Annotated in this window: 46 protein-coding genes, 1 tRNA gene and 1 pseudogene (1 of these 48 cut by a window edge); 28 read left to right on the top strand and 20 right to left on the bottom strand. The window is 56.6% G+C overall.

Annotated elements, in window-relative coordinates:
- A tRNA-Phe gene (locus tag OHL20_RS04280) sits at positions 1 to 45 on the top strand; it begins 30 nt to the left of the window's first position.
- A 71-nt stretch (positions 46 to 116) separates the two neighbouring features.
- On the opposite strand, the gene OHL20_RS04285 is transcribed toward OHL20_RS04280, so the two are convergent.
- Both OHL20_RS04285 and OHL20_RS25140 read right to left on the bottom strand, forming a co-directional pair.
- Positions 117 to 1,238 (bottom strand): tyrosine-type recombinase/integrase, encoded by a 1,122-nt coding sequence (locus OHL20_RS04285; RefSeq protein WP_263381977.1) that lies wholly within the window; start codon positions 1,236 to 1,238, stop codon positions 117 to 119.
- Between the two features lie 13 nt (positions 1,239 to 1,251).
- Positions 1,252 to 1,521, bottom strand: a complete 270-nt coding sequence (locus tag OHL20_RS25140) for a helix-turn-helix domain-containing protein (protein ID WP_396271602.1) — start codon at positions 1,519 to 1,521, stop codon at positions 1,252 to 1,254.
- A gap of 341 nt (positions 1,522 to 1,862) precedes the next feature.
- Here OHL20_RS25140 and OHL20_RS04290 point away from each other — a divergent pair, with 341 nt between their 5' ends.
- From OHL20_RS04290 to mobF, 18 genes are all read left to right on the top strand, one after another.
- On the top strand, positions 1,863 to 2,813 hold the full coding sequence (locus OHL20_RS04290) for a LysR family transcriptional regulator (RefSeq protein WP_263381978.1): 951 nt from the start codon (positions 1,863 to 1,865) through the stop codon (positions 2,811 to 2,813).
- Between the two features lie 121 nt (positions 2,814 to 2,934).
- The gene (locus tag OHL20_RS04295; protein WP_114205617.1) at positions 2,935 to 3,279 is read left to right on the top strand and encodes a hypothetical protein; all 345 of its coding nucleotides are present in this window, start codon (positions 2,935 to 2,937) and stop codon (positions 3,277 to 3,279) included.
- 15 nt (positions 3,280 to 3,294) lie between these two features.
- Positions 3,295 to 3,558 carry a VirB3 family type IV secretion system protein gene (locus OHL20_RS04300; RefSeq protein ID WP_058188582.1) on the top strand — a complete coding sequence of 88 codons (264 nt, stop codon included), beginning with the start codon at positions 3,295 to 3,297 and terminating at the stop codon, positions 3,556 to 3,558.
- Complete coding sequence (locus OHL20_RS04305; protein ID WP_263381979.1) at positions 3,539 to 5,908, top strand: VirB4 family type IV secretion system protein; 2,370 nt, start codon at positions 3,539 to 3,541, stop codon at positions 5,906 to 5,908. Before OHL20_RS04300 ends, OHL20_RS04305 begins: the two co-directional genes overlap by 20 nt.
- A gap of 29 nt (positions 5,909 to 5,937) precedes the next feature.
- Positions 5,938 to 6,768: a TrbG/VirB9 family P-type conjugative transfer protein gene (locus OHL20_RS04310; protein WP_263381980.1), complete on the top strand. Its 831-nt coding sequence runs from the start codon at positions 5,938 to 5,940 to the stop codon at positions 6,766 to 6,768.
- Between the two features lie 2 nt (positions 6,769 to 6,770).
- Complete coding sequence (locus OHL20_RS04315; protein WP_263381981.1) at positions 6,771 to 8,108, top strand: TrbI/VirB10 family protein; 1,338 nt, start codon at positions 6,771 to 6,773, stop codon at positions 8,106 to 8,108.
- Between the two features lie 26 nt (positions 8,109 to 8,134).
- Positions 8,135 to 8,365: a hypothetical protein gene (locus tag OHL20_RS04320; RefSeq protein WP_263381982.1), complete on the top strand. Its 231-nt coding sequence runs from the start codon at positions 8,135 to 8,137 to the stop codon at positions 8,363 to 8,365.
- Positions 8,366 to 8,388: 23 nt separating this feature from the next.
- Entirely contained in the window at positions 8,389 to 9,174 is a 786-nt protein-coding gene (locus OHL20_RS04325; protein WP_263381983.1) for a hypothetical protein, read from the top strand.
- A 12-nt stretch (positions 9,175 to 9,186) separates the two neighbouring features.
- Positions 9,187 to 9,435, top strand: a complete 249-nt coding sequence (locus OHL20_RS04330; protein ID WP_263381984.1) for a hypothetical protein — start codon at positions 9,187 to 9,189, stop codon at positions 9,433 to 9,435.
- A gap of 17 nt (positions 9,436 to 9,452) precedes the next feature.
- Complete coding sequence (locus OHL20_RS04335; RefSeq protein WP_263381985.1) at positions 9,453 to 10,370, top strand: type IV secretion system protein; 918 nt, start codon at positions 9,453 to 9,455, stop codon at positions 10,368 to 10,370.
- A gap of 160 nt (positions 10,371 to 10,530) precedes the next feature.
- Positions 10,531 to 11,337, top strand: coding sequence for a VirB8/TrbF family protein (locus OHL20_RS04340; RefSeq protein WP_263381986.1), 807 nt, complete (start codon positions 10,531 to 10,533; stop codon positions 11,335 to 11,337).
- On the top strand, positions 11,334 to 12,302 hold the full coding sequence (locus OHL20_RS04345) for a CpaF family protein (protein ID WP_263381987.1): 969 nt from the start codon (positions 11,334 to 11,336) through the stop codon (positions 12,300 to 12,302). Before OHL20_RS04340 ends, OHL20_RS04345 begins: the two co-directional genes overlap by 4 nt.
- A 531-nt stretch (positions 12,303 to 12,833) precedes the next feature.
- Positions 12,834 to 13,208 carry a single-stranded DNA-binding protein gene (locus OHL20_RS04350; RefSeq protein WP_263381988.1) on the top strand — a complete coding sequence of 125 codons (375 nt, stop codon included), beginning with the start codon at positions 12,834 to 12,836 and terminating at the stop codon, positions 13,206 to 13,208.
- Positions 13,209 to 13,312: 104 nt separating this feature from the next.
- Positions 13,313 to 14,257, top strand: coding sequence for a RepB family DNA primase (locus tag OHL20_RS04355; RefSeq protein ID WP_263381989.1), 945 nt, complete (start codon positions 13,313 to 13,315; stop codon positions 14,255 to 14,257).
- Between the two features lie 25 nt (positions 14,258 to 14,282).
- Positions 14,283 to 14,609 carry a hypothetical protein gene (locus OHL20_RS04360; RefSeq protein ID WP_263381990.1) on the top strand — a complete coding sequence of 109 codons (327 nt, stop codon included), beginning with the start codon at positions 14,283 to 14,285 and terminating at the stop codon, positions 14,607 to 14,609.
- A 197-nt stretch (positions 14,610 to 14,806) separates the two neighbouring features.
- Positions 14,807 to 15,199 carry a hypothetical protein gene (locus OHL20_RS04365; RefSeq protein WP_263381991.1) on the top strand — a complete coding sequence of 131 codons (393 nt, stop codon included), beginning with the start codon at positions 14,807 to 14,809 and terminating at the stop codon, positions 15,197 to 15,199.
- The gene (locus OHL20_RS04370; RefSeq protein WP_263381992.1) at positions 15,196 to 16,668 is read left to right on the top strand and encodes a type IV secretion system DNA-binding domain-containing protein; all 1,473 of its coding nucleotides are present in this window, start codon (positions 15,196 to 15,198) and stop codon (positions 16,666 to 16,668) included. The genes OHL20_RS04365 and OHL20_RS04370 overlap by 4 nt, the downstream gene beginning before the upstream one ends.
- A 6-nt stretch (positions 16,669 to 16,674) precedes the next feature.
- Positions 16,675 to 20,229, top strand: a complete 3,555-nt coding sequence (gene mobF, locus OHL20_RS04375; RefSeq protein WP_263381993.1) for a MobF family relaxase — start codon at positions 16,675 to 16,677, stop codon at positions 20,227 to 20,229.
- A 204-nt stretch (positions 20,230 to 20,433) separates the two neighbouring features.
- Here the strand turns inward: mobF and OHL20_RS04380 are convergent, their stop codons facing one another.
- The 4 genes from OHL20_RS04380 to OHL20_RS04395 all read right to left on the bottom strand — a co-directional run bounded on the left by OHL20_RS04380 (position 20,434) and on the right by OHL20_RS04395 (position 25,141).
- Positions 20,434 to 21,885, bottom strand: coding sequence for a hypothetical protein (locus OHL20_RS04380; protein ID WP_263381994.1), 1,452 nt, complete (start codon positions 21,883 to 21,885; stop codon positions 20,434 to 20,436).
- Positions 21,882 to 23,525, bottom strand: a complete 1,644-nt coding sequence (locus OHL20_RS04385) for a VPA1262 family N-terminal domain-containing protein (RefSeq protein ID WP_263381995.1) — start codon at positions 23,523 to 23,525, stop codon at positions 21,882 to 21,884. The genes OHL20_RS04380 and OHL20_RS04385 overlap by 4 nt, the downstream gene beginning before the upstream one ends.
- Positions 23,526 to 23,621: 96 nt before the next feature.
- Positions 23,622 to 24,239 (bottom strand): RES family NAD+ phosphorylase, encoded by a 618-nt coding sequence (locus OHL20_RS04390; RefSeq protein WP_058188600.1) that lies wholly within the window; start codon positions 24,237 to 24,239, stop codon positions 23,622 to 23,624.
- A complete protein-coding gene (locus tag OHL20_RS04395) occupies positions 24,236 to 25,141 on the bottom strand; it encodes a hypothetical protein (RefSeq protein ID WP_263381996.1) in 906 nt (301 codons plus the stop codon). Before OHL20_RS04395 ends, OHL20_RS04390 begins: the two co-directional genes overlap by 4 nt.
- Positions 25,142 to 25,308: 167 nt before the next feature.
- On the opposite strand from OHL20_RS04395, the gene OHL20_RS04400 reads away from it, so the two are divergent.
- On the top strand, positions 25,309 to 26,223 hold the full coding sequence (locus OHL20_RS04400; protein WP_263381997.1) for a hypothetical protein: 915 nt from the start codon (positions 25,309 to 25,311) through the stop codon (positions 26,221 to 26,223).
- Positions 26,224 to 26,296: 73 nt separating this feature from the next.
- Here OHL20_RS04400 and OHL20_RS04405 read toward each other — a convergent pair whose 3' ends face one another.
- On the bottom strand, positions 26,297 to 27,700 hold the full coding sequence (locus OHL20_RS04405) for a DUF4062 domain-containing protein (protein WP_263381998.1): 1,404 nt from the start codon (positions 27,698 to 27,700) through the stop codon (positions 26,297 to 26,299).
- A gap of 272 nt (positions 27,701 to 27,972) precedes the next feature.
- Between OHL20_RS04405 and OHL20_RS04410 the strand changes: the two genes are divergently transcribed.
- The gene (locus OHL20_RS04410; protein WP_263381999.1) at positions 27,973 to 33,069 is read left to right on the top strand and encodes an NACHT domain-containing protein; all 5,097 of its coding nucleotides are present in this window, start codon (positions 27,973 to 27,975) and stop codon (positions 33,067 to 33,069) included.
- Positions 33,070 to 33,300: 231 nt separating this feature from the next.
- Here OHL20_RS04410 and OHL20_RS04415 read toward each other — a convergent pair whose 3' ends face one another.
- Positions 33,301 to 33,567 (bottom strand): DUF3108 domain-containing protein, encoded by a 267-nt coding sequence (locus tag OHL20_RS04415; RefSeq protein ID WP_263382000.1) that lies wholly within the window; start codon positions 33,565 to 33,567, stop codon positions 33,301 to 33,303.
- A gap of 493 nt (positions 33,568 to 34,060) precedes the next feature.
- On the opposite strand from OHL20_RS04415, the gene OHL20_RS04420 reads away from it, so the two are divergent.
- From OHL20_RS04420 to OHL20_RS04435, 4 genes are all read left to right on the top strand, one after another.
- The gene (locus tag OHL20_RS04420; RefSeq protein ID WP_263382001.1) at positions 34,061 to 34,885 is read left to right on the top strand and encodes a reverse transcriptase domain-containing protein; all 825 of its coding nucleotides are present in this window, start codon (positions 34,061 to 34,063) and stop codon (positions 34,883 to 34,885) included.
- A gap of 40 nt (positions 34,886 to 34,925) precedes the next feature.
- A complete protein-coding gene (locus OHL20_RS04425; RefSeq protein WP_263382002.1) occupies positions 34,926 to 35,189 on the top strand; it encodes a hypothetical protein in 264 nt (87 codons plus the stop codon).
- Between the two features lie 214 nt (positions 35,190 to 35,403).
- Positions 35,404 to 37,098 carry a recombinase family protein gene (locus OHL20_RS04430; protein WP_263382003.1) on the top strand — a complete coding sequence of 565 codons (1,695 nt, stop codon included), beginning with the start codon at positions 35,404 to 35,406 and terminating at the stop codon, positions 37,096 to 37,098.
- Positions 37,040 to 37,726 (top strand): reverse transcriptase domain-containing protein, encoded by a 687-nt coding sequence (locus tag OHL20_RS04435; protein ID WP_263382004.1) that lies wholly within the window; start codon positions 37,040 to 37,042, stop codon positions 37,724 to 37,726. The genes OHL20_RS04430 and OHL20_RS04435 overlap by 59 nt, the downstream gene beginning before the upstream one ends.
- A 695-nt stretch (positions 37,727 to 38,421) precedes the next feature.
- Here the strand turns inward: OHL20_RS04435 and OHL20_RS04440 are convergent.
- From OHL20_RS04440 to OHL20_RS04460, 5 genes are all read right to left on the bottom strand, one after another.
- On the bottom strand, positions 38,422 to 39,033 hold the full coding sequence (locus OHL20_RS04440) for a hypothetical protein (protein WP_263382005.1): 612 nt from the start codon (positions 39,031 to 39,033) through the stop codon (positions 38,422 to 38,424).
- A 66-nt stretch (positions 39,034 to 39,099) separates the two neighbouring features.
- Positions 39,100 to 39,966, bottom strand: coding sequence for an alpha/beta hydrolase (locus OHL20_RS04445; protein WP_263382006.1), 867 nt, complete (start codon positions 39,964 to 39,966; stop codon positions 39,100 to 39,102).
- 43 nt (positions 39,967 to 40,009) lie between these two features.
- A complete protein-coding gene (locus OHL20_RS04450) occupies positions 40,010 to 40,753 on the bottom strand; it encodes a hypothetical protein (RefSeq protein WP_263382007.1) in 744 nt (247 codons plus the stop codon).
- Between the two features lie 44 nt (positions 40,754 to 40,797).
- The gene (locus tag OHL20_RS04455) at positions 40,798 to 41,091 is read right to left on the bottom strand and encodes a hypothetical protein (protein ID WP_263382008.1); all 294 of its coding nucleotides are present in this window, start codon (positions 41,089 to 41,091) and stop codon (positions 40,798 to 40,800) included.
- 29 nt (positions 41,092 to 41,120) lie between these two features.
- Complete coding sequence (locus tag OHL20_RS04460; protein ID WP_263382009.1) at positions 41,121 to 42,017, bottom strand: NmrA family NAD(P)-binding protein; 897 nt, start codon at positions 42,015 to 42,017, stop codon at positions 41,121 to 41,123.
- A 168-nt stretch (positions 42,018 to 42,185) separates the two neighbouring features.
- Here OHL20_RS04460 and OHL20_RS04465 point away from each other — a divergent pair, with 168 nt between their 5' ends.
- Complete coding sequence (locus OHL20_RS04465) at positions 42,186 to 43,127, top strand: GlxA family transcriptional regulator (RefSeq protein WP_263382010.1); 942 nt, start codon at positions 42,186 to 42,188, stop codon at positions 43,125 to 43,127.
- 722 nt (positions 43,128 to 43,849) lie between these two features.
- Here the strand turns inward: OHL20_RS04465 and OHL20_RS04470 are convergent.
- From OHL20_RS04470 to OHL20_RS04480, 3 genes are read right to left on the bottom strand one after another with little or no spacing between them, the layout of a single operon-like run.
- Positions 43,850 to 44,302: a VOC family protein gene (locus OHL20_RS04470; protein WP_263382011.1), complete on the bottom strand. Its 453-nt coding sequence runs from the start codon at positions 44,300 to 44,302 to the stop codon at positions 43,850 to 43,852.
- 33 nt (positions 44,303 to 44,335) lie between these two features.
- Positions 44,336 to 45,355, bottom strand: a complete 1,020-nt coding sequence (locus OHL20_RS04475; RefSeq protein ID WP_263382012.1) for an alpha/beta hydrolase — start codon at positions 45,353 to 45,355, stop codon at positions 44,336 to 44,338.
- Between the two features lie 11 nt (positions 45,356 to 45,366).
- Complete coding sequence (locus tag OHL20_RS04480) at positions 45,367 to 46,314, bottom strand: alpha/beta fold hydrolase (RefSeq protein ID WP_263382013.1); 948 nt, start codon at positions 46,312 to 46,314, stop codon at positions 45,367 to 45,369.
- 104 nt (positions 46,315 to 46,418) lie between these two features.
- On the opposite strand from OHL20_RS04480, the gene OHL20_RS04485 reads away from it, so the two are divergent.
- Entirely contained in the window at positions 46,419 to 47,219 is an 801-nt protein-coding gene (locus OHL20_RS04485; RefSeq protein ID WP_263382014.1) for a MarR family transcriptional regulator, read from the top strand.
- A 405-nt stretch (positions 47,220 to 47,624) separates the two neighbouring features.
- On the opposite strand, the gene OHL20_RS04490 is transcribed toward OHL20_RS04485, so the two are convergent.
- The 3 genes and pseudogenes from OHL20_RS04490 to OHL20_RS04505 form a co-directional block, all read right to left on the bottom strand.
- On the bottom strand, positions 47,625 to 48,806 hold the full coding sequence (locus OHL20_RS04490) for an IS91 family transposase (RefSeq protein ID WP_263382015.1): 1,182 nt from the start codon (positions 48,804 to 48,806) through the stop codon (positions 47,625 to 47,627).
- Positions 48,803 to 49,761: pseudogene (locus OHL20_RS04500) on the bottom strand (site-specific integrase). The gene OHL20_RS04490 and the pseudogene OHL20_RS04500 overlap by 4 nt, the downstream one beginning before the upstream one ends.
- A gap of 251 nt (positions 49,762 to 50,012) precedes the next feature.
- Positions 50,013 to 51,119 (bottom strand): hypothetical protein, encoded by a 1,107-nt coding sequence (locus OHL20_RS04505; RefSeq protein WP_263382016.1) that lies wholly within the window; start codon positions 51,117 to 51,119, stop codon positions 50,013 to 50,015.
- Positions 51,120 to 51,962: 843 nt separating this feature from the next.
- On the opposite strand from OHL20_RS04505, the gene OHL20_RS04510 reads away from it, so the two are divergent.
- Positions 51,963 to 54,515, top strand: a complete 2,553-nt coding sequence (locus OHL20_RS04510) for an NACHT domain-containing protein (protein ID WP_263382017.1) — start codon at positions 51,963 to 51,965, stop codon at positions 54,513 to 54,515.
- Between the two features lie 25 nt (positions 54,516 to 54,540).
- Here the strand turns inward: OHL20_RS04510 and OHL20_RS04515 are convergent, their stop codons facing one another.
- Positions 54,541 to 57,411, bottom strand: coding sequence for a TrlF family AAA-like ATPase (locus OHL20_RS04515; protein WP_263382018.1), 2,871 nt, complete (start codon positions 57,409 to 57,411; stop codon positions 54,541 to 54,543).
- Between the last annotated feature and the right edge of the window lie 260 nt (positions 57,412 to 57,671).

A 57,671-nucleotide genomic window follows, 5' to 3' on the forward strand; every position in this document is an offset into this window, starting at 1 on the left:
CTGAAAAGGCCGGCGTCGGCGGTTCGATCCCGTCTCTGGCCACCACATTCTAAAGAACTTAGCGGCAACCAAAGAGTTCGTGTTTTAGCCCGACGTACAAATAGCGTACATCTCGGCTACGCGAACTTTCCTACCTGTACTGCTCCCTGCTCTTCCGGCTTCGACTCCATCATGCTCCAGAGCACCTTGGCCGTTGTCCCGGTCTTGGTGATATGAGCACGTCCAAGCTTCGCGTAACGCTCTGTCATCTTGATGTTCGAATGACCGAGAAGCTTGGCGAGTTCGTAGAGATCGCCACCGTTCATCATGTACCAGGACGCAAAGGTGTGGCGCAGATCGTGGAACCAGAAGTTTCGAATCTGGGCTCGTGTGAGTACATCCTCGAAGCTCCCTTCCAGTCTTTGCCTTCCACTCTTTTCACCCCGTGTTGGCGGGAAGATGCGATCTTCACCGATCACCGCAGGGTAACGCCGAATCTCTTCAGCTAGCTCTGACGTCATGGGCACGTAACGTTCCTTACCCTTTTTCAACTTTGCTCTCACTGCAATCAGCTCTTCGCGGTACAGCACGTCCGACCAGCGGAGCCGATGAACCTCGGAAGAGCGCATCCCGGTGGAGACAGCGATCAATACAATCAGCCGCATCCGTAGATTGGTCTGATTGAGGTCCTTGGTTCCTTTCCGAAACATCCTTTCGTCAAGGGCCACCTTTAGTCTCTCGAGTTCTTCCTTCGAGAGGAAGCGTTCCCGCGAATCGTCGGGACGCCTTACCTCAACCATGTCGGCTGGATTACGTTCAAGACCAGTCTCCTTGGACCAGATGGTCGAAGCCTTCTTCATCAGATGATGCATGACGTTGAAGTGGCGTACGGCAGTGTTCTCCGCCAAGCCCCGCTTGCTCGTGAGGTTTTCGTACCAGCGCTGGACGTCAACACCGTCCACCTCCCGCACGAACATCCGACCCAACTCAGCCCGAATGCCCTCCACGATGCTCTTCTCTCGATCCGCAGAAGCCTTCTTGCTTCCGTAATGCAGCCAGTACCGATCAATCAAATCCGACATGCTGTAATTGACCTCTTTCCTTACATCGAGGTGCCGGTTCTCATCGCGCAGCGAGAGCTTCTTACGCTCTACCTTCTTCGCGAGTTCGTCTGAGCCGTGAACCTTTGCGCTCTTATGGCGACCTCCTTCGCGCCAACGAACTTCATAAACTCCCTTTTCCTTCTTCAGAACAGACATATCTGCTTCTCCTTTAGTCAATGGTTTCGATTGTGTGTTGCTCGATGTAGCGTTCTAACGCCCGCATATCGAACCGCAACGCACGACCGACCTTGACGCAGGGGACCTCCCGTAACCGGGACTTTCTGTAGACCGTGTCTACTTCAAGGCCCAGGTATTGGGCTGCCTCCTTGACGTTCAGGAGCCGCCTTCCAATGACTCCATTTGACACCAACTCAGTCGTCTTTTGGTAGAGCATTGTGCCTCCGATCCGTTGCTTGAGACCGCACACGGATTTCTTCATCCACGCAAACGCTGGCGGTTGTCGAAGTTGCTGGGGTGGCGATCGAAGGACGGAACCAACTCAGAAGTATTTCCCATGCGGCACCTCGCGTTGTCGATCAGCTTCAAGCGTGAAGTCTCCGCGAACTTCAGTCCAATACTTCTTTTCGATTTCGCCACAGTTTTTGTCTATGTCTACGGCACAAGACGATATGCAGACGGTTACCTCGAGGAGTCCGGTCTCCGCGAAGAGCCCAATTGACATTTTTGATTTGTTGCCAAGAATAGGTTTTAGCGCAGGTTTTTCCACAGCCGATGCTTGGGCCTGTGGGATCGACGAAAGCCAGTGGAGTATCAAGGCCGATGTCAGATTCCCTCACATTTCGTCTCCTCCGATACATCAAGGCGGCCACTGAGACGCTTAATTTTACCCGCGCTGCTGAACAAGTCTTCGTCGCACAGTCATCACTCAGTTCTCAAATCGGAAAGTTCGAAGACACCGTTGATCTCTTGCTATTCGTCCGTTTGCAGAATGGTCTAAAGCTCACCTCGGCGGGCCGCATAGTTGCGACCTTTGCAGAGAACACGCTGAGAGAGTGGGACCAAACTCTGGCAATGGCCCTCGCTGTCCAGCGCAATGAGGTGCCACCGTTGCGCCTCGGCTTCTCCTCTTTCATCAATGCGAAGCTCCTCGAGAGATTTCGAGAGAACTATGAAGGGATGTTCCCCGGATGCGTCATTCACCTGTGGAGCGGCGATCCTCTGCTGTGCCTGCAACGACTCGATGCCAGGGCGCTCGACTGTGCGATTATTCCCCTGCCAGTGGATGCGACTCTCTACAACGTTCAGCAGATCGCTCAGTCTCCCTTAGTGGTTTGCATGCGGTCCGATGATGTACTCGCTGATCGTGCGCAACTCGACATTCATGAAGTAGCGGAACGCATCACAATATTCCGCGACCCAGAGCTGCATCCCTCGGCACATACACGACTGGTAGAAATGTTCAAGGAAGTAGGCATCCCGATTCATTTAGCCTGCGCCGCTCGCACTCCCTCAGAGATTCAATGGATGGTTAAAGAGCGCTACGGTCTTGCGCTGATCGACCAGCTAACGCCTCTTGATCCTGGCTTAATTACGCGACCAATTGCGGGTGTCAATTGGACGGCAGATACCGCCTTTGTTCATGCGAGCCACATGGATCATGTCGCGCTCCCATTCATCGAACGATTCTTTCAGCAGACCTGGTCAGCTTCGAGGAGAAGCAAGCGTCCGTCGAAGACGCGACATCCCGAGCAACTAGAGTTGCTCGGTTGAGCCCGTGACCGTAGCCATAGACAAAATGTGTGGCGAAATAGATAGGAACTGTTGGACGAGGAGATGAAGCGGCTTTAGGTTTCACTCATGGCGAAGCGAATACGCCATCAGGAGAATGCCAATGCCACTTCGTTCATGCTTCCGAACACACAATCTTCATCGAAAACTACTCCACGCAGCGCGTGTGATGGGGCCAACGCTTGTCGCGTTCGCCTTCGCAGGTGTTGCTCACGCCCAGGGAACGATGGACTTCTCAGGAGCGCAAACGCTCATGGGAACGTTTAAGACCTTCGCAATATATGCGGGCGCCGTTATCTGTTTCGGCGGTCTGATTTTCGCCGGAATCCGCATGATGAGCGGTCGGTTTCAGGATGCCATTCCAGGGCTCTTCGGCGCATTGTTCGGTGCCGGAGTTCTCGGTTGGGGAGCTGGCTGGATCGGATCCTTAACCGGGCAGTCGATGTAGGAGGTGACATCGACCATGACCAAGCGGGGAGAGCCGTTACCAATCAATCAAGCGCTGAATCGACCGAGAGCCAAGCTTGGTCTCGATCTTACAGCATGGATGGCGATCGTATTCGTCTGCGTAACGGTTTTCCTCGTTGGTTTTCGCTTGTTGGCGATGTTGGCCTTCCCGACGCTTGCGGTCGGCGCATGGCTCATCGTCCGTAAACACCCGAAGATGTTCCAACTGTGGGGCCTCAGCCTCAACCAGAAGAGCTACTATGACCCGCGTAAACACTGAGCAGCTCAAACATACTCCGTGGTTCGCCAAGGCAGGAGCGGCGTGCAGCATCGTTCCGATTGCGCGCTTTGTCGGGCCAGACATCTTCGCCCTCAAGGGCGGCGGTTACGGATGCCTGTTCGCTCTCACCGGCATCGACGAAGAGGGCTTGACCGACCAGGAGCTTGAGTCGCGAATGCGATCCATCGAAGGCTCGTTGCGCGGCCTGCCGGAGGGATCGTGCCTTTACCAGTACACCCGTGTGATGTCGGGGTTCGATCTTCCGCGTCAAGCCAGGTACCCGAACCCTGCCACGGAGGTATTCGCGAGTGATCGCCTGATATTCCTTGAGAAGACGGCGGGCTTCCGCCGTATCGACCTGCACTGGTGCCTCACGCTGGAGCCGTCTAAGGTGAAAGCGTTTGAGCGGAAGCCGCAGGAAAACGCCGTAGACACGTCGCGGATGCTAGCAGACCTTGAGAAGACCGCAACCATCCTTCAGAGTCATCTTGGCAGCGCCATTGGCTTGCAGCTTCTGGGTAAGAACGAAACCTTCCAGTTCTTCAGCTATCTATTCAACCTTGAAGAATGGGCGCAACAGGATCAGCTTAGCAGCGATGCCGGTGTGGACCGGCAGATCGTGAAAACTCCGATTGCATGGCACAGTGATTATCTCCAGGTCGGCAAGCGCCATGTGCAGATGTTTTCGCTGAAGACGACGCCGGAAGCGTCGAGACCCTGCCTCTTCTCCAGCCTGTTGACGCTCGATTGCGACAGCGTCCTGTGCTCGACCTGGAGGGTGAAATCCACTACCTCCGCCCGCAGCGAGATCGACGCACAGGAGAAGTTCATCTCGTTTTTCAAGGTCGGTGTACTGACCCGCGTGATGAGCGGGCGTGACACCGCTTCGCTCGAAACCGGGGCGGGTGCGAAGGCTGCCAATATCAATGTCGATGACCTGAGCGAAGTCATCCGCTCGCTCGACAAGAAGGCCCAGGGCGAATACTCCCTGCGGCTGCTGTTGGCAGCCCGCAACCAAGAGCAGCTGCGTAACACCGTCCCTGCTGTCCATCGGATCTTCGTCGATGCCCGAGCGCAGGTGATGGAGGAGACCCTTGGCAACCTGTCAGCCTTTTATGCGATGTTTCCCGGGAATCACAAGTTCAATGTCTTTCCGCTATGGCTGGCGGAGGACCATCACGCGCGGCTCTCCTCTGTGTTCGCTCCGCACATCGGCCATCCCCACTCGGAAGACCTCGACAACGAGTACCTCAATATCTTCGAGACGCGTACCCGGACCCCGTTCTTTCAGGATGTGTATGTGGACGGCGTACGCGTCATGCTCATCATCGGACCCACAGGGTCAGGAAAAAGCGTGGTGGGTAACGCCACCGTAGCCCTGGAGCAGAAATACGGTGGCTTCACCTACATCTTCGACATCGGCGGCAGCTACGAAAGCGTGGTGGAGCTGTACGGCGGCAAGGTTGATCGCGTAGGCAAAGACGGTCCGCGTGTGAATCCGTTCGCCCTGGAGCCGACCGAAAGCAATATCAAGTTTCTCTACTCGTTTATCAAACTCCTGCTCACCAATGGCGGCGCGGAGCTGGAGCCGGAAGACGACGATGTGATCCATAAGGCCGTGCAGGATATGTACCTGCTCGACCCAGAGAACCGCCGTCTGTCCAATCTGTTTCTGCCGAAGAAACTCGACCGTTATCTGTCGAAGTGGGTTGGGAAAGGCATCTATAACGCCGTCTTCGACAACGTCGAAGACAGCCTCTCGCTGTCGCGTCTGCAATGCTTCGACTTCCAGGGCGTGAACAACGAGCAGTATGCCGACCTGATCGAGCCGCTGATGGTATGGCTCCTCCGGCGTATCAATGACGTTCTGTACAACCCCGCCAATCTGGGCGTTCCCAAACACATCCTCATCGAAGAGATCTTCTCTTCGATGAAGAACAAGCAATTGCTTGACGGCGCTCTCGCTTCCATCAAGACCGTTCGCAAGAACCTTGGCGGCGTCACCATGATCGGCCAGTCCGCAGACGATCTAGGTGCCAACGCAGACAGCATCGTCAACTCCTGCACGTCGTTCCTGTTCCTAAAGGACGCGACCTTCAATCGGAAGCGGTATGCCGAGCTGTTCAAGATGAACGAACAGCAGATTGCGCTCTTTGAGAGTTTGCAGGACCGCGAAGGTCTCTACATGCGTCGCGACGGCATCACCAAGGTCGTCACTTTGAACCTCGACAAGCGCAGTTACGCCACCTTCTCCACCAAGCCGAAGGACCGGGTGCGCCGGTCGAAGCTAATTGAAAAGTACGGTCTCACCGAGGGCATCGATCGCTTTGCCCAGGGAGAGACTGTGTAACCAATTCCCAAACCAGAAAGGCCAGTGCCATGAAACCACTTATCCCCATCGTCGTCTCCGCCGGACTCGCGCTGGCCTCTACCCAGTGCCATGCCGCCGATACACATCCTCTCCAACCGAATGCGCCTCGTACCGTCACCGTGTCCGAGGCGGACACGCCTCCTGTGATTCGCGCCGGCCTGCTGCAATCGACACTGATCGTCCTTCCCGCTGAGGAGAAGGTTGCTAACGTCTTCGCTGGCGACACCGTGGATTGGGTCTTCGATGGCGGCCACGTTGCCAGCCGATTCATCAGCGTCAAGCCCAAGGTTGCGAATGGATCGACAGACATCCACATCGTCTCTGACCACGGAAACGAGTACACCTTGCAGCTGCATGAAATCTCAAGCGAGCCGGATGCCCACTTCGATTCCAAGGTCTTCATCGCGCCCGGCGACCAGGCGGCAAAGGATCGCCTGACACAGCTTCCTGTCTTTGTGCCTGCCGCTGATTTGGACAAGGCCAAGCAGGAGGCAGCTACCGCTAAAGCTGCCCAGGCAGCAGAGCTAAAGGCCGAAGAGACGAAGGCCGAGCAATATAGGAGCCAATATCCCGGCAACCTCCACTTCGATTACACCTGGGACCAATCGAAGGGCAAATCTCTTGGCCTTCAGCAAATCTGGCGCGATGACAAATTCACGTACCTGCGCGGACAGTTCCAAGAAACGCCTGCCTTGTATGAAGTGAAGGACAAGAAGGGCTCGCTCATCAACTTCGATTTCAGCAATGGCCTGTACACCGTGCCGAAACAGATGGACAACGGTTATCTCGCCATCGGTAAGCAGAAAGTCGAGTTTCATCGCGTGGGAGGGGCAAACTAGCCATGACTGAGCCGAATCAGAATTCCCCCGCCACTGTCCCCGACCAGCCGGAAGCGAAGTCGCCACTCAAGAAGGGTATGCCCGTAGTGGTAGTCCTCGTTGTCATCATTGCCCTGATCGGCGTCGCCAATGTGTCGAGCCTGTTGAGCGGCAACAAGAAAGCAGCCCCGGCAAGCGCAATGACCATGCGCCCCGCTTCACCGAATGCCCAGCAGGTAAACAGTTTTTCGACGCAGCAGCAGGTGCAGGCCCAACGAGACGCGGAGGAGCGCCAACATCAGCAGGAATTGGCCGCTGCGATGCAGCAGCTCCAGGCCGAACAGAGTGTCCCCGGCCCAGAGGCAGCAGGCACACAGCCGATGACAGCGGCGCAGCGCGATGCGATCTATGGCAATAGCCCAAACGCGCCGCAGCACACATCGAACGTTTCCCAGGCTCAGGCAGAGGCCAAGCAAAAACAGTTAGCGAAGGAGAAACAAGCGCAGGACGCTATCAATAGCGATACGGTCGCTATCGACTTCGCCCACGCGGGCGCAACGCCCGGTGCCGGTGCCGCCGTCCCGTCGCAGGCGGCAACGGCTGTATTGGGGGAGCGTGAGGAGGCACATTCCCAGACGGCCGCGGAAACTCCCAGCAGTCCATCTCCCACTGGCGCGAGCGACAAGCCCGGTGTTGTGCAGGTGCCCTCCGCTCAACAGGCCAAAGCTGTGTCCAAGGCCGACGCGATGGCAGGATACGACTTCGATAACTATCAGGGCCGTCTTTATCGTGTCTTCGAGGGAACAGTATTTGAAGGGGTTGTCACCAACCATATTGACGGTGGGTTGAGCGGCCCGATTCTGGTCATGCTCACCACCGACTACTACTCGCACGATCATCAGCAGCTTCTCATGCCGCAGGGGACGCGGTTGATCGGCACAGTACAGAGCGTGGGCAATGCCCAGCAGCGAAAGATGTTTGTAACCTTTCATCGGGCCGTCTGCCCCGATGGCTTCTCACTGGACTTTGACAAGTACATCGGCCTTGACCCACTCGGCACGACCGGCCTTGCAACGAAGGTAGATCACGGCTATCTGATGGCCTTCGGCGCGGCGGCTGCCGTAGGCGGCTTAGGTGGTTTGGCGCAGATCGGCAACAACGGAAGTGTGCTTACAGCGTCGTCCCAGATACGCAGCGGGATCTCCGAGCAGTCGGCCACCGAGGGTGAGCAGGTGTTGAACCACTTCCTGAATCGGCTGCCTGTCATCACGCTCAAGGAAGGTTCCCGTGCCCGCGTCTACGTCGGGCGCGACATCCTCATCCCCTCCTACGCGGAGCATCGCGTCGATCCAACCATGTAAATGCTCTTGTGAGAGAGGAAAACCGCATGACCACACTCACGATTACAAGACGCAACAGGCTCATTGTCTCAGTCAGTGCATCCATGCTGGCTCTCACTCTTCTCCTCTCGCCTGTTGGCCGTAGCTCTGTAGCCAGCACGCTCGATTGGTTTATCCAGACCGTTGACGCCGTGACGGAGTTTCCATGCAAGATCGTGACCGACATCCGTCACTTTTCCTTGGACAGGTTGGACCCCACCTGCCCGCAGTGCTTCTAGCTCTTTCACCCAAAGGAGGCTGTATGAAACTCGTGATGACGAAACGTAACAAGTATCTTCTAACCGGCGGTCTGCTCCTGTTGACCGCTACACCCAGCTTCGCTCTTTTCGGGATCGGCGACATCGTCTTCGACCCGACCAGCTACGCCAGTCTTGTGTCGCAGCTCACGACTCTGGAGTCGCAGTACAAGATGCTCCAGAACAACATCACGCACTTCTCCATCAAGCAACAGTGGCAGACCACCTTGAATGCCATGAAGAACGCCAACGTCGCGAATATGTTTGGCGAGACGAGCGGTATGAGCATCGCGCTGAATACGAACTCGCCCAGCGCATCGTCCACGGCGTGGACAGCCGGAACGATCAAGGTCAGCGGGAACACAACCACCTATCTGCAAGGACAGACGCCGGGTAGTGCCCAGCTTTCACAACTGGCCATGATCGAGGCGTCGGACTCCATCTCCCCCGATTGCCTTACCGCAGTCGGCCAGTACAGGGGCGCGAGGACACAGAACGTCACCGCAAACAACACGCTCGTCTCGCAGCAGCTCGACATCAGCAATGGCACGAACACAGAGGTCGAACAACTCAATCTCCTCAATGCGGCGGAAGCACAGAAGATGTCCGAGATGCAGTCACAGGGCGTCTTGCAGGCTTGCCTTGCTTCACAGATGACCGTCACGAACATGCAGCAGCGGAACGCCGCAGCGCAAGACCTGAATACCGCTGCCTTTGTTCAGCAGCAACGCTCAACCAATAATGTGAGCGCGGCTAACGAAAGCAACACCTGGCAGACCTATCTTCCCTGATTCGGAGACGCGATGCTGAAAGCGATCAACACCAAACTACTCCTTGCGATCCTTGCGGCGCTGACCGCCATCGGCAGCGCCGTCATTTACCAGAGCCATGAGGCTCATAAGACTGCCGCCATCCTTCAGCAGCAACAGCACGACGCCGAGGAACGCAACGAGGAAGATGAAGCGTTCCGCAAGAAGGTCGAGCAGGACAAGAAGCGGCACAACTCTGCCGCTGGTAACGAAGGCAAGACCTGGAAGAGCTACATCCCCTGATTTCACTGGAGACCGATATGAGCATCGCCGTTCTCGCACAAGCACTGCCGTCCGCGTCGTCAGGCATGGACTGGCTCTACCAGTTCACCAACAACCTGACCAACCTCACGACGCAGAACGGCGGCGCGTTGACCCAGTTTGGCTGGACGGAGCTGAGCTGCATCTCCCTCTTTACCCTTGTGAACATGGTCATCAACTGGAACACCAGTACGATGACGTTTCGGCTGCATCACCATCCCGTGCGTGCTGGTGACCTTACCCACTTCCTGCTCAAGCTCATCGTGTGCAGCTTGCTGCTGAACTACTGGGTGAACTCGTTCCCAGGCGCTAGCTTCGGCATCAATCACTTCTTTTCTTACATCGCACAGGCGATGGTCGCGGCATTCGATCAGCATTCGCTTGACCAGTTGCTCCAGCTTCTCAAGAACGCCGGCGATGGAACGTCCATGCCTTCCTTCACCGCGCCGGTTCAGATCCTCTGCTACGTACTCGTCCAGATCATGCTCGGACTCGCTTCCGCCATTCTGTTTGTCATTAATTGCAGCGCCTTCATCCTTTACGGGGTTACCGCGCTCTTTGGTCCTGTCTTTGTGCCGTTGCTCATGACACAGACCTTCAAAGCAAAGTTCTTCCAGTTCCTCGATGTCCTCATCAGCTTTGCCATGATTCGCGCTGTCGCTGCGGCGTTCATTTATGTGTGGGCCGGATTCATGAACGGGTTTCTCCAGCAGACCTTCAACGGCAACTATTCGATGGATATGTGGATCGCCAATCTGATCCCTTGCTTAATGGTCTTCGTCGCTTTCATCATAAATATGCTGTTCATTCCGAGCATGACCCAGGCCATCTTTGGCGGTGCCGCTGGAATGGCGGGAAGCATCGGAAATGCCGTTGGGAAATTGGCTTCAACGGCAGCCGTTGCGGGAGGAGCGTAAATGTTCTGGTATCTGATGGATGTTCTCGCGCTGAAGAAGCTGGGTTTGGCTAGACCTCTTCGCTATCTCTTTCTGCTATTTCTTGTGGGATGCCTTATCGCAGGCATCATTTACGCTGCCGTCGTTTTGCACGCCGTCTCGGAAAGGAGCCAGACCCCTCATGTCCACACACACAGCACCCATTGAAAGCGCGCTCACGCCGGAGCAAGCCCTGCTCACGGACCACATCGGGAATGAGGTCTATGCCTCCCACTATGCCGAGCGCAAAGCCTATCGTCTTGTCATCGGTTGCGGGACCGTTGTGCTACTCGGTTCGATGTGGCTTAACTTCTCTCTGGCACATCGTCCTATTGCGAATCGCTACATCCGCATCGATGAGATGGGCCGCGCCCAGGCAATCCAATACAGCGACCTCAACTACAGCCCTCGTGAGGGCGAAGTCCGGACATATCTCACAGACTGGGCGAACTACCGCTACACCATTGGCCGGGACACCATCGCGAAGAAGTATCCGCTCAACTACTACTTCTTATCGCAGACACTCGCCTCGCAATTGATGACTGCCGACAACGCGAATCATCTTGTTTCGCAAGTGGTGGCGGGGCAGATCGAGACCAGCGACGTGCAGGTAAAGAACGTGACCATTACGTCCATGTCAGACGAGACCGTTCAGGGCGCACGGATCGCCCGTGGAACGGCCCTTGTTGCGATCGACAGGTTCTACTCTGCGCAGAACTCCCGTGAGCCCCGGACAGAACATTGGATGCTGAGTATTACCTACTATCTGAATCCCAAACAGGTCAGCGACCAGGCACGCATCTTCCCGCAGTTCGAGACCATCAATCCGCTCGGATTGACTATCACTGAATTCCACGAAAACCGGCTCTCGGTCGATCCGATAGTGCCGGGAACCAATGCAGCGTTGCCGGCGTTACCGGCAACGCCAGCAACAGGAGCGACGCGATGAGCTACCGCCTAATCCTCCCGTTCTTCCCCGAGGAGTTGCGTGCGCTGTTGCTTGACACTTCCATCTCGGACCTCATGATCAATGGCACCACAGGCGTCTATGCGGATCGGAATGGCGTGATCGAGCATATCCCTCTTTCTACGCCATACACGAATGACCGGCTGCAGGCTGCAATTGAGAGGGTCGCTCGTATCCTCGGGCAGGATCTCACGACGCAGAATCCGATCCTGAATACACGCTTGCCCGATGGCTCGCGTGTGGCGGTGGTGGGCGCTCCGTCTTCGATCAATGGGCCGACGCTGACCATCCGCAAATTCAATCGCTGGTACACCTCCGATGAGTTGATCGCCGTTGGCAGCTTGCCCGAGCCCGTTCGCGACAAAGTCATCGGCTTCATCAACGAGCGAAAGAACGGCATTATCAGCGGCGGAACCAGCTCGGGGAAGACGACCTTGATGAAGGCTTTGCTTGACCACGTTCCCCAGCATGAACGTCTCGTGGTCATCGAGCAGCCCGCCGAATTGAAAGTCAACCACGCCAACGCCGTCCGCTGGGAGGCCGTTGAGGCGATTCCCGGCCAGGTTGCCATCACTCCGAGCCAGCTCTTAGCAGCCGCTCTGCGCCATCGTCCCGACCGGATCATCATGGGCGAGATACGCGATGAGTGCGGCTATGACTTACTGCAAGCGATGAACACAGGGCATGGCGGAACGCTCTCCACCATCCACGCAAAGTCCGCATGGGACGCCCTGAATAGGCTGTCGGATTTGGCCCTGAGCGCGCGGGCCAATCTCAACCACGCATTCATTCGCTCCGAGACAGCAGAGGCCATCGACTTTGTTCTGTACTGCGAGCGCGATGCCACGGGCCGCCGCCGGGTGCGCGAGCTGATTACCGTGAACGGATACACCCACGCGGACCAGAGCTTCCAGACGGAGGACATCTATCGTGCTTCCGCCGCCTGATCGACAGGCATACAGCTAGAGAACCGAACCCGAATCGAGGTCACTTCGATGTACCGTCATGCTGCCAATTCGGCTGCACAGCCCAACTCGTCTCTAAAAGCGCCCAGCGTGGCATATCGGCATAGCCGAGAGCGCAACGGAGGGTGCTCTGAGCCGCCCTTCTATGGAGCCTTTGTAGCGATGAGATGGGCTACGGCTTCGGCGAACTTCAAGCGCGGAGATCGAGAGTTTGACTTCGGTGCATCGGGGAGCCTTCCGCCTCGTATCCCGTCCTCTGCTCGGGGTCACGCTTCGGGGCCAAACCGGCGCCCTGCGGCTCGGCGTCGTTCTGCTTCGCTTTCAGCGCCCCTGCGGGGTCTCGGTTCCTCCCAAAAGAAGTTTGAGAACCGCGGCAAAGAACACCGCGCAAACTTCTTTCGGGCCCCGCCAAGAAAGCACTCCTTGGCACTTGGGAGCCGGGCCCACTCGCTTGGCTTCGCCTGTGTGACCCGAGCAGAATACGGGAAATTCAACGAAACGGAGATCACCACCATGTACTCAAACAAAGTCACCCTCATCGGATTCACCGGCGCTGATGCAGAAGTTCGCACCAACAACGACCGCAGCCTTACCACACTCTCGCTGGCAACCAAGTCCTCCTATAAGAAGGACGGCAAGTACATCGAGCACACCGAATGGCACCGTTGCGTCGTCTTCGGCAAGCTCGGAGAGTTCGCCGCCAAGCTGCAGAAAGGCGCTCACATCCAGGTCGAGGGCGAGTTGCGCAGCCGCAAGTACGACAGCACGAAGACCGGCGCGGAAGTGACGGTTTGGGAGATTCGGGTCAACTCGATTCTCAAGCTGGATCGTGCCGCCAAAGCGGCAGCGGAAGACGAGGACGAATCCACCGAGGAAGAGGCCGCATAGGCCCTTCCTCCTCGCCGAAGAGTCCGGCATCCAGCCGGGCTTCTTCGGCTGCTAAAGGCCCGTGGCATCGCGTAAGCAGTGCAGGTCGGATTGGAGGTATCGAGATGAATGGAACAGCCCAAGACTTTCTTACCCGTTGCTTCGCTCCGGGTGACACGATCGCTCTCTTGCTTCGCAACGAGAGCATCGCAAAGACACAGCAACGCATTGTTCCTTTGGAACGTGCGCTCGCACCCCGTTACCGTGGATGGCTCGCCCATGAAAACCACAGCGGCACGAACATCTACGTGGCTGCCAATCCGCTGCTTTCCGGCAGCCGGAAGCGCACCAAGGATTGCATCGCTTCCATTCGCCACCTGTACATCGATATCGACGTGAACGGAGAGGGCCGTCTCGCTGCGCTCCGGGCTTCCGAGCTTGTGCCGGAGCCGAATGTGATTGTCTCTACATCGGCAGGCAAATACCAGGTGTTGTGGCGCGTGGAGGATTTCGACTTCTACACGCAAGAGATGACGCTCAAGCTCCTCGCCATGGCCTTCCATGGCGACATCTCCTGCACGGATTGCAACCGGGTTCTTCGCATCCCCGGATTCAAGAATTGCAAGTACGATCCAGCGCAGCTCGTCACCGTCGAGTATCTCTCCGATGCGACCTATCAGCCGGATGACTTTCACCTCTATGTCCTTCGCGAAGCCTGCATGATTCCACCTATCCCGCAGCAGCCGATACGTCGGGATATGCAGACCAACTCCGAGCATGATTGGACTTGGATCTCGCGTGAGCTTGCCCACGGCAAAGATGCCGTGACGCTCACTCTGGAGCTGGCTTCGCGGCGCTCCGACAAGCCCAATCCCACCTACTACGCCCAACGCACGGTGGATATGGCTTCGGCCCGTCTCTGGCTGACGGAGGGCACATCCATCGCGGACGTAATCGCGATGCTTGAGAGCCGCAGACAGTCTGAGCTTCCCGCTGCACTTTGCTCCGCTCGTGCGAGGGAGATTGCGGCCACGGCACAGCGCATGATTGCACGCAATAAGATCGCCTGAATTTATCACCCAAAGGAGAACAGCAATGCCACTACTCGAAGTCATCCAAACCCGCCAGGTCAGCGCCTCTATCCGGCTCACTGACTCAACCGCTACGCAGGTCGATCAGTACGCCGCCTTCATCCGCGCATCCGCAGATGACGTGGTGGAACAGGCGCTTGCTTATGTCTTCTCGAAAGATCGCGACTTCCAGGACTTCCTGAAGACGCCGCAAGCGAAGCAGGCTTCGTCGACGCTTCGCATTCGCAGAGCGCCTGCTACCGATGCAGCGGAGCCGCCAGCAAGGAAGGCGGTATCCGCAGCGTCATCGCCAGCACAGGCACCGGCATTCGTGGCGGGATCGAAGGCATGATCCCACTGCTAAAGCAGTGGCAGAGCCACTACGGTGCTGCGCACCGGAAGAAGATTGACACTCCATCCCTTCCAGGGTGTCGCGAAATGAGCAATAGGGAGCCTATAGGCGACCTCTCTGCAAACAAGCAAGTTACATAAATCTGGTTGCTTATAGGAGACCGCAAGGCTCCTATAAGCAACTTCGGAGTAGACGGCATGGAAGAGGAAACCCAAGGTTCCCATCTCAATTTAGAGACGCGGATTCGCCGGTCCAAAGGCAGGACCGGTCGGACGATCAGTGCCACAGCCAAGGTCACGCGCGACGAGCAGAACGAGATGGAAGCGGCGGCCATGCAAAGAGGTCAGAGCCTCAGCGAGTGGTGCCGTGAGGTGCTTCTAGCAGCGGCCAGAGGCGAGACCATCACGCCGATCTTTACTGAGATCGTGGCTATCCGTCAGCTCCTCAACTCAACTTTGCGGAATGTGGCTTGCGGCGAGGTGATGACACCGCAGGCGTTCCAGACCGAGTTGCAAGGCATTCGTTCCAGCAAGCACAAGGCCGCAGTTGAAGTCATGCAACAGTACGCCAGAACGGAGGTAGCACAATGAATAGCAATCAGCAGTGGGGTCGCAAAGAGACCATTGTTTGGCCGCCGCACGCTCCCGTCTATACCTTCAGCGCGTTGGCGTTGGGTGTTTTCGCAACGCTGTTTTTCGTGTGGCAGTTTCTCCGCTTCACGGAGACGCCGTTGCGCCGGACATATACCCCGACCTATATACAGTCGCTCATCGGTGCGACGTTCAAGCAGCATGGCAAGTATCGACTGCTGTATGTCGGGGGCGGCAAAGCCGCTCCCCGACTGGCCCTGCCAGCCGACTTCGTTCCCGGCGAAACCAAGCTGCCCACCGGTGCTGTCTTTCCTGCTGAATTGTCGGAGGCAACACGGAATCAGGGGTACACGGTTTTCTATCGAGGGCCGGAGAAGGACTACAAGCGGGGCGAGTTCTTTACGGATACGCCGCAGAAGATCTTCGCCCATCTCCTGAAGTACAAGCCTTCACCCGAAGAATTGGTTGCGTGGATGTCGGACGAGGATGAGATCGATCGGCGTTTGAAAGGCACCGAGCTTGCGAACTTCGCTCCCAAGGATGCGCCCCAGCAGCGGAGTGGTGTACTTGGCTCGCTCGGCCTTGTGGCCGACAGCTTGCGTCTCCTGCCTACCCGCGAAGAAGCCCAGGGCCGGGAGTGGTGCGCGACGGAATGGGCCGAAAAGCGTGAGGGCTGGATCTTCCTCACATCCACGGAAGCCGAGCAGGAGGCGCTTCGTCCGTTGCATTCGCTCTGGATTGATCTGCTTGTGTTGCGTCTTCTGACCAAGCCGAAGCCGGAACAGAAAAAGGTATGGCTGGTGATCGACGAGCTGGCCAGCCTCCAGCGTCTTCCGCAGTTCCATACGGCGCTGACCAAGGGCCGTAAGAGCGATAACCCTATCGTCTTTGGCTACCAGGGCAAGGCACAGCTTGAAACCATCTACGGTCATCTTGCCGAGGTGATGCTTTCGCAACCGACTACCAAATTCATCCTCCGCACCGCCGAGCCGAACGCGGCGAAGTGGGCAGCGGAAATGATCGGCGAGGTCGAGATCGAGCGCGTCCGAGAGACGGTTGCGGATGGCAAGCGCCAGGGCAAGAGCTTCACCCTTGACCGGCAGATCGAGCCGCTGGTGATGAAGTCTGAGGTGGAAGGTCTGCCCGACCTCCATACCTTCGTGAAGATCAACAACTACGTCTCACGCTTTTCATTCCCGCCCATGAGCCTCCCCAAGGTGGCAGAGGCCCTAATCCCGCGCGTGATTCCTCCCCACAAGATGTGGTTCAACCCTCTCGCGCCGGTACCCGTGGCCGGTCCACCTGCCGCGCATTCGACCGCGGAGTCCGGCAGCGACCCCGGGAATGCCGCATCAAGCAAAGGCGCTCCGATCAAAGAAGCCGAGGCAATGGTTCCAAAGCTGGAGCTTCCCAAGGCCGTGGTTCCTTCGGCGCAGGCCCAGACTTCCTCCATCTCGCACAACTTGTAGGCTGCCATGCTGACCATTTCGAAAGCCATCAGCTCCGCCCAGGCGCAGACGTATCACAAGCTCGAATACACCAGCGATGCGCAGAGCTATTACAAGCAGGACGACACGGTAAAAGGAGAGTCGCAGGGCAAACTTGCCGCTTCCCTTGGCCTCTCCGGTGAGGTCGCACCGTTGGAGTTCTCCCGTCTGACGGAAGGCATACACCCGCAGACGGAGGCGCAGATGGTGCGGCACCGGGAAGGACAGGAATACACAAACGCGGATGGTTCGGTGACCAAACCCGTCGAGCACAGGGCCGGGTGGGACGCGACCTTCTCCGCTCCCAAATCTGTTTCGCTGACTGCCCTCGTTGGCGGTGACGAGCGCGTGACAAAGGCACACCGAGCTGCCGTGACGACCGCCCTTGATGAGTTGGAGAAGTACACGCATGCGCGGATCGGCGGCAACAATCCCGCCGAGGTGACCGGGAAGTTCGTCGCTGCAAAGTTCGAACATGACACGGCGAGGCCTGTGAACGGCTACGCCGCGCCGCAGCTCCATACCCACGCCATCATCTTTAATGTCACGGAACGCGAAGATGGTTCCACCCGTGCCATCCAGGAACGGACATTCTTCGAGTCGCAAAACTATGCGACCGCCGTGTACCAATCGGTGCTGACGCATCAGCTACGCAAGCTGGGCTATGAGATCGAGCCGGGACAGAGCGGCGCACCCGAAATTCTGGGCTTCACACAGGCATACCTTGACGCCTCCAGCCCTCGTTCTCGGCAGATCAAAGAACAGATGGAACGGACGGGTTTCCAGGGACCAGAGGCGGCGCAGATCGCCGCCCACGCGACCCGTGACCGGAAGCAAACCCTCACGGCGTCCGAAGTGTTGGCGGCGCACAAGGAGATGGCCAAAGACTTCGGTGACCAGCCGGAACGGGTGATCGCCGCCGCGCGCGAACGTGCCCTGAGACAGGCACAGGAACCCAGTGTGCAGCCGGATTTTCGTGGGGCGGTAGCCTTCGCGAAGGAGAAGGTTTTCGAACGAGAGGCCGTGGCCGATGAACGTGTCATCATGCGGGAAGCACTACGCAGGGGCATGGGCGAGGTCAGCTTTTCGGAGGTGCAGACGGAGTTCCAGCGGCGGCGGGAGGAAGGCGAATTCCGTTCCGTCCAAGGTCAAAAATACAGCTCTGGCCGCAGCTTCACAACACCTGAGACGATTGCCGACGAGCGAGCAAACGTGCAGCATGTCCTTAACGGACAGGGCGCATCGGCTCCAATGCTGTCCACAGCCGCCGCAGAGCGGCAGGCCACGTCCCGCGAGTTTCTGAACGAGGCGCAGCAAACGGCCATCCGCGAGGTGCTGACCAGCACCGACCGCGTACACGGATTCCAGGGATTAGCCGGAACCGGGAAGACGAGCACGCTGGCCGCCATCCGTGAGGGTGCGGAGCAGGGCGGCTATAAGGTCGAAGGCTTCGCCCCGACCTCGAAAGCCGCAGGCCAGCTTCGCGAAGCAGGGATCGAGGCCAACACGCTTCAGAGTTTCCTTGCCCGGCAGAAGGACCCCGATTCCAGCAGACATCTCTATATGCTGGACGAATCCAGTCTCGCCAGCACCAAACAGATGCGGGCCTTTCTCGAAAAGATACACCCGCAGGATCGTGTTCTGGTCATTGGCGACACGCGCCAGCATCAGGGCGTCGATGCTGGCCGCCCCTTCCAGCAGATGCAGGAGGCGGGGATGCAGACCTCCAAGCTCGACACGATCATGCGGCAGAAAGACCCGGAGTTGCTACGTGCTGTGCAGCACCTTGCCACCAACGAAACAGAGATGGGGATCGCTCTGCTCGCCCAGCAGGGCCGTGTCACCGAGTTTGCCAGTGCGCCGGAGCGCATCGCCGCTATCGCACGGGATTACGCCGCCAGGCCGGAGAACACTCTCATCGTTTCGCCGGACAATCGCAGCCGCCAGCAGATCAATGAAGCCGTGCGCGGCGAGTTGCTGAAGGCTGGCACGCTGGCCGAGGACGGTCGGCAGTTCCTCACGCTATCCCATCGTTCCGATATGACCGGCCCCGACCGCACCTGGGCGGCGATGTACCGCCCCGGCGATGTCGTTCAGTACGAACGCGGCAGCAAAGCCGAGGGGATCGAGCGCGGCAGCTTCGGCGTGGTGCGATCGAGCGATGCGGCTACGAATCGTTTGACCGTGGAGTTCTCCCATGGCTCCAGTGTCGAGTACGACCCCAAGCGGGTCTATGGCGTGAACGTCTATCGCGAGACCAGCCGGGAATTCGCCACCGGCGACCGGCTCCAGTTCTCGGCTATTTATAAGGATCTGGGGATTTCGAACCGCGACATGGGAACTATTACTAGAATGGAGCCGGACCGACTCACCGTACTCATGGATGGGAAGGAACAGCGTTCTGTCAGCTTCAATCCCACTGAGTTTCGGCAGTTTGACCACGGCTACGCTGTCACATCCCACAGCTCTCAGGGACTAACCGCAGATCGCGTGATCGCCAATATCGATACCGAGTCCAGCCGCAGCCTCATCAACAACCGGCTCGCCTATGTCGCCATCTCTCGCGCCTCCGAAGACGCGAGGATTTATACGAACGACGCTGCAACGTTGGGCCAGCGGCTCGCTACCGATGTGACCAAGACTACGGCTCTGGACTTTACAGCCAAGCCCGAGCCGCCCGCAGCGCAGGAGGTTTCGAAGTCGCAGACCCTTGCGGTGCATGAGTACAGCAATCCGGATTCACGGCTCGCAGCCGTCGCTAGCGAGTACGCCAGCCGCCCGCAACATTCCGTCATCGTCGCGCCCGATCGCCGAGAGCGCGCCGAGCTGACACAGCTAATTCGGGCCGACCTCTACGCGCAAGGCAAACTCGGCCGCGACGCCCAGGCTGTAACAGTTCTCATCGAGAAAGAGACTGGGAGCAAGATGCGTGTTGAAAGCTACCAGCTCGGTGACAAAATCCAGTACAAGACCGGCAGCCCCGGCCTCGACGGTATCCCTCATGACAGCCAGGGCACGGTTGTTTCCACGACCTCGCGCGGCAATCTCCTCTCTGTTCGCTTCGACGCGACCCGCGAAGAAGTTACCTACGATCCCGCGCAGCTCCGAACTCAAACGCGCGAGAGCAGAGTCTTCCAGGAAGAGACTCGCGCAATCTCCCAGGGTGAGCGCGTACGCTTCGGCACCTACGATAAGGAGATGGGCGTGCGCTCCGGTGACCTCGGGACTGTCACCCGCATCGGCGAGGACCACGCCATGACCGTGAAGATGGATTCCGGCAAGATCGCCGAAGTTCCTCCTGAGAAGGCACAGCACATCGACTACGGTTACGTCGTCGATTCTTTGAAGAACGTTCGCGCAGAACGTGTGATCGCAACTGGCGATGGACTCACCCAACAGGCGTTCCAGGCAGCGTCCGCCAAAGCGGATCTCGCTCTATACACCAGCCCGCCGCAGCAAGAATTCGCTTCTTCCAAGGAAATCGCAGTAACAGAATTCGCCCAGCCCACCAAGCAGCAGAATGATTTCGGAATCGGCTTCTAGTCTAAGGATTTCTTTCCAAAGAGGGGCCCTTCCACCGGATGCACGCTTAGGGAAATTCTGCGGGTCCTGGTTGCATTCGAAAAGTAACAGGACTTCCTGATCCCAACCTCCTCAATGAGCGCATTGGCGATGTATCACTCATCGAGGAGGTTGGGCGAGCTGAACGATAGAAACAGGGGGCTTGGACGTGTGACGGTAGCCCCGTCACAAACCACCGCGAATGCTGAACAGAAGAGCTGCATATAAGAGTTCGCCCCCGGCCGGGTGATACCAAGTGCTCTCAGCCAGCCAGTTGTCTTCGCTCGAAGGATCAAGCGCATGAGCAAATGGCTGCAGGCGTGAGAGAAGCCGATTTCTAAAGGTATAGAGCTCTGTGATGCTTCGGAACCAGTTTTGTTCAACGTTCTTGATTTCCGATTCAATCATCGACAGCTGAGCTTGCGCCTCACTTCCGACGATACATTCTTTCAAATACCCGATGATGGCGTAGTCCATCTCGGAAAATGTTGGCTCAAGAAGCTCTCTTCCCGCCCCATCAAAGTGCCAGGAACTCCAGCGCTGAAACGCCTTCTCCCACAGGAACCATCGGCTCGGTTCGTTCGCTTCGTTGCGAAACCTAGCTAAGCAGACGGAGACCGCCTGCCGGTTTGGCAAATTGCACGGAGCGGACAGCCGTACGCTCTCTACATAGGCGATCAACGCGCTTTCGGTTGCTACGGCCAGTGCGGATCCTATTAACGCCTGCAACGACGGATAAGCGGAAGGATATTCGTAGAAGAGAGCAAGGAAGGTCGACCATGTCCCTTCATTCGTCAGGATGCTGTTCAACAAGTCTGAGAGAGAGCGTTGCTGCTCACCCGACAGTACTTGCCGTAGACGTCGGTCCTCGAAAGCTGTTTCGAGGGCCATCAGCTGAATCAAGCCGTTATCGGTCTGGCTCGCGAAGCGGAACCCCTGTTCTACCGTCAACGCACCGACGATTTGTTGAACGAGAGATGCATCCTGGATTTCTGATGTGCCTGCCACAAGCGCCGAAGGACTGTGTCTATACAAGTAGCGAACCGCCTGGATAATCAGCAGGTTGGGGAACATCAGGTTCGTCATACGCCTTCGACTGATCAAGAGCGTTTTCCAATCCTTGATCTCTCCCGCCGCTCTGAGTTGAGCTACTGACTCATCATCTGCTCTACCATCGCCGCCCAAGGATTGAACCTTGATCGTGCCCTTTGTGGAGGAAAGCATAGCCTTGAGTCTCTCAGTCAGTTCCGCGTTGAAGAGCAAGTTGTCGTCCAGTGAAAACCACGCCACGCTATCCCATGGGCACGACTGGATGACTACGACGGACGCCACGAAGCGCTCAAGCTCTGGGTCTCGAAGAGCAGACCATTCCCGTAGTTGTTCGATCAACCAACGCAGGACTCCGATCCCTCGCGCCTGATCTTCATCCGACAGCGGTATTTTATTGGGAAGTGGCTGTCGAAAGAACGGGAACTCTTTGTGGAGCGAAGCGAACAGACGGTTGCTACGATCCATATTCGACAGCGCCTGACGCGGTTCACCCTCGTTTGTGAGGGTCTGCAGAAGACCCGCAGGGGTAATTACGTCGCCAGGTTCCAAAGCTTTAGATATGGCTTCCTGCCATTCCACCAATTTCACGGAACCCTCCAGACCAGGTGTTCCGGTTCGGTGAGTTTGTTCCAGAGTTCGAGGAAGGCATCCATGATGGCCTGTCCGTTATCCACCAGCTGCAGAATGTGGTGCTCTTTGCCCACACCGTTGATCGAAGTCCCGAGTGACCAAACGAGCGTTTCACGATGTAACGTGCGCGGAAAGATAAGGAAGCGGTCATGGAACGAGGAACCGTATTGGCCGTATTTCCTCCTGAATTCGAGTCGAAGGCCCTCCAGATTGCTTTCTGCCTCCTGGAAGACACGGCGCTGCAGGGCAACCAAGTCATCTTCGGGAGTGCTGAACAACCTGCCTTCAGGAGATTCTTTGCCTGATGTCAATGCGCGGAGGTCGGCATTGCGCCGATGGCAGAAGAAGAGGGTGTCCAGAATATCTTTCGCGGTTAAGAACGGATCCCACAACCAGGCGCCAGCCTCGCAATGTTGGTTGATTAGCCTCCGGATGTCAGAAAGTGCTCGCTCTCTCTCAAGCCGGAGATCGGTCAGTTCCTTGGCATATTGAACAAACTCTCGTCGTTCCAGAAGACCCGAAATCTCTTCGGCGTATAGGCGGCTCTGAGTAAACCCTCCGTTTGGGTCCACGTAGGGCGTTCCCACCAACAGGCTCTGATGTGTGATCACGCCAACCTCATGCTTCGTTTCCGCGCCAAAGGTGTTCCGAAGGACGAACGTGCGAGTGTGGTTCGTCAGAGCGTGCATATTGATCGGAACAGAATCGAAGAAATCAAACTCTCCTGTAGCAGAAAGAAGTGTCCCTCCGTTGGGTTCCCATATCGAGGCACGATAGGGTCCGTCCCGGGAGGCAAGTGGGATGGGTGTCTCCTCGCCGGTAACCTTCACCGCGACGAAGGCCGAGACGAACCCGTCTGAGTTGCGTTCGCAGGTCACCATGAGCTCACGCGGGGTCGCTTTTGGATGCCAGCCCATCTTGAGCGTAAGCGCATGGCCGATTGTCGCCTCGCTGAACTTCGCTGCCATAACGTTCACCGCTAACTGCAGCATGACATTGCCCAGGCGGTCCGAGAGCGCCCCGATCTCGATAGGTACGAATCGTCCGATTCGATCCGACAGATCCTGAAGCCTTGTAGGGTCTTCAAAAAACGGGCGCAACTGCTCCTTTTTCGGATCGACCCATTCGAACACATGTGACCCGCTCCAGAAATTATTCTTAAGAACCCGGTTGAGAGGGACCGCATTACGACCGTCATGGGGAACGAACTTCGGTGAGAGAGCCGTCATTTTGCCGAGTCTGAGGTCTTTGCCGGAGCCGCGCCAAACCTGGCGAGAAGTGATATCAGAGACGAGCTGTTCCAGTTCGCAAATGGGGAGACGGTAGCGTACGACTCCGAACTTCCACTCTTTGAGCTTTGCCAGCTCGATTCGGCCTGGGTTCAGGAACTGGGGCGAGACAGTCGCTTCAACGTCGCCCTCGCCCGCAACGATGATGGTAAAAATATTGACCGGCTTGGTAGGGTCGTCGACAAAGCCAACAATTTCCGTCACTTCAATGTGGTCGTAAAAGCCGATCGCACCAGGTGTCAGCAGCCTCGATAGTTCTTGCATATGCCCCAACCGGCGAATCTCCGTGTCCTGCGGCGCGGGTTGCATACGGTCCTTTCATGATTGCGTCTTTCAGCCAAATCCCATCCTGGTCGATGGTGTTTATACGTCTCGGAAGTGGTCATAGGCTCGTTCTCTACCGAATCAGATCAGATCGACGTTGTAATCGCGCAGCAGTTCATTCAGCAGCCCCCTGTTCGCATAGGCGGTCAGCGATCCCATCGAACTTACGTTGAACGTCGAGTGTGGTCGCGTGAAGATCGCATAGGCGATACGCGTCGGATCATGTCGTGAGCGGTACCGTAGCCCGTCAGGCTTCGCAGGATGCAGCCTAAGAGCGGCAGACCAACGTTGTGCGACTTTGTAGGATCCCGTGAAAAGACGCCCATCAGCGCCCACATGAGTCAGTCCGCCGGAGCTAGCCAGATCGATGAACCGGAGTTCTTCGGTCAGCTCAAGCTTCGCGATCGAACGTGCATCGAGGTATGCGCCTGACACTGCGGGAACGCCCGTCGTTGAACCGCATGACTCAATGAAACAACAGTGGGGATCTTCCCCAGCGTAGAGAACTCCAAACGTCGCGCCTGTGGCGCAGTCCGGATCGTCGAACCGGTTGAGCCCGGAGGTTCCGAAGTGGATAGGATCGTTGACGGTCTGGTGGTGACGGTAGAGGACCTCCCCGACCTTGATCGTGAATATAAGCGGCGTCTGCGTAGGGAGCTCTGGATGGGGAAGGGGATGCTCTCCCGGCAGATCGATCATAGAGAACCCTGCTCCCCGTAACCGCTGGCTGCGTCTCCGACCTCTTCGACCAACCCCTCCTGTAGCCCCTCAATCGGCGTGGTTCCCCCGAGTCGTTCATTGGGCGAGGTGAAGAAGGCCATCCGCATCCACGGATCGAGATTCGCCAGATGCCCAAGCGCCCGCTCGAGGCCTCGAATCGTGTTACCGTCCTCAAATTGGAAGCTCGGGTAGCTGTAGCCACGCCTGCCTTGGGTGAGTGCGAGGAGTTGGTTTGCTGACCGCCGCTTGTCGACGGCTTGCCTGGAGATGCTGAGGACCTCCGCGACTTGGCCCGAAGAGAGAGCGCCGCCGGCAATCTCCAGCATCTGTCTCTTCCGCTTCAGCCCCCTGATCTTGGCGGCGAGAAGTGGATCGTCCGCGATGAGTTGGGCCGTCCCCGGAGCCGAACTCAGGGCTTCGAGTGCCACCAGAAAGTCAGTAGGTGCTCCCGTCGCCTCCTCAATGGTGGAGCTTGGCAGGTCCTCCTCCAGATGGAGGAAGGCTCTCAGGATTCGGGATTGAAACGCGGGATGCTTAGTCTCCGCTATGTCCTGCAGAACCCAGCTCAGAACACGGTGCTCCGACTCAGGCTCCTGCTCGATATTCAGGCACACTCGTTCGCCTTCAATCGCTGTGGTGACCAAGAACTTATCGAGATTGAGCTTAAGGCGGCTGTGCTTCATCTCAAACAGAACCCACTCCCGAGCCGTGCTAAGTTTGACGTCTTGAGTGCTATGCGACACAAGGCAAAGGAGATCGGCCGGACCGTCGCCCCGAGAGAAGGTGAAAGGCAAGACGCCTTCGGAGGACTTTCCCAGCCAACGTTGAATACTCTGTTGAACCTCATCAAGGGTCCTAGGATGTTCAGAAACGATGAGCATGACGGCCTCCAGTTGACTAAGTAATGTTAGTCTTATTGGTTACACTTCGTCAACTATGCGAAGATGCACCTGCACTTATTGGAGCATTTGCCGATAAATCAATGTTCACGACTATTGCTCTCTGATATGTAGTTCGAATTCGTGAAGGCTATAAGGGAGAAGTAAAGATGAAAACTGTCGGGAACAATATCTGGGAAGAGTTGGGCCGCCGCGAGGCGATGATCCGGAACGAGTATGCCAAGAAACGGATCGCCCTGAAGCCGGGACAAGGCTTGGCCCTAGCACTCGAGGAGTCAAACGCCCTCGCTGCAAATCTGAAGTCGACAAAGTCTGCGTCGGACGCCGCAGTCCAGGAAGCCGTTCAGGCGCTTCATGTGATTTATTCAATCGCGGACAGCATCGAGCTTTGTCTCAATTCGGGGTTGGACATCACCCGTCAGCTCTCCCAGATGGCTACCGGCACAACGGATTTTGGTACACCTACCCGAAAGAACAGTCGCATCTACTTCAAAGACTTTGAGTACGAGTTGTTTATCGCCTCGTGTCTCATCCGGCGAGGTCTGAAGCCTGAGTTTCTCGAAGACCGGAGTGATCCAATAGGAGAGATGAGCGTCGAGGGCATCTTGATCGAGTGCAAGCATCCGAACTCGACCGGGCAGATTGAAGACAACATCTCCAAATTCGCCCGGAATCTGCGAGCGGCCGGCAAGTTCGGCATCTTCGCGATCGCCGTAGAGGATGCACATCACTTGGGCGACCACGGGACTTTCGCGACGGTGCTGGACCATCACGTTTGGCTAGAGGCAAAAAGAGACGAGATGGAATCTGTCGGATTGGGGATAGTCACGTTCGCCTCGAAGTTCGAGAACATACTTGGACTGATCCACACTCAGAGCATTGTGCAGATAGTTGGCGGTAACACTGGCATGTCGCGTCTTGGTAATTCGCTGCTCTTTGAGCGGCCGGCGCAGGATCTGACGACGGCGAGGATGATTGCCGAGGTATTTAATCCGCATCCCGTCATTTATTCGCAGGAGGACGCGGGCTTGATCGGCCATGGACCCCCGGCCACCCAGGTGTGAAAGGGCTGAGGGTGGCAGCGTGTCCGCTACCACGGTTCACCGCAGTAATTGCGACGGCTGGGAAGCCCTCGCTCTATTTTGATCCCTTGCCGCTATGGTTGAGGTTTCTCCGCAAGCGCTCAATCAGCGATGGGAGTGACATTCGAAGATCAGACACAATCATCTCAAGAGCCGCGCTGCCGATGTTTGGGCTCAGCCCTGAGGCCACCATATCAGCCCAGCTGCTGATCCGGTTGTATGTGGTCTTCAGGTCGGACAGAAGATCCGAGGGCAATGAAAGTTTGTTGCGATTTTCCAACCATTCTCTGCTTGATGGGCGGCGATAGGTATCTCCAGTCCTGGGTCGAGACGCGCAGTCGAAGTTGTCCTCAAGCTCCGAAATCAGATCCGCCAGCATGAGCGAACTCGGTGACTGCGGCTCTACGGTCGGTTGAGTTACGGTGGAGCGTGAACCGATCTGGCCCCGGACATCGGCAACGATCTTGGGCAGATGCCTCGTCAGGTGATTCCGAAGTGCGGTGGCGTCCTCGAAGTCGAAATACAGAGTGTCTTTTTGTCGATCCACTTTGTAACGGGCGAGTGCTGCGAGCTGGTCTCGGTCTGCGCTACGCGGCACATCGGCAGTCGAAAAGTAGAGCGCAACATACTTGCCGGCCGCTCGAAACTCTTCGATCTCTTCGATCGTTCCCGACTGGGCCTTGTCGGTGGGTGTACCTAGTTTGTAGCCGAAAATTCCTATAAGGATGTCGCCGGAATCTACGATCTGCCGATTGATAAGGGATTGTGGATGATCACCTGATGCAGGATAGGCATGGCTCTCCCACCGAACTGGGTGCAACATCACTCCCGTGCTCGCCAAATGAGAGGCGTTCCAGTCTAGGATGACTCTTTCAACCACGTCCCTCTCTTCCACAACATCTGATGGCGACGCGATGAGAATGTTTAATAATTCAGCGGAACGTCTCGTAAGCTTGCCCTCCATATCGATTCGCGTGGAACCGTCTCTGGTCTTAGCTTCGTTTGAAAATGCTTCATGCTCGCGAACCATGATATTTAACTCGCGTCGCGCGTTGGCTGCAGCCGCCGTCATCCGTAGGTCGGCCTCTTGCGCCAGAACATTGACGACGGCTCCTGCTCGTTGCTGGTGGAATGCTGTACGCAGATTCCGGACCTGAGATTGCGCAAGCCCTTCAACCTTGGGCAGAATGAATCCGATGTCTTTCTGATCGAGGTGCCCTTTGGAGCGCTTCACTAGATCGACCCAAATCTCAAAAAAGCGTTGAACTAACCGCTCCGCACCCTCCATTTGTGCCCGACCGATCGCAGCTTCTTGCTGGCCACTCCGGCCCCCTGAGGCACCGGAGCGGGCTGCATATTCGTTTTGCATCTCTCGAACGCGGTCACGAGTCTGGACCGAGATAGACTCCATCTCTTTGCCGAACTTCAGCGTCGCAATCTTATCGAGGTCTTCGTACATTGCAAGTGCAGGCTGACTTGATCTCCGTCATCTCATTGTAAGTTGTAACTGTGTTGTCTTGGTCATTTCCAGCCGTCCAACGGCAGTTTGAGCTTGCCCGGGTGGACGTATTCCAATCAACCGACGCGGAAGCTATGAAGCTATATTCGGCGCGGTGAGCCAATACCTCTGAGGATAAATCGATCCCGGCGATAAATCCTTTCGGTCACTTTCCCGGGGCACAGAGTCGCTCTGGACTCAACCTTTACGGTCGTGATTGAGATAATCAATATATGACCAGCCCAGCATCCAGCGGACCTGCGGGTTCACTTTTCGAGGGACAGGTAGGAGGAAGTTACCTCCTGTCGCTGCTGCTAGACGTTGATGCTCGGGGTGTACCGGGCTGCAGGATTCATCAGATCCAGTTTCAACGTGCGGACGAGAGCAATCCGCTCGACGATGTCATCGTCAAAGCTCACGATAAAGCGGGCCGCGCGGCGACACTCGAAGTACAGGTTAAACGGAGCATTACTTTTGCTCCCAAAGATCCGGTGTTTCGCAAAGTCACGGGGCAGATCAAGGAGGCCACAGATGAGCCAGGGTTCTGGAGCAGTAATCATCAGCTTGCAATCGCAATAGCGCGCACGACAGAAAGGATTGAAAAATCCTATCAGGACGTTCTGACTTGGGCCCGCAACTTCGAATCATCAGCTGCGTTCCATGCACGTCTGGCTCGTCCTGGCGCGGGCAACGACCCCATGAGCACGTTCGTCGAAACCTTCCGCAACAACCTCCGGGAGTGCGGCGGGGATAGCGATGACGAGTTCATCTGGCAGCTGCTCCGGAGACTCCAGATTCTGGTCTTCGACTTCACAGCCATTGGATCTGCCTCGGTCGAGCTGATGCAGGAACGCGCGGTCCGAGCGCTCCATCCTTCCCATGCGGATCAAGCAGGCAATCTCTGGACGACTCTGACCAAACTCTCGCTCGAGACCGCGGCCAGTGGCGGCGAGATCTCTCGAGAGGCACTGGTCGAGGAGTTGCAGAAGAACTACTCTCTCGCCGCTCGACGCGTGAATTTCCAGGCATTGGACAAATTGGCCGAAGACTCTGAATTGGCCCTCAGCGACATCGAGGATCGCGTCTCAGGTGTCAGGTTGCAGCGTGAGAAACGGGTAGAAGCAGTACGCAATGCTCTCGAGTCAAAGCGCTATGTTGAGATCCGCGGCGACTCCGGTGTGGGTAAATCTGGGATACTGCGGCACTTAGCGGAGGAACTCGGGGCCGAGGCCCCCGTTCTTATCTTCAGTCCTATTCGGACCACTCCTGGCGGCTGGGGGAAGTTTCGGGACTCGATCGGCTACGACGGAACCTGCCGGGAACTACTGACAGATCTGTCGCTGAGTGGTTCTGCGGTGCTTTTCATCGACAATCTGGACTTCTTCAGCCCGGAGGCAAAGTCCACCGTCAACGATTTCGTGCGCATCGCCACATCCATTGCCGGGATCAGCGTCATCGCCACAGCCCGCACGGAATTTGGGCTTGTCGAGCCAAATTGGCTATCAAAAGAAAGCCTCGCCGCCCTTGGACAAGCACCAACCGTGTTTATCCCCGACCTCGACGAAGCCGAAGTGGATGAACTGCGTGCAGGAGCGAATCGACTTTCGCAACTGCTCTCCGATTCCCACCCTGCGAAACCAATCGTGCGCAATCTGTTCAGGTTGTCACGGCTTGTGAATCGCGACGAAGCTCAACCGTGGCCCGCAACCGAAGCCGAGATGGCAAGACAGTGGTGGAGCGATGGGGATGGGCGAGCGGACAGCTTGCTGCGGGACCGGCGCCGCGTGCTTTACCGCATGGCCGAGCACTATCTCGTGTCGATCGAACCTTATCACTCACGAAGCGAGCTCGCTGCCGCACTCGATAGTCTCATCAAGAGTGGGACTCTCCGCGAGTTGCGGCTTGACAGCGTAACGTTTCGACACGATGTCTTGCGGGAATGGGCGGTAGGCAGCCTGCTATCGGAGTCACCGGAGCTGATCCCGAAGCTGCCCCTTGAAAAGAGAGCTCCGTTGGATCTCGACCGTGGTGTGGAACTCGCCGCTCGGCTGGCGATCGAGAACGCCTCGGATGCGGCAGCCTGGCTAGCGATCCTCGGCCCGGTGAGTCAACGTCCAACTCACCAAACTTGGCGCCGAGCTGTGCTTCTTTCCCTCGTGCGATCGGAGATCTCGATCCGCCTGATACGGACTTCAGCCGCTGTTCTTCTCGCTGAAGATGCCTTCCTGCTCCGTGACCTAATCCGTTACGTCCTGGCCGTGGAGTTCGAGTCGTTCGGCAGGCGCGCCAAGGCGCGCGGTCTCGAGGTACCCGCAGGCGCCTCGCAGCTCCGGGTACCTCGCAACTCATCTCCGATGTATCTCATCATGGGCCTGCTGGTGATCCATCAGTACATACCGGCCATCGCCATCCCGGAAGTCGCTAAACTCTATAGCTCGTACTTGATGGGAACATGGGGTGGCGACGGTCTTGCACCACTGATCCTGCCCAAGATCTACGAGTGGCTACTGGCGATCGATCAAGAAAACGAAGCGAATCCATATGGCTTCGTCAATCGCATCTTCGACGGCAAACTGCAGGAGCATCAGCTCAAAGTTCTCGAGGGTGAGCTGCGCACATCCCTCGTTTTCTTTTGTGACAGGACCCCGCAGCTCGCAGCCGACTATCTCACGTCGTTTCATGGTCGAGTTCGCTCTCGTGACACCAGGCGTTCCATCTTGGAATTCCGCGGTAAGCTGGCGGAGGTTGCTCCCAAAGAACTTGTCGACTTTACGATCGAGACCCTCATCCCACCGACTCCACGCCGGAGAGACCGAAGCGGTCTATTTCCAGAGAGACCATTCGAGAACGCGGATATCGGGTTTCAGCCAGCGTCACCAGCCCAGGGCCCCTTCTTGGAGCTGTTGGTTGCGTCTCCTGAACAAGGCCTGAGACTCGTCCGTCATCTCGTCGAATACGAAGTCCGCTTCTACCGGGCCAACACACAAGATGCGCACGCGATTCCGATCCTCTTTAGCGAGCAAAACAATACCTTCCCCTGGCAGGATTTCTACTACTGGTCACGAGACTACGGAAACGCATCTGCAACGATTGTCTCAGCATTGATGGCGCTCGAGGCCTGGGCGCACAAACGCATCGATGAAGGGGAGACGGTGGAAGACGTCCTGGCGGATATTCTTGCGACACCCTCCATGTCATGCGCTGTGTTGCTGGTGGCGATCGACGTAGTGCTTTCGCACTGGCCAGAGTCTGCCGAGGCCGCGATACCACTGTTCGCGAGTCCGGAACTATTGTGCCTGGAGATGACGCGGGACCGCCATGACAATACCGTGGTTCCGGATTTTCTGGGCCTTAAGGAGATCCAGAAAGAACCGATCGGCCGTGCCACTCTTGAGAGCCTCAAGCAGAGAACTTCGCGTCGGACAAATCTATACAAAGTGCTCTCGCAATATACCTTCGGCCCGAAGGAAGCCAATCTAAGATTGCGGTCGTTACTGCAGCGAGCCGCCGAGCGCCTTGGGCCACCAGAAGTAAAGTCGGATCTTGGGGATCCTCGCCAGATGGTCCGGCATGCGCTGAACACCCTTAGCTCCGAAAACTGGGCCAATGCGTCGTTGCCCCAGCCCAACGGCGAAGACCGTCCCGTCATCGTCTACCAGGAGCCTCCCGCTGAGGCTGCCCAGATGGAGCCCATTCGCAGCAAGGCGAGACCTAGGCTTGCCGAAAGCTCCCTCTGCATAGAGATTCAAGCCAAGCTGGCGAGCACTACTCCCTGCACACCCGAGTTCATCGAGCAGGCTATAGCCTGGGCCGATCGGCACGTTTCTGTACTGGACCGGATCGACGAATTCGACACGAGCGGGGAACGCTCCTCCACCACGGAGTCCGTCGTGGTCACAGCGTGGCTCATCGCGCGGGACGGCACGAACGATCTCATCAGGGAACGCGGGGACTGGATGCGCACCGTCTTTATAAAAGCGTTTGCGGGCAACGACGAGCCGAGCTTCATGATGCGGAGTGGTTTGTCGATGAACCCTCGGGCCATCGCATTCGTCGGCCAGACCCTACTCCTATATAAAGACAAGCGCGATGGCGATTTCAGGCTTCTTCTTCACTTCGTCGTTCGCAGCGGATACGCTGCCGCGCACGGCTTTGGAGTCACCATCCATGCGCTCACAACGATCCATGAGCACTTTGTGCCCGCCATCCTCCGCTGCGCCTTCCTGTCTGCTGTAATGCTCGACTACGGATGGCGTTTGACGGACGAACAGAAACAAGTGCGCGCGAGAGAGCATCAAGCAGTTCTGGATGCGGGAGTGAACGAAATCGCTAATTGGCTGGAAGGATCGTCGTCCGAGCCCGCGTGGCCGGTCTTTCCGCTTGGGCGTAATGATGAATCCGACGATCAGGAGGAAGAGGCACCGCGTCCGGCAGTCCATGTGAATTGGCAGTCCGCAGCTCTTTGGTTGAAGCAGGCAAAGCCGCAGTTTGATCCATCAAAGTTTGGTTGGCCGACTGAGATTGTGGCGACCTATCGCAACTGGACCCGCGATGAGAATGGCGCAGGCACTGACGACAAAGATAACAGCGACAAGTCGCCCCAAGAGTGGAACGAAGTGTACTTCGACCTTGAATCACGTTGCCTCAGCGAACAGAGTCCCATGCAGTTGGACACCACGCTTGAAAGTCTTCTCTCTCGTCTGCCGGACAACACACTTTGCTCCTGCGTCTCCGAACTCCTGGTGAGCGTAGACCGTGCCTACTTCGAGCGAAACGCTTTGACAGCAGCTCAAGCCGCACATATCCGCGCCAATCTGATTCAACGCGTGCAGACCACAAAGCTTTACGGTTGGAACAAGGATCGCGACGAGCTCAGCGTCACCATGTACCTTGCGCCCGCACTGGCGACAATCGCGTTCAACGATCGCGGCTTCAGACAGTCGAAGTGCTATCTGCCGACCTCCTTCATCGAGAAGGCAGACGTCTTTCTACCGATTCTTGAGACCTTCTTGCGAGACTGCACCTCGCCCTACCTCGGACTCATGTACCTCAACTTCATGGAGGTCGCTCCTCGACCCGAGCACGCATCGTTCATCGCGACCTGTTCCGGTATCTGGTTAGACCGTTTCCCTGACAGCGATCGTTTTTGGATTGAGTGGCAGTTTGGTGTAAGAATTTGCACGCTCTTGATCTCGATCTTCCAGCAAGCACCCGAGGCGTTCAACGATACGGTCATACCCGAGGTCGAACATATCCTGAGCAAGCTCGTGAGTCTCGGAGTTCCACAGGCCTACGAACTGGAGCAGATGATCTACTATGGTCAGATCTGAGCATCGGGATTTGGAGGAACGCCGCTTGTGCCTACTGAACTCCGCTACAATCCCCGCCGATATGCTGCGAAGATGGGCCTGCACTGTAAGAAATCTCAAGCCCCGGACGTACTGAAACGATGTACTCGACGTGCTCAGTGCGGCTCAGTCCAGCCTTGATGCTCCAGGCCTGAACCTCGCCTGCTGGGGTACTCTCTCGATGCTGGTCGATGACATTGATGTAGAACGCACCTAGGCCGAATCGTACTGGTAGGTGGGCAGAGTTAGATCCGTACCTGCTGTGAGCGGCAACGACGCAAGCGTCAGACCCCAAAGATTACCGTCCCAGACAGGTCCACTCAGTTCAACCTCGATCGGCTTCTTCGTCGCTCCGACCGTCTTCCAACCGGAGATGTGCCGATCGCTATACTTCAGATGAACATGTGGAGAACCATCGCGATCCGTGTCCAGTTGAATGGGGCGTAGATCGTGTGCGCGTAGAAGAAAGCGATCCCGCATGTCGAACTTGCGGCGATCGTATGTGGTATCGCGAAGTCGGCTTCTCGGCAGTAATTCGCCTAGTCGTTCTCAACTGGTGACAACAGGCCAATGCAGTGCGCCGGGATAAACCGGCATGAAGCAGGGAATGAAAGAGTCCTACGAGAAAGGAGTAGCGAACCGCTCGGCCCCGAGTTTTGCGTTGCACACCGCGAGGTATGTGGCGAAGCGTAAACAGGGGTACAGGTGGGCTGGGTATTGAGCTCCGAAAACTGGCAATCAGGACGCTGACGCTTTTGCATTGGCGGAAGGCAACACGGGCGGGAGCGATATTGCGAGTTCCTGTCCGGTCCTGCGTAGTCGTAGACCCCAGACACGCCTGGAAGCTTCATGCACGAGAACCGGGAGACCTCGGAGACGCCTGCTGCCAACCAGCAGCAGGCCGGCGGGTGAAGGCTTAGGCCGCAATACCCGCATGAACGTCGCCGAGGAGTCGGACAGCGGCATAGTACCTATGAGTCATTCGAACAAAATCGAGCAGTCGATGGCGGAGAGTGAGGAGGGAAGGCCGCTGATCAAGGAGAACATCCATCAGTCCAGCACGCGCCCGACACAGAGCGGGGTTTGCGTGTCACAGGGGCTGGCGGGTGTGCGGAAAGCAGCAAGGGAACACAAGGAGATGAAGTTCACCTCTCTGCTTCACCATGTCACGGTCGATCTGCTAAGGAGCAGCTTCGGTTCTCTGAAACGCAGGGCTGCACCCGGCGTAGATGGGGTGACGTGGCAGGAGTATGAATCCGGGCTGGAAGGTCGGCTTGCCGATCTGCACAGCCGGGTGCATCGCGGTTCGTATCGGGCGCTTCCATCGAGAAGGGTCTACATCGAGAAAGGCGACGGACGGAAGCGTCCGCTCGGGATCGCCGCACTGGAAGACAAGATCGTCCAGCACGCAGTGGTCACCATCCTCAACAACATCTATGAGGAGGACTTCCTCGGCTTCTCGTATGGTTTTCGTCCTGGGCGCAGCCAGCATAAGGCGCTGGATGCGTTGTCATACGCGCTCGTGAAAAGGAAGGTGAACTACGTTCTTGATGCCGACATCCAAGGCTTCTTCGATAACCTCGACAAAGCGTGGATGATCAAGTTCGTCGAGCATCGCGTCGCCGACCGCCGCATCCTGCGTCTGATCCAGAAATGGCTCAAGGCCGGGGTGATGGAGGACGGGAAATGGTCGGACACGGAGACAGGTACTCCGCAGGGATCGGTGATCACGCCCCTTACACAAAAGGTAATTTCGAGTTTGACCATGTGGTGGAGGGGTGGCGAACTAGCTACCTAGTACTAGATCTCCGTCTTAAAAGGTAATACGTTTAAGACGTATGGCGCGATCGACCAAAGCGAACAAGGCTCGGCAGCTGAATGCCGCGTACGCCCTGTTGCAGCGCAATATCCCGCTGCCCGATGCGATGCAACGGCTGTCCCGCGGGTTCGACCTCTCAGAGCGACAAGCTTACCGGTATCTGAAGGAAGCAGCGCAGCTGCACCGGCCCGTCGAAGTTGGCGAAGTTACGGTCTCGATTACGCTCAAGCTTCCGGTAGGGACGGCACTCTTCTGCGGGCTTATGCGGGAAGAAGTGGTCTGACGATCGGAGCGATCGTGACGCTTGCGTTAGCAGCGTTTCTAAGTACGCGGAGAAGGCATGGCTAAGGCCCGCGCCAGACGCGGGCCACCTCAAGTTCTCCTTAACTATTCGTTTGATCGTTTGCACGATTCGAAGCTCGCCCAGGCCTATAGCCTCCTGGTGCCCGTTAGGGAACGACCCGTCAGCGACAACGTAAAGGAGTGCAGTTATGAGGATGGCAGCCATCTATGCGCGAGTATCATCCGAGCAGCAGCGGGAAGCGAACACGATATCGAGCCAGACGGCATCGCTGCTCGAGTTCGCCAGGAGTCACGATCTGGAGGTCCCGAAAGAGTGGGTCTTCGAAGATGATGGCTATAGCGGAGCGACGCTGGAGCGGCCTGGCCTTGAACATGTGAGAGACCTTGCCGCCGAAGGACACATCCAGGTAGCACTGGTGTACTCGCCGGATAGGCTGAGTCGTAAATATGCTTACCAGATTTTGTTGATCGAGGAGTTGGCCCGTAACGGAGTCGAGACGCTATTCGTAAAGGCACCGCAGGGGACCAGCCCGGAAGATCAACTGCTTGTGCAGTTCCAAGGGATGATCGCTGAGTATGAACGTGCGCAGATCCTCGAGCGATCGCGCCGCGGTAAGCGACATCGGGCCCAGTCGGGCGAAGTCAGTGTGATGAGTGGCGCGCCGTATGGATATCGCTATATTCGGAGGACCGACGAATCGCCTGCTGCCTACACTGTACTCGAAGACGAAGCGCGCGTGGTCCAGCGAATCTATGCCATGTATACGGTCGAGGGTCTCAGCATCGGCGAGATTACCCGCCGGCTCAACACCGAAGGCATCCCAACTCGCAAAGCAAGTGCTCGATGGGAACGCTCGACCATTTGGGCGGTGTTACGGAACTCTGCGTATTGTGGCGTCGCCTGTTTTGGTAAGACGCGCGCATCTTCACGGGTGCGCGTCACACGCGCGCAACGGCGGCTGGGTGCAGTGGCACCCAGCATGACGGCATGTCACGAACGCGCGCGTGAAGAGTGGATCGAAATCCCTGTGCCGGCGCTGGTGAGCGAGGAAGATTTTGCCCGTGCCCAGGAACTTTTGCAGGAGAACAAAATACGTTCGCGCCGACGCACCATTGAGCCAAGCATCGTGCAGGGATTGGTCAGCTGTCAGAAGTGCGGGTACGCTTTCTCGCGCACATCCACCTACACGACCGCACGCAAGATCCACTATTACAAATGTATTGGGTCGGATAGCTGGCGGAAACTCGGCGGTCCCGTTTGTGATAATCGCCGCTTGGTCCGCCAGGATCTGCTCGATCAGATCATCTGGAACGAGGTCATACGGTTATTGGAAGACCCCACTCTGATACAGCAAGAACTTGACCGCCGACTGGCGGCAGCTCGTTCCTCCGATCCAGCAAAGAAGCGTGAGCAGAGTCTGCAGAGAGAACTAGGGCATGCCGGAAAAAGTATCGAACGACTTCTCAGTGCCTACCAGGAGGCGCTCGTGTCCCTCGAGGAGTTGCGTGAGCGGATGCCGCTGTTACGCCAGCGCGAACAAAAATTGCGTTCGGAGCTGCAGGCAATCGCTGACCAGGCGAACGAACGGGCAGTCTTCCTGCGCCTGGCCGAGACGCTTACGGCGTTCCTTGGCCGCCTGCATGGCGCTGCTGATACGCTAAGCGTCATAGAACGTCAGCGAATCGTACGGCTCGTAGTGAAGGAAGTCCTGGTAGGAGACGAAACCATCACCATCCGCCACAGCATCCCAGTGTCACACGGCTCCCCTCAAGGCGATTTTCCACCGCCGAGTCGCGTCGGTGCCCCAAATTACCTTTTGTGTAAGGGGCGTGATCTCACCTCTCCTTGCCAACATCTATCTCCACTATGCGTTCGATCTCTGGGTTGATGTCTGGCGCAAGAAATATGCACGAGGCGAGGTGATCGTTCTCCGCTATGCGGACGACATCGTCCTCGGCTTCCAGTGGGGTACGGACGCAGACCGTTTTCGCAAGAGCTTGGAAGAACGGCTGGGGAAGTTCGGGCTGGAGCTGCACCCGGAAAAGACGCGCAGGATCGAGTTCGGGCGGTATGCCGAACAGAACCGGAAACGAAGAGGAGAAGGCAAACCGGAGACCTTCGACTTCCTTGGCTTCACGCATATCAGCGGGAAGAACGGGAACGGGTCTTATGCCGTGCGGCGCATGACGATCCGCAAGCGTATGCGAAAGAAGCTGCAGGAGATCAAGCAGCAACTCAAGATGCGCATGCATGATCCCGTGCCTCAGACTGGCGCGTGGCTCAGGTCAGTTGTACAGGGGTACTTCAACTACTACGCTGTACCGGGAAATCTCGATAGCCTCGGGCTGTTCCGGGAACGCGTGCTCCGCTACTGGGGGCAGGCGCTCAAGCGACGTAGTCAAAGACACCGGTACGCCTGGGTCCGTCGCCTCAAGCTGGCCGCACAATGGCTTCCTACACCGCGCGTGATGCATCCTTGGCCCCTTGACCGCTTCGCCGCCACTCATCCGAGATAGGAGCCGCATGCGCTAATGAGCGCTCGTGCGGATCTGTGCGGGGGGCGATCAGTAATGATCGTCCCTACCGCGACCGTTTCCAGCCCCATCTGCCTCAACGAGTGACTCGACGATTTATCACACATTCGAAATAGGCACGGCAGCGTTAGGAGATTGCACCCCCTCTGTCGTGACAGTTACGCTAACTAATTGTATCTAAAAGATTTCATGGGCGTTGATGGCTAACTACAGCACCCTTGAGCACTCAAAAACACTGGAAAAAACGCAGGTTCGAAATTTCAGCACCCTCTCCAGCACCCTCACCAAATGACGGTGCTGAGAGCCTGACCTCTGCCGTGCATACGCAGTGAGGTCGACTTGGGCAGAGGTCTGTCGCATATGCGCGGTAATCGAATTTCGAGGGTGCGGAAGGGTGCTCAAGCACCCTCCCTTAGCTTCAACTGAAACCAGTCAGAGCACTTGTGGAATTGATTGTTTCCCATTCCTAGACACCACGAAGCTGATGACGACAAGCGCATTTACGGGGAGTAATCCTGAAGGTTGCGCGCAAACCGCTCTCAAAGAGTGCCTTGGCCTGTTGTCGTCATTTGACTGGTCCGTTTCCGATCCAGCGTGGCCCGTTAGCCAAACATGAATTCAGTCGAGGCGATATGTGGAGACTTATGGGTTCTGCGCTCGTTTACTCGCTTCGTCATCTATGGCCGAGTGTAGCGCATGGTCCATACAGCTTTGTCCCCTTCGTTGTATTCTTTGCCATCCCAAGGGGTTCCGCAAACATGCAGGTAGGCAAAGGGAGTGCCCGCAAACATTACCCAGGCGCCCTTATCGCGGACCGTAGTTGGAAGCCCGTACTCCTTCGCATCAAAGGGCCACGTAATCATCCAATGGGGTCCGATTGATATAGCAGGACTCGTTTTATCGGCCGGATTGGTGTTACTTCTCTGTGTTGCTCCGCAAAGCATGTAAATCATGCCGGGAGATTCATTCGTCGGCTTCGGTTTGCCCTGCATGGCATCCATCATCCATCGCTTGCCCATCGGGTTCATGCACATTGACGGTTCGCCGATTTTATTCTCGTTGCCAGGCACACAAACCCATTCGTTGGTTCCTTTGGCCAAGACCGTTAGTGTCCCATCGGCTCCCAGTTCGGCGACCGTCGCATTTCTGGTCACTTGTTCAGGGCCGGAAAGTCGCGCTCTTGTGATTCTTGGGTCTTCCGCTCGGTCCTGCATCTGTTGCCCTTCCGTTTTTGCGATGAGAAGACTTTGCTTTTCGAAACGTAGGCTTTGGCCGGAACTACTGCTCAATGACGCTGCAGCCCCGATCGTAGCGACGATGAAATCTCTTCGGGTTCCCATTCACGCCCTGACTGTTTAATCCTGGCCGCCAGTGGTGGCAGGAAGGTGTCCATCGACCCAGCTCTTGATATCCACGATGACCGATTCCTTGTCGATGTCGTTAAGAAGATCGTGAAAGCCACCTTCGTAAAGCTTTAGCGTTTTGTCGGTGGAACCGGCCATATCGTAAAAATGCTGGCTGCCGCTTGGCTTGGTGTTCTTATCAAGAGTGCCATGCAGGATCAGAACTGGCAGGGTGATCAGAGAAAACTCCCTCTTCAGTCGCTCGTCAGCCCGAACCATCGCGGCCATCGTCTGGGTTGGCTGAGTCTCATGGGCAATCAGTGGATCATTGTCCATTGTCTCAACGACTTTAGGATCACGAGAAAATCTCTCGTTTGGAAGATGAAGGATATGGGCGTGCGGCGCGACATGGCTTAGTCCCTTGAAAACCGCGAGAGCAAAATCAGGAGCAGGTAACTCGTGGGCAAAACTTTCACAGATTAGCCCGGTCAACTCAGCCTGGTGGTCGAGAGTATAGAGGCATGCGACAACGCCGCCAGCGCTGTGACCGAGCAAAAACATGGGGAGACCTGGGTCGCGCGACTTTACGACTGCTGTAACCGCTTCGACGTCACGCACGTAGTCTCCAAAGGCTTCGACGTAGAAGCGTTCGCCGTCCGAATTGCCACGGCCTCGCAGATCCACAGCGTATACAGCCAGACCATCGGCGACGAACTGTTCGGCCACCCATTCGTAGTAACCGCTGTGGGCATTGAAACCAGGGACGATGACGACGATCGCACGAGCCGTGGCGTCCGGATGCCACGAGCGAAAGAATATTTTTAGACCGCCTTCACCATCGACCGTTTCTTGATTTGTTGTAGCTAGACTTTGCTTCATAGCACGCTCCTTAAGCGAGATTTGTAAAGCTGATTCTCGATCTTCAAAAGGATGCCGACCGCGATCCCACTTGGGCTCGTAGCGCATCGTCCCGACTTGTTCCATTCTTCGTGCGTAATCGACTGCCTATGGCACGTATTGCAAGCAAGTGCAGAACGACGGCCAGTGGCACGAAGAATCCTGGAATCAATAGGAATGGGAATGTACTTATCATTCGATCGGGAACTTCTGAGTGGATCAGATGGAGTGGTCCGGGAGCTGTTAGTATGGCGCGAGTCACAACATTGAGTAGTGCGAGAAGCCCGAGGATGTTCCAAGCACTTGCGAATTTGAGTCCCCATCGCCCACGTGTGGACAACCATGCGATAACGGGTGCCGACAGTCCTATATAGACGTCGATGTTTGCTCCAGCGAAGGTCATCATCCTGGGTACGAGGCCCTCGATCCAGAGTTGATGCAGGAACAACTCCACGCCGATGCGAAAGCATTGTGTGCCCAGGATTAGCCAGAGCGGAAAGGCTAGTACGGCCTGCGCGCTGGCAGACGGTCGCACAATGAAAAAGATGAGGAACAGAAGAACAGGACCGACGACGAAAGCGATTCCCGGCGGCCGCATTTTTGAATTACCGAGAATGCCGAAGTGTGCCATCAGGCCGGCGTAGAGAAACCATACGACGAGGCCAGCCAGCACGCCAAGTGCGACTCGACGATTGATGTAACGGTCAATCATCGCGACGACGAACGTTATCATCAGCGCCACGAATCCGAGAAAGAGTGTCGAGGTCATTTGCAAATCCTAGTGACTGATCTGTACGAATTCTCTCTGTATCGTTACTGTTTTGCGGCCATCAACATACCGAGAGGCAGCAGAGGCCCGATCGGCATAAGATCAAAGGTCAACAGATTGGCTTGTCCAAGGGGCAGCCCTTTAAGGAGCCTGTCCGCCTCGTCGACTGAGTCCACGCTCATCAGGAAGATAACGCCGACCTCTTTCTCTCTCAGCCAGAACTGCTCCATCTTTCCGTCGAGATAGAGTTGCAATGTCGCTGGAACTTCCTTCGGTAGATACTGCTGACGCTGTTCCTGCGACAGAGGCTTCAATGTGCCGACTGCCATTACTTTCATAATTTTCTCCAATAGATAAGGCTTGAAGATTATTCGTGTACGGCAACAGGTGCGCGAAACAGAGCTTCGTTTTTGACTATGTAGTCCATCATCTCGAGTGGCTCCCGGCCGGTAAGCTTCTTCACCATGTCGTTGGTTCCGGAGAAGACCCCGTCGAGGCAATCCTGGCATACGTATCCCATGTGCTGTTGAAAGTACGGCGTAAATCCCAACTCTTTCAGCAGAGTCTTGAACGCTTCGATCTCCATGGGAATGTAGGTGATTTTGTTTCCCAAGACCTGCGTGAGCATGTCCGCAATCTCATACTGGCTCAGTTCGTGTGGACCATAGAGCGGATAAGTCTTTCCCGCGTGTTGGACTGGATCCTTGAGGATGGCGGCGATGACTCTGCCGAGGTCTTCCCCCGCAACAGGGGCGTACCGCGCGTCGCCAAATGCGAGGGGGAGGATCTTCTTATCCCGGATGGCACCTGCCATATACATGATCCATTCAGAAAATAAGGTCGGACGCAGATGGGTGACCGGAACTCCTGAGCGGTCGAGCAGGCGCTCTGCGATCCAATGATTCTGAGCCGCGTGACTCTTAGCAGATCTTCTCGCTGAGGCCTGCGACATATTCACGATGGCACCAACCCCTTGTTCGAGCGCGGCCTGCGCAAAAAAGGCGGTAGCCTCCAGGAGGCCGGGTACCTGAATGGGATAAACAAAATAGGCCCCGGTTATTCCTGTCAGCGCCTCGCTGACCGCTTCGAAATCCGAGAGATCACCTTGTACAACCTCGACGCCCTGGGCAATGAGTTGCTCTGATCGAGCGTCTCTCTTATGAACGAATGCTCGAACGGGTATCTTTAGCGCCAGAAGCGTTTCGATGGCACTACTGCCCGTAGCTCCCGTTGCTCCGGTAATCAGAATCTTTTGGTTTGACATGGGTTTCTCCGTTCAAAGAAGGCAAGGAGCAAGCGACGTCTCTTATCGCCCAGACCAACAATGCCTAAACGAACGGTAGCTGAAGTGTCGACGGCCGCTGGGTCGGATAGGCAACGTTTTAGGACATTCGAGTGTGCAGAGGCATAAACTGAGCCTGGAGCAAATCGAATGCACAAAGTCGGTTTTATTGTGTTTCCTGGATTTTCCCCCATCAACTTCGCCGCCACGAGCGTATTCGAAACCGCAAATTGGCAAATTGGGAAGCCGGAGTACCAACTCACTCTTCTCTCAGAAGATGGTGGTCCGATCGCTACGTCTCTGGGGTCGCAGATTCAGACGGTGTCGTTCAAACGCCGCGCGTTCGACACAATCATCGTTGCCGGCGGCATCGAACCCCCAATCGCTACGCAAGGCTTGGCGAAGTATCTTCAATCGGCTATCCATCGGAGTCAAAGGATAGCTTCCATCTGTACTGGGGCGCTGGTGCTGGCCGAAGCGGGATTACTCGATGGTCGGCGAGCTACTACTCATTGGAACGCTGCAAGAGAAATGAAGCGCCGCTATCCAAGGATCGCCATGGAAGAAGATCGCATCTTTATCGCCGATGGACCGCTATGGACATCCGCTGGCATGAGCGCGGGCCTCGATCTCGCCCTCGCGATGGTGGAGAAAGATCTTGGTGTGGAGATAGCTCGGGCGGTTGCGAGAACATTGGTTGTCTATCATCGGCGTGCAGGCGGGCAGTCTCAGTTTTCGACGCTGCTCGATCTCGACGCACAATCCGATCGCATACAAACTGCTCTGACGTATGCCAAAAAGAATCTTAGCTCGCCCTTGTCAGTGGTCGGCTTGGCGAAGGCGGCGTTTTTGAGTCCGCGGCAATTCAGTCGAGTATTCCGAGAGGAAACAGGCAGGTCTCCCGCCCAGGCAATCGAACAGCTGCGCGTCGAGTCTGCTCGCTTGATGATGGAAAACGGACGTTTCTCCGCTGAGGAGATCGCCAGGAAGAACGGCTTCGGAAATCGAGAGCGCATGCGTCGGTCATTCCAGCGGGCGTTTGGATATTCTCCGCAGGCAATCCAGCGCAACATAGCCGTCTCTATGCAATAGCGATACCGGCGATGCATCGCTTTACTACCATCAAAGCCTTGTACTCCATTTTGGCTTGCACGCCCGAGCAGATAGAGGGAAACGTGCTAGGGTCATCGAATTTTCATCTTTCCTGTGTTCGGCAGTCTGGACAGTGCCTGTCTTGTTGACGACAAATCTCTAGTGCCGTATCGGCAGTGCTCCGCAGCGAGAATGCGTCTCGCTCCGACGCTGTCGGTGCGGAGCACTGCGGATACGGTGATTTGTACTAAACCTTGAGGGGATTTGGCAGGACAATTGCTTTCAGGGGATTCAATGCGTTGCTATCTCGAACGGATCGGTCTTGACTGTTTCGGAAGCGTCCTGACTGCAGCGGTGATGGTATTCGATTCGCAATTGTCCTGCCAAATGGTAATACGCTTTTACCTACCCGCGAAGCGGGTTTAGTACAAATCGCCAATGCACTCATCGAGACGCATTATTCTCTTCAAGTCGGCTTGTCGTCACGAATAAACTCGGCTCATGGCCGTATGAGCCAAATGGCTCCGGTTCAGCACCTCTACCAGCACCCTCATCTATTCGTTATTCTTCGTAAATCACTGGGTCGCCAAGAATTACTTGCACGCCGAAACGAAGACCTCTGCCGAACCTCAGTAGAGTCCGCCACTCGGGGATTGCTTCCCATAGGCCGACTTATGAGGACTAACACCTCTTGAATATCTTTGGCACCGGCCCCGGCCTCCTTATGGGGCGATGGACTGGATAACCTCGAAGAGGTTCCCCCAGGGATCGGCAAAGAACGCGACTCGGAGACCCATTGCGGGTACGTCGTGTGGCTCGCTGGCGACGGTCACGCCGCGGCGTTTCAATTCGTTGATCACAGCGTCCACGCTATCGACACTGAAACCGGGGTGATGCCATCCAGACATGTTGTAGCTGTCATGCAGATCTTTATAAGCGGGGCGTTCCGCCGCGCCCGGGCCGGCCATCAATTCAAAATGGAAACCATCGTCGCCGGCTGGATAGAGAAAGCCGAAGCTGAGCCCGGCTACGGACACTGTTTGCTTCGACCGAAAGTCGAGCTTGTCGGCATACCAGGCAACCGCTTCGTCAAAATCTGGCACGCGAATGGCTGCATGGTTGATCTTCAGAGAAGCGAGGGGGCTGGAGGCAGGTGGCGTGCTGAGTGAGGTCATTGTCTTTCCTTGGGGAATACCCTTGTCACGAAATTACAGCGCCTTCGTTTTGAGCCAGGAACGCATGGCTTCGGTCACTTCCGCCTTGCGTTCGAGAGGCAGCCAGTGGCCAGAAGGCCGACTGGTAACGGTAAGGTCCTGACACGCGTTTCGCATCGGCTCACCGAAACGGTTGTGGGTGATATCGCAGAGGCCGTCGAAGTCTCCGTTGATAAACAGCACCGGCTGGCGCAACCTGCCGCCATTCGGCGCCTCGTGCGCGTACGCGATGTTAATGCTGTCGTTCAAGTACCAGGAGTTTCCAGGTCGGAATCCCGTGATACGAAAGGCTCCGACCAGAGTTTCAAAGTCAGCGGAGGGCCAGAGTGCGTCATCAGGCTGCACGGTTGGAGCACGATGTGCCGATCCGAACCAACCTCCATTGCGCGTAATCATCGCAGAGCGGTACACGTTGCCCACGGATTCAGGATTCCCGCTGCGGTATATCGCCGCGAGGCTCGCCGGGATGTCCGCATCGAAGTCCGTGACCGTCCGATCGAAGTGGGTCAGGTAGAAGCGATAGTAGTCCCATTGTCCGTACGGATATTGATCGGCGGGATATAGCTGGCGGTCTACGAGCGGCAGGAGATTGGATAGCGCGAAGGCTTCTGGTATGTAGGGAACGGAGATAAAGACAACGCCGCGGCTTCGCTCGGAGTGATGTGCGGCCAGCGCACCGACAACCGGACTTCCGAGGTCATGCCCTACCCAGATGGCCGGGTTTCCACCGAGATGGTCATGCAGTTCGACCATGTCTTCCACGATCTCTTTCAGGGCATAGGCGTCCGGGGTGACAGGCGCAGTCGAACCACCATAGCCGCGCATATCCGGCGCAATGCAATGCCAGCCTTCGGAGGCGAAGGCCTCCATCTGCGCGCGCCAGACCAGGCCAATCTCGGGCCAGCCGTGAAGCAAGATCAACAAAGGCCCATCGGCAGGTCCAGCCTGCCAATAGTGCGTAGTGTGGCGTCGCGAACTGAAGGTGGTGTCCGTGAGTGGGGAGGATGTTGCCATCGCGAGCTCCTTTATGCAGGGTTCACCGTGCGCAGGAAATTCACGAGCTCTTCGCTGACTTCGGCGGAGGCCTCGTGTTGTATCCAGTGGCCTACATTTTCGAGTTCTAGGTTTCCGACGAGTCCAGGAAGCCCGGCTCGCAGCTTTTCGGCAGGGGGATAAAGCGCCCCCAGGCCGTCGGCCTTTCCGGAGATGTAAAACGACGGCTGGGTGATCTTCGCGCCTTTCCATGCGGCGGACAGATCGAAATAGAACTCGGCGGCACGATAGTAGTTCAGCGCACCGTGAAAGCCTGTGCGTTGGAATTCCGTCACGTTGTGCGCAAGGTAATCAGGCCGTACCCATGAGGGCAATGGCCCGGGAGCGGGACGGTGAAGACTGCGTCGAGGGTCCAGAGGGTTCCATCGCATATCAGTCGGAGCTGAACCCGAGGCCCAATACAACATTCCCGGAATTGTCACTGCAGCATCGGCCCAGATCTGATCGGCTTCCGGTTTCATCTGTTCGAACATGTAGAAGTCGTCTTCGTGACCTGTTGTCCGCATTCGCTCGAAGACGCTAACATCACCACGCGGAAAGTAAGGCACGGCCAGGCAGAACACAGCTTTGAATCGGTCGGGACGCATCATGGCGGCGTTCCACGCATGGGTTGCGCCCCAGTCGTGGCCCACGATCACAGCACTGGGAATCTTCAGAGCATCGAGGAGCCCGACCATATCGCCTGCCGTGTGCAGCGGCGTATATACGGTTGGATCTGTGGGCGCTGAACTGCGTCCGTACCCGCGCATGTCAGGCGCAATTGCTCGATAACCTGAGGATGCAACAGCGTTCATCTGCCCGCGCCACGTATACGCGGTGTCTGGAAACCCGTGGCAGAAGAGCACGGCTGGACCGTCCCCTATCTCTGTCACGTGCAGGGAGATGCCATTCGAGGCGATCTGATATTCCTTGAGCTCCATCACTCCTCCGCGCAATGAACTCATCCTAGACATTTGCTTGAACTAAAGCAAATGTGAATCAAAATGCTTTTGACACAGCTACTGCTGATGCGATGATATGAGCTATGCCGCTAGACCACGTTGATCGAGTCGTCCAACAATGGAAAGCTGAACGACCTGAGTATGACCTTGCTCCGGTTGAAATCATCGGGCGAGCGGGACGCATCATGGAGCATGTTGATCGCGCTCTTGAAGCGAAGTTCGAAGAGTTTCAAATTTCAAGGGCCTCCTTCGATGTTCTGGCTGCACTTCGTCGAAACGGAAATCCCTACAAGATGACACAACGCGATCTGATGCGCGGTCTTTTCCGCACATCCGGAAGCATGAGTCTCAGAATAGATGCTCTTCAGAAGCAAGGACTGGTGAAGCGGTCCCCTGACAGTGAAGACCGTCGCTCCGTCTTCGTCACTTTAACTGCCAAGGGTGTGGCCCTTCTTGAAGATGCCATTCCTGCACATCTTGAGAACGAAAGCAGCTTGGTCGGCGGACTTAATCGCGCTGAGAGGGCTCAGCTTATTGCCCTGCTGCGCAAATGGTTGGTCAGCCTTGAAGAGGAGGTAGCTCACGGTCGTCAGCTTTACCTTGGCATGACTCTGCTCGATTCCCGTGCGTCGACGAAAATGCGGCGAGCTGTTGGCCTGCCCGATATGCCGGGCCTACTCGTCAACAAGATTGCAGCGGGCAGCCGGGCAGAAGAGCTTGGCTTCCGCAAAGGTGATCTCATCACTTCCATTGAGAGGCAAGCTGTTACCTCTCTCGTGGACCTTCGTAAAATACTGAATCGTTCCGAACCAAAGACGAAAAGAGTTCGAGTGGTTCGCGGAGTCGAAACGCTGGAATTCAAGCTTGCGAGTTCCTCGATATAGGAAGTTTGATAACGCCGATGATGTTCCGCCCCGTAGCGAATATCGCTTGGTGCCGATAAACGTTAGTACCCTATCAGGGCTGCCCCGCGCACAAAGTTGGACCTGCTGGGCAGCCTGTCGGGGCAGTTTTGATAGGGTCGTTTGAAGGAAGCCGCTGGCGTGGCGGATGCGGGTGAGTGGCTATGGGATTTGAATGGGCCATCCCGGATCGGACAGCGTCTTTTCCTGATCTCCGCTAAGCCTCGAAGGCGTGGGATGTTGCGACGCGACCGTGGCAAGGATCAGTTCGGTCGCTGAGTCGGCCCGGCTCTGAGACTGTTTCGATAGGAGTGAGCGCAAGGATGCGTTGCGTGCGTGAGCACGGCTTGGGGCGACCGGGTTGAGAGCGGGCTTGGTCATGGCGGTTCAGGAACTATCGAGCCGGGGCATGATCTGTGCGGTCCTCAGCGGCACAGCCAGAAGCTGAAGACTCGTGAAGCGTTCGATCACACGCATGGCCTCTGAGCAGAGCGGACACTTGATCTGAGCTGTGGGCGCAGGCTGTGTCGACGGGGCGGCGGCGTTGAGCAGCAAGCGGCAGCGTAGCAGTGAAGCAGATCGCTTACGGTTGGCGAAGAGGCCGAAGTGACGGATGCGGACCAGGCCCTTAGGCAAGACGTGAGTGAGGAAGCGTCGTAAGAACTCGTCGGTTGAGACGGTCATCACCTTTTGCTTGCTGGCCTGAGCGTAGTCCTTCCAGCGGAAGGAGACGCGATCGTCCTTGAAGCTGACGAGGCGATGGTTCGAGATCGCGACACGGTGGGTATAGCGGGCAAGGTAGTGGAGAACGTGTTCGGCTCCACCGAAGGGCGGCTTGGCGTAGACGACCCACTCCTTCGTAAAGAGCCGCCGCAGGAAGCGCTGGAAGTGGTCCGGCGATGCGAGCTCCTGGAGCGAGCCATGGAACTGGAGCTTGCCCTGGAGCAGAAGCTGCTTGAGTTGGGCGGTGAACTTGCCGCGGAAGACGCGGCTGAGAACCCGGACGGGCAGGAAGAAGCGTGAGGAGGCCGTGATCCATCGGGAGCCGTCGAGTGCGAGGCCACCGCCCGGCACCACGCAGTGGACATGGGGATGATGCTGGAGGTTCTGGCCCCAGGTATGGAGCACGCTGAGCAGACCGATATCGGCTCTGAGGTGCTTCGGGTCGCGTGCGACTTCGAGCAGCGTGGCGGCACTGGAGCGGAAGAGCAGGTCGTACAGGAGCTTCTTGTTCTGCAACACGAGTACGGACAGCTCATGCGGCAAGGTGAAGACGAGATGGAAGTAGGGCACGGGCAACAGCTCGGCCGAGCGCGCGGCCAGCCATCGGTCGCGAGCGTTCGACTGGCACTTGGGACAGTGCCGGTTGCGGCACGAGTTATAGGAGACGGCCTGGTGTCCGCAGCCGGAGCATCGATCGCGATGACCACCGAGCGCTGCCGTGCGGCAACGGACGATAGCGTCCATCACCTTGCGGTGCTGCGGGGCGAGATGCGATCCATGCCGAGCGACGAAGCTGCTGCCGGATATGCGGAGGATGTCGGCCACCTCAAGGGTGGGCCGGCTCATCGCTTCGCACGCCTCCTTGAAAGCCTGGCCTCGGCCGAAGTCGAGACCGTGAGCGCCTCGATGGGGCTGGGAACGGCTTGCAGATGCCGGCGCGACAGATGCAGATAGACCGTCGTGTCGGCTAGCTTGGCGTGTCCAAGCAGGACCTGGATGGTGCGGAGATCGGCGCCGGCCTCCAGCAGATGCGTTGCGTAACTGTGCCGAAGCGTGTGCGGCAAACACGCTTCGTGATGCCGGCCGCCTTCGCCGCGTTGGTCACGGCGATCCACGCGACCTTCGTGGTGACGGGCACGTCGGCCCGCCAGTTGTTCTCCATGCCCGGAAACAGGTAGGTCTGGGGCTTCATCCAGCGCCAGTACTCGCGCAGGATGGTCAGCAGCTTCGGGCTCAACGGAACATCGCGGTCGCGTCCACCCTTGCCCTCGTGAATGTGCAGCACCATGCGTTCGCTATCGATGTCGGCGACCTTGAGCCGGCACAGCTCGGCCCGGCGTACGCCGGTCGCATAGAGCGTCATCACCATCGCACGATGCATCAGGTTGCCGCTTGCGTCGATCAGCTGTGCGACCTCTTCCTGGCTGCGCACGGTCGGCAGACGCCTGGAGTGCTTCGGAAACGGGAGCGCATCGGGCAGGTAAGGCCGCCGCAGTGTCTTGACGAACAGGAAGCGCAGCGCCGCCGTCTGTCCCGCGATAGTCCGCGCCGAAAGCTTGCGGTCGCGAAACAGATGGACTTGGTACTCGCGGACGTGATCGGGTCCAAGCTGCTCGGGCGAACGATGGAAGTGCCGGGCAAACTCCTCGACCGCGTGAAGGTAAGACCGCACGGTGTTCGGAGAGTAGTTACGACGCTCGAGCTCATCGAGCATCAACTGGCGAAGATGGGTCACAGGAAAATCCTCCTTGTGACCCGAACCTAAATCCCGCCGCCAACTATCCCGCCACCAATGCAGCATCCGCCGCGCCAGCGGCTTAGTTCAAACGCCGATCGCGTCAGTTAGCTTGTTCAGCACCCATCGGCACCTTCGCGTTTTGAGAAAACCTCGGCATCCGCCGCCGTTTCTGACACTTGCACTTTTGAAGGTTACCGACCTCTGCCGAACCCCGGCAGAGGTCGTAGACAGGCACTTCCTGCTCCGATTTCGATTGACGAGAACAGGCCAAGTCGCTCCTTGAGCAGTTTGAAGCAAACCCTAGGAATAGATCGTTATTGTTCACGTGACTCCGACTGCTTGGTCCATCCTTCCAAAGCCTTTCTGGCCTCTTCGACGGCCTCGGGCTCCTCGTACATGAAGATTCGCCATTCCTCTTCATGTCTGGCAAAGACCAGTCCGCACTGGGCCATCATCTCGCAGATCAGATCGTAGATAGGCGCAAACACTTCGATGGAGTCCCAAGCAAATTCCCGTAGCCAGAGTTCATGCAGGATACGTTCAAGCCGGGTCAGTAGGTCTTTGACGGACGGTTTCTTTCGGAAGATCTCCTCGAGGTGCGGCGTGCGATCCTTCAGATTCCGTTCTATTCCGTGGACGTGGCCGAGCAGGTAACCGGCGCAGATAAAAACATCACCGAAGATTTGCTGAAGTTCGCGAAACACATCGCCGGCGCCGCGCCCTTCGCGATGTGCCTTGATCTGTTCCAATGCCGCTGCAGAGCTGTCTTCGATCGCCCGGCAGAGAATCCCTTCAAACTCCTCTACCGCTTCCGGGCGAAACATCGCCGAGGACCGGCACGCAGCATATTCGCTCCAGACATCCATCGCCTTCAAGAAGGTCTGGCGCAAACGGTTGCCGCACTCCAGCGGCTTTCCATAGCTGTCGGGAAACATCCGGTACAGATGGCTCTCGTGGTCCACATGCGCGGCTTCATGGGCGATGCAGCTCAGCGCCAACCGTTGCATTTCCGGCTCCGGAGAGAGCGTCGACAACGCCAGGCCGCGGCGCAACACGATATGGAAACGCAGGTCTCCCTCGCGGCGGACTGCTGCCGTCCGTGCCATCTCCATGACCTCCGGCTGGGGGTTCATCTCTAACGGCACTTGGCCTTGGGGAAGGTCTTGCAGCGCGCACGCAGCCGCCCGGCAATCCGAGGTGACGGTCACGCCGTCCAGCGCCTGCAACTCGATCCCGGAAAACGTGACGACGTAGAGTATTTCTTCAATGGCGATGGCGAGCGCGTCTTGTACCTCGGGTTCTTCAAAGCAGGAGAGATCGAGACTGCACCGGTCCGGCAGGGGCAGTTGCCCTCCACCTTTCGGCGCGAAGACCAGTTCGCGAATGGCGCTCATCGCGGATACCCCGCCGCTTTCGCACATGGAAATTCCATGAACACAAAGCCATGCCTCCATTGCTTACCCAAGGGCAATACAAATCCCGCCCCCGTGGAGACCGGCAAGAACCATTTCCGGGAAATATTATGCGGGATCAGCATAACTCCTCAATCGGAAGGGTGGGAAACGTCTGCGGTGCGCCCCCGCAAACAACCCTAGAACCCGTGATCGGGGAGTTGGAAAGCCGAACGAAGCACGGCTCCCGTGACCTTTAGCTTTAGGGGCCTGGACATACGTCACAGGCTCCCCGACCGCAAAGGCGTAGGGAATCTTCAGCACGCAAGGCGTGCTTACAGCTTCGTTTGGGGTTTCCACACCCCAGGACGGCGCGTCACCGTCCCGTAGTCCATCATCTGGGAAACAGCGAACTTAGGCAATATGCAGGAGCCAGACAGGCAAGCTCTTCGCATACGAACAACAAGTCAACACCAGCTTTCCTTGCCGCAATTAAGCCCACAACAGACCGAAGATCAGGGATGCGTTACCGGCGAAATCAGCCATGCAGCTTGTGAGGTCGGACTCCCGCGCTGCAAGGGCGCTTCAGACGCCAGACCATGCAGGCCACATTGCACCGTTAAGTCCGGGCGGCGCCACACCCCTCGCGGAAGTGCCGTGAAGCAAACCACGCCCCGTGTCGACGGAAGCGCAGAAAAGGGCCTGGGGTCTCATTGAGGAGCTGGCAAGTTTGCGGAAGTTGTTGCAGCACCCCATTGGTTTTCACTCCGGGTTTCAAAGGCCGCCCCCCAGTTTTGTGCCAGTTCACATCTGGATGTATCCCATGTCCGCTGACTCTGATGCGTAAAATTGAGATGCCATTCATCGATCTCAATGAAACCATCTCGCAACAATGAAACCGAGCAACTGTTCGAACGATATTCCACCCAAGTGGAGCTATTCGCGCGTGAGTTTCGCGACGAAGATCAACTCCGCCGAATTGTTGCCGACCTCTTCGGGAAAATGGGGCACTCTCGCGTTCGCATTACTCACAGCAGCGGCGAAAAGGGCAAGGACATCGTCTTCTACAGTGAAGGTCCTTTAGGAGAGCGACGCCTCTTCGCCTGTGTGGTCAAGAATCAACCAATCACCGGACGCTCCGATGACCATCGCAATGGTGCACCCTCTTTGGTGGGCGAGGTCCAGACGGTAGCGAACCAGATTCAATCTTCGTTTTCTGAACCTCTGGCGGATGGCCGTGGCAATGACGAATGGGTTGATTCGGTGTACGTCATCTGCCCTCACGAGTGCTCGATCTCCACAATAGATTCGGTAAAGACGCGACTACAAAGGAGCGGTCAGATTACTTTTATCTGCGGCTCCCAGCTAATGGGGTTATTTGTCAAGTATTGGCCAGAATTTCTTTGGTTTGAGTCGAGTATCCTAGTCTCCTATCTGAGCGCCCTCCGAAAAGGACTCGATGAAGACTATGCGCTAGCAAATCTGATCTTGAAGAATCCTTATTTAGGAGAATCGCCGGCATCCTGGGCCGACCTTTATGTTGAACCTCGATTTCATCGAGAGTTGAGGCTGTTTGGGCTTCGTCAAGATTTTAAACTGAGCCTCGACGTGCTATCTGGCCCCCAACGCCTGTCCAACGTCAAGTCGTTCAAATTTACGGCTTCCCGCATCTCCTCCGTTCTTGCGACCTCCCCAATGTGGACGGAGAATGCTGATGTCTTCGTGCAACTTGGCAAGCAGATCGGAAGCCTTGCCGATGAAATCGCAGCGCTCTGGAAAAAACGATACAAAGACTATTTTTCAAAGTTGCAAAGCGATGCCAGGCAGAGAAGGAACCGCAGTTCAGGCTTTGCCGTTTCAGGTGCATTCATAGATCCGAACAACGTCCTTCCTTCCGAACAGGAGGTAATCGTTGAACTACGCCCCCCGGAAGAGCTGCTCACGCGGGCAGACGAACTTCGTTTCGCCGTAGATAATGCCATGGATCAACTCCGGACGCAGACGTCCATTGCCGCACGTTTCGCGGACACACCGAAGCCTGATAATGCAGCCGCACTGGGAAGCGCAGACTTCCTTACATACTGTCGGGTAGCAGAAACCGCCGCACTTATACCCCAGGCGTTTTCCGAATCCGCAGTGTCGCAAATGCTTATCTTCGACGAAGCGCTACTGGAACAGTTCGCCGGATCGGTCCTGATTACCGGCGCGGCTGGATATGGAAAAACTACATTTTGCCGCTGGCATGCAATTCATGATGCCAACAGGCTAGTCCAGAAGCAGACCTCAGCTTTGCCTGTGTACCGAGCTCTTCATCCACTCTCCCGCGGTAAGCTCGGCACGTTCGAAGAGGTCTTTTTCCCTGAAGAAGAGCTCAAGAAGCTCATCCAGCAACAGTCTGCGGGGCAATCTCCATTTAGCCATATTCGGCTATACCTCGACGGGCTCGACGAGATCACATCGGTGGAGCGGCAAGATCAAATCGTGCGCCTCGCGCAACAGGCGGCGTCGCAATGGAGCTTTGTCCAGGTCATCTTGACTGCACGCGATCATGTAAATAATCCAGCGCTCTCTTGGCTTCCTCGCATTCGCCTTTCCGAATTGAATGACGATAAAATTCGTTCCTTGGCATCCCGATGGCTAGGAGAAGATGAGGTACCGTTATTCTTTCAACGCTTGCAGGAAAGCGGCAACATCACAGACCTGATGCGAATTCCGCTTCTCGCGACCTTAATCCTTGCTGTTTTTCGTAAGACAAAGTCTGTCCCTCCGAATAAGACACGGCTATACACCCTCTTTGTGGAGCTTCTTTGCGGGGGGTGGGACTTCTATAAGAACGTCCAACGCAGAAATACCGGGTTCGGCATGAGAGATAAAGAAGTAGTCTTAACCCGCTTGGCCGGAATGCTCCAACATGATCATAAGCGTGATGCCACGGAATCTGATTTCAAAGCCGCTATCAAAAATTCAATGAATGCCATTGCCCCAGAGTGGGAACAATTTTTGCAAGACACAATCGAAGATGGTCTCTTGCAGCGCATCAGTGGCATTCTCACTTACAGCCACCTTTCGTTTCAGGAGTTCCTCGCTTCGAGGGATCTTCGCGATCACATGGGCCAAAGACCCAAACAGGCCCTCGGCTGGTATCTCAAAGGCGACGACTGGTGGAAAGAAACACTCGCCTTTTACGTCACGCTCTTGGACCGACCGGGGGAGGTGGATGAATGGCTACTCAAGAGAGCTCTTGCTTCGTCAACTACCGTTCCCGACTTAGAAGATCGGGTTCAGTATCTGCGTAGAGCTATTAAATCTGCATTCCCGGCATATAACGAGACGAGCGCCTGCACTGGTCTCCTCTCTGAGCTTTCGCATAAAGCGCTAAAGTATGGAGCAGGTCGGACGCAAGACGAACCGACTTATGGACAGTGAGACGGTTGTTACTGGATGACTCACTCTAGGTATCACTCTGGTACTTCTGATCGCGATGGACGAATGCTGGCCGCGTACCCTCCAGCACGGTGATACTCAGAAGGTTCGTCGTTGGGTTCTCGATCGAACCCGTGGTGTACGTAACCTTGTTGCGATTGTTCTGTTTGTCCATCTGCGAATGAATGATCTGATCAGCGTCGCACACTACCGCCAAATTCGGGTTGTGCGTGACGACGATAACCTGACGCCGGCTTCTGGCTTCACGCAAACAGGCCACCAACATATCGTAGACCGTTTGGTTGTCCAGGTTGTCCTCCGGCTGATCGATGATGAGTGGAATATCACGGCGATCAATCAATAGGTAGAAGATCAACAGAAGGGTTCCGCGTTCACCTGGAGACAACTCATCGATGCTCTTACCGGCCCACTTGAGTTGGTATTTCGGCACGAGGTACGACAGGCCGAAGATCGCATCGAGGAGCGCGGCGGGCTCAATACCTTGTCTGAGCTGTTCGTTGAGCGGGTACGAGCTGGGCGGCGTGAAACGAAAATCACTCTCGAAGCGAGCCATCAGTTCCAAACAAAACTTTGTGACCCCAGACGATGTTTGCAGATCCGCTTGTTCGATCAGTTGCTTGAGGGTTCGCTTACCATCCTCTACACCGCAAAAGGTTCCTTTCCGCCCCTGATTCACCTTGGCCAGAATCGTTTCTTCCCACCGTGAGGCGATGATGCTTGCATCGAACTCCATCTGAAACTGGCTCTTCGCGACTTGGTGGCTCATAATGAACAACTGGACAGGGTGGTAAAGCGCCCGGTAAATACCTACTGTCGCTTCAATCTGCGCAAAGATATCTTTGACCTTCTGAGTACGCTCTGTCCGCGCCGACGCCAGTTGCGTTGGCACGTCGTTCAACTCCTGAATCTGCGCCTCTACATACGCGAGTGTGTCCCGCGCCGTCGCTTCTCCGATGATTTCTGCGCGGCGTTCGGTCCAGGCGCGCAGCGCCTCAGTGTATTTCTGGTAGGCGCCATTAGGTGCATCAAGCTGCTGCGTGAGCGCATCGATCGCATCCTTCAGCGCTTTCAATTCAGCATTTGACGAAGCAATCTTGCCGTCCTCGTCTTCGAGTTGCTTGGTCGCACTGTCGCTTGCCGTCGTTACAGCGGATTGATTCACCGTCACCGTCACCAGCGTCGCCGGATCGATGCCGAGTACCTTGCAGTCATTGTCGAGATTGCGCAGTAGCGTCTGGTATGCCGACGTGAAGTTCTGTATTAACTGGACGACCCTGGCCGCGCTTGCGACCTGTGCTGAGGCCGTCTTCTTGACGCCATCCGACGCACGGATCGTTTCCTGAAGCGCGTCGCGCTTCTTGTTAGACTCCGCAATTTGCTGGCTTATGGCTTCCATGGCCGCCTGCTGGCCGGGATCGGTCTCCGGCTTCAGGACTTCTGTTGGCTTCTGCTTTTCGTGTGCGTCGAGCTCACGTTCCTTGCTCGCTTTCAGATTTAGCAGTAGCTGGCGGTTCGTGTCTGACGATCGTGCCTCGAGCTCCAGAATTCTTACGTTGATCTCATGCAGCTCGGCACGGAGAGTCGTGATGCGGTCCTCGATCGGCTCCGTTTGAAAACGAATCAGGTCGTCGAGCGAATCGGCGTCGAGCTTCTTGTGTTCGGCAACGTGTGAAAAGATCACCGACTTCAGCTCTGCATCGAACTGACCACCAGGCTGATTGTTCACTTCGTTGCAGATTTCCTCAAGATAGCTCTGCGGAATGTAGGAGACATCGCGCGGCATGTCCGCGTCCGTCGGTTCCGAGAGCTTCCGCACAACTGGATGCCCGTTGCGCCATGTCAACGTCCCCTCGAACTCACGTGCCTTGTTGTTTTTCGCCTGGCGGAACTTGCGTTCACTCAAGAACGAAAACGACGAAGCCGACTCGCAGTTGCCCAGCAGGCCGAGCGCCTCCGCCAACGCTGTCTTGCCGCTGCCCTTATTGCCGATGATCGCGACGAGTCCTGGATTGATAGGCACGGTGCCGTTGAACCAATCCTCGGTTAGCTTTGAGTTGGCGACTTTCTTGAACCCGATGCTCCCAATATATTTCGTCGGATTTGCGCTGACGCGAGCCATCTCCGGCGGTTCATCTCCCACATATGCGCGATGCGGATCGCTTTTGAGCTGCTGGAACGTGCGAAAGCTAGGGTCCCCCTTGATCCAGCAATAAGCCTTTGGCTGGTACGAGGAGATATCGTGATTGTCCGAACCCATGATGAGTGGAAGCCGATGCTTGATGGCGGGGAACACCATCTCCTCATACACTTTGCCATCGCTTACCTTTCCAAGCTCGAAAATATCGATATGCTTGCGCGCTAGGTCGGCCTTATACGCCATCTTGAAGGTTGTGTTTCCGACGTTCTCGATCGAGTTGCTCTTACCACCGGCATGGGTCGTCACGATCCCGCCCAGTTCATGAATCTTTTCCGCGGCTTCAGCGAACGGTACGTAGATCTTCTGGTCTCCACCCTTTTTTTGCATGTCTTCGGGCGTGAGTTCCAGCTTTCCGCTCAGCTTAGTCCAGAGATCTGCCAAGTTGGCGTCCTCCGGGAAAATTCCGATAAAGTGAACCGTTTCCTTGCCTCCAAGTTCGGAGCGAAATTCTATTCCTGGTAGCACCGTGAGTTCAGCGCCCCCTAAGACCTGCAATTCCTTGATGCGGGCCACGTCCATGGTGTGATGATCCGTAATTGCCACTACTCCCACACCGGCAGCAAGTAGACCATCGACAATCTGCTGGTTTGTCAGGCTTTTGTTCTTGTAGTCGAAGGACGCCGGAGTGTGAAAGTGTAGGTCCCACTTTCCCCAGGTTGAACCAATAGCACGAAAAGCCACAATGAACCTCCAGCATTACGCGGCAGGCATTTCAGAAAAAATGTCTATGTCTGCGATAGGTACCTATTCTACTGCGCTTCTGCGGGAGGAATCCCTCCTCCCTGTCTCCAGCCGCTAGCGCGTCTTCCGCCACCCTCCACAGCGGGGCCTGTTCCTGCCCCGCAACGCCCGCCCCTGAAAGTCATGCGCGCTGACGCGCACGTATGCGGAAACCAAACCTTGCTGAGGTGAGCGAAGCGGGACACTGTTTACGTTTTAGA

Source organism: Granulicella arctica (assembly GCF_025685605.1).
GTDB lineage: Bacteria > Acidobacteriota > Terriglobia > Terriglobales > Acidobacteriaceae > Edaphobacter > Edaphobacter arcticus.

What these genes read in the sequence shown, in the direction of transcription:
- OHL20_RS04385 (WP_263381995.1), bottom strand. Translation starts at nt 23,525, where the DNA reads ATGCAACCCGCGCCGCAGGACACGGAGATTCGCCGGTTGGGGCATATG.
- OHL20_RS04415 (WP_263382000.1), bottom strand. Translation starts at nt 33,567, where the DNA reads ATGCGGGATCGCTTTCTTCTACGCGCACACGATCTACGCCCCATTCAA.
- OHL20_RS04450 (WP_263382007.1), bottom strand. Translation starts at nt 40,753, where the DNA reads ATGACCTCGACACTCTTTCTCGGATTCGTGGCGCTGATGATAACGTTC.
- OHL20_RS04290 (WP_263381978.1), top strand. Translation starts at nt 1,863, where the DNA reads ATGTCAGATTCCCTCACATTTCGTCTCCTCCGATACATCAAGGCGGCC.
- OHL20_RS04410 (WP_263381999.1), top strand. Translation starts at nt 27,973, where the DNA reads ATGACCAGCCCAGCATCCAGCGGACCTGCGGGTTCACTTTTCGAGGGA.
- OHL20_RS04425 (WP_263382002.1), top strand. Translation starts at nt 34,926, where the DNA reads ATGGCGCGATCGACCAAAGCGAACAAGGCTCGGCAGCTGAATGCCGCG.
- OHL20_RS04400 (WP_263381997.1), top strand. Translation starts at nt 25,309, where the DNA reads ATGAAAACTGTCGGGAACAATATCTGGGAAGAGTTGGGCCGCCGCGAG.
- OHL20_RS04310 (WP_263381980.1), top strand. Translation starts at nt 5,938, where the DNA reads ATGAAACCACTTATCCCCATCGTCGTCTCCGCCGGACTCGCGCTGGCC.
- OHL20_RS04485 (WP_263382014.1), top strand. Translation starts at nt 46,419, where the DNA reads ATGCCGCTAGACCACGTTGATCGAGTCGTCCAACAATGGAAAGCTGAA.
- OHL20_RS04325 (WP_263381983.1), top strand. Translation starts at nt 8,389, where the DNA reads ATGAAACTCGTGATGACGAAACGTAACAAGTATCTTCTAACCGGCGGT.
- OHL20_RS04470 (WP_263382011.1), bottom strand. Translation starts at nt 44,302, where the DNA reads ATGACCTCACTCAGCACGCCACCTGCCTCCAGCCCCCTCGCTTCTCTG.
- OHL20_RS04395 (WP_263381996.1), bottom strand. Translation starts at nt 25,141, where the DNA reads ATGCTCATCGTTTCTGAACATCCTAGGACCCTTGATGAGGTTCAACAG.
- OHL20_RS04460 (WP_263382009.1), bottom strand. Translation starts at nt 42,017, where the DNA reads ATGTCAAACCAAAAGATTCTGATTACCGGAGCAACGGGAGCTACGGGC.
- OHL20_RS04505 (WP_263382016.1), bottom strand. Translation starts at nt 51,119, where the DNA reads ATGTGCGAAAGCGGCGGGGTATCCGCGATGAGCGCCATTCGCGAACTG.
- OHL20_RS04445 (WP_263382006.1), bottom strand. Translation starts at nt 39,966, where the DNA reads ATGAAGCAAAGTCTAGCTACAACAAATCAAGAAACGGTCGATGGTGAA.
- OHL20_RS04285 (WP_263381977.1), bottom strand. Translation starts at nt 1,238, where the DNA reads ATGTCTGTTCTGAAGAAGGAAAAGGGAGTTTATGAAGTTCGTTGGCGC.
- OHL20_RS04295 (WP_114205617.1), top strand. Translation starts at nt 2,935, where the DNA reads ATGCCACTTCGTTCATGCTTCCGAACACACAATCTTCATCGAAAACTA.
- OHL20_RS04340 (WP_263381986.1), top strand. Translation starts at nt 10,531, where the DNA reads ATGTCCACACACACAGCACCCATTGAAAGCGCGCTCACGCCGGAGCAA.
- OHL20_RS04475 (WP_263382012.1), bottom strand. Translation starts at nt 45,355, where the DNA reads ATGGCAACATCCTCCCCACTCACGGACACCACCTTCAGTTCGCGACGC.
- OHL20_RS04300 (WP_058188582.1), top strand. Translation starts at nt 3,295, where the DNA reads ATGACCAAGCGGGGAGAGCCGTTACCAATCAATCAAGCGCTGAATCGA.
- OHL20_RS04510 (WP_263382017.1), top strand. Translation starts at nt 51,963, where the DNA reads ATGAAACCATCTCGCAACAATGAAACCGAGCAACTGTTCGAACGATAT.
- OHL20_RS04365 (WP_263381991.1), top strand. Translation starts at nt 14,807, where the DNA reads ATGGAAGAGGAAACCCAAGGTTCCCATCTCAATTTAGAGACGCGGATT.
- OHL20_RS04305 (WP_263381979.1), top strand. Translation starts at nt 3,539, where the DNA reads ATGACCCGCGTAAACACTGAGCAGCTCAAACATACTCCGTGGTTCGCC.
- OHL20_RS04465 (WP_263382010.1), top strand. Translation starts at nt 42,186, where the DNA reads ATGCACAAAGTCGGTTTTATTGTGTTTCCTGGATTTTCCCCCATCAAC.
- OHL20_RS04315 (WP_263381981.1), top strand. Translation starts at nt 6,771, where the DNA reads ATGACTGAGCCGAATCAGAATTCCCCCGCCACTGTCCCCGACCAGCCG.
- OHL20_RS04480 (WP_263382013.1), bottom strand. Translation starts at nt 46,314, where the DNA reads ATGGAGCTCAAGGAATATCAGATCGCCTCGAATGGCATCTCCCTGCAC.
- OHL20_RS04345 (WP_263381987.1), top strand. Translation starts at nt 11,334, where the DNA reads ATGAGCTACCGCCTAATCCTCCCGTTCTTCCCCGAGGAGTTGCGTGCG.
- OHL20_RS04490 (WP_263382015.1), bottom strand. Translation starts at nt 48,806, where the DNA reads ATGAGCCGGCCCACCCTTGAGGTGGCCGACATCCTCCGCATATCCGGC.
- OHL20_RS04405 (WP_263381998.1), bottom strand. Translation starts at nt 27,700, where the DNA reads ATGTACGAAGACCTCGATAAGATTGCGACGCTGAAGTTCGGCAAAGAG.
- OHL20_RS04355 (WP_263381989.1), top strand. Translation starts at nt 13,313, where the DNA reads ATGAATGGAACAGCCCAAGACTTTCTTACCCGTTGCTTCGCTCCGGGT.
- OHL20_RS04420 (WP_263382001.1), top strand. Translation starts at nt 34,061, where the DNA reads ATGAGTCATTCGAACAAAATCGAGCAGTCGATGGCGGAGAGTGAGGAG.
- OHL20_RS04320 (WP_263381982.1), top strand. Translation starts at nt 8,135, where the DNA reads ATGACCACACTCACGATTACAAGACGCAACAGGCTCATTGTCTCAGTC.
- OHL20_RS04350 (WP_263381988.1), top strand. Translation starts at nt 12,834, where the DNA reads ATGTACTCAAACAAAGTCACCCTCATCGGATTCACCGGCGCTGATGCA.
- OHL20_RS04390 (WP_058188600.1), bottom strand. Translation starts at nt 24,239, where the DNA reads ATGATCGATCTGCCGGGAGAGCATCCCCTTCCCCATCCAGAGCTCCCT.
- OHL20_RS25140 (WP_396271602.1), bottom strand. Translation starts at nt 1,521, where the DNA reads ATGAAGAAATCCGTGTGCGGTCTCAAGCAACGGATCGGAGGCACAATG.
- OHL20_RS04370 (WP_263381992.1), top strand. Translation starts at nt 15,196, where the DNA reads ATGAATAGCAATCAGCAGTGGGGTCGCAAAGAGACCATTGTTTGGCCG.
- OHL20_RS04360 (WP_263381990.1), top strand. Translation starts at nt 14,283, where the DNA reads ATGCCACTACTCGAAGTCATCCAAACCCGCCAGGTCAGCGCCTCTATC.
- OHL20_RS04330 (WP_263381984.1), top strand. Translation starts at nt 9,187, where the DNA reads ATGCTGAAAGCGATCAACACCAAACTACTCCTTGCGATCCTTGCGGCG.
- OHL20_RS04455 (WP_263382008.1), bottom strand. Translation starts at nt 41,091, where the DNA reads ATGAAAGTAATGGCAGTCGGCACATTGAAGCCTCTGTCGCAGGAACAG.
- OHL20_RS04430 (WP_263382003.1), top strand. Translation starts at nt 35,404, where the DNA reads ATGGCAGCCATCTATGCGCGAGTATCATCCGAGCAGCAGCGGGAAGCG.
- OHL20_RS04335 (WP_263381985.1), top strand. Translation starts at nt 9,453, where the DNA reads ATGAGCATCGCCGTTCTCGCACAAGCACTGCCGTCCGCGTCGTCAGGC.
- mobF (WP_263381993.1), top strand. Translation starts at nt 16,675, where the DNA reads ATGCTGACCATTTCGAAAGCCATCAGCTCCGCCCAGGCGCAGACGTAT.